The following is a 57,671-nucleotide window of genomic DNA, read 5'->3' on the forward strand; positions in this document are numbered from 1 at the left end:
TTTAAGCGGATTGGAAGAACCTTCTGCCACCTGGAATAAGATATTCACCACTTCTTCCGGTTCGGTGTTATCGAGCCCAATAAATAGTTCGCCATTGTTATCCATTTGGGCAACCAAACTTATTTTGGCTGATGGTAAGGCGTTATCAAACGCAACTTCATAATACCCAAATGGTGCTAAATGCAGAAAACGGTTATTGCTATTTGTATTAACCGCATTAAGAGGAATAACTACGGTTGCTTTGTAATTAATAGAAAAAGCTGATAAATTCAGTTCCGGAGGCGAAGCGATCGGCCCAGTATTAATTTTATACGTTGGTGTTGTATCAGTGGTTTGGCTAATGGTGGTGCTGTTTATTTGCGTTTGGACAGCCGATAAATAGGTGTCTTTTGAATAGTCACTTACACCTATTTGTAAACGAATAAATCCCGTTAAAGTAGTTGATGCAAGTGGTTCATTCTCCGAAAAATCTTTAGCAGAAGGAATGTAATTACTGTTTAAATTAAATGCATCCACACCTGCTGAAGTTCCACTGATAGCTACCCAGTTTCCCTGGTATAAATAACCTATTTGGCTGTTGTAAGGTATCTTTTCTCCAAAAACAAACTGTATTTCTGTTAAGCTTTTCTGGAATATTTCTTTACTGCCAATGTAAAATAAAGCATCCGAGTCAGGAAATTCGCCATAAGGTTTAAATGGCTTTGAAGCATCAACAGACCCCGTATTATTTGAAAGCTGCAAATTCCTTACCCCAACAACATCAACAGCTACCTGTATGGTATTGATTCGGTCTTTGGTTAATAAACGATATGGATAAGAAAATGCTGAAGATTGATTCAGATAGATCTTTAAAATCGGTAAATCCGTTTCTATGCTTTCCTTGTGTATGTTTTCTGTATAAGGGATAATAGGTGGGTCATCCGGACTTAGTGTTAATGAAAATGTGAGTTGGTCACCAATACTATTTCCTATTACCTGCAAATCTACCGTATGCCAACCTTTATTACCTGTTAATTCGCCTTTAAAAAATCTCGAATGCGGTAATGAGGATGTATCAGCAAAAGTAGTGGTACCATTGGCAAAGGTTACGGTTATCGTTACTGTTCGTTGTCCTTCGTTTAAGAACAGTAGATTAGACACAATTGCAAAACCTGTAGTAGCCTCTTTTATAGTTTCGGGATTGCCAAAGGTAAACCAGCTTTTATCAACCGAAACCAGCTTGGCTCCCTGACCATCTTCTGAAGCTGAAATTGGCGATGCCACTAGCAACTCTTTTGATTTATTTAGAAATTGAATGGATTGAATTTGTTCTACTACTGCTTTATTAAACACTACATCCTCAACCAACGCATAACTAAGTTCTTTCCCGGTTATGCTGTCTTTTCCGCCCTTAAATAGTGTTCCTTTGGTTAATAAATGTTTAGGAACAGGTTTCTGCAATTCAAGCAATAAATGGGCTTTGTCGGTTTCTGCTTTTTTATTAACCAACTGCAACACTTCTTTATAATAAAAGTCGAGATGTCGTTTGGTATAGTTGTTTAATTCATCTTGTGCTTTTGCAAATAGCTTTACAAAAGCAATGACTAATGCATAATGAGGAGTGTGTGATGGATAATCTTCAAGTGTTTTTTCAAACAGTACTGCGGATTTTTCTGCCAGTGTGGCTATTGCTTTTAGCAAGGATTCGATCTGGGCATTAAAGAAATTATGGTTGATACTATAAACTACCTTATCTTTTACACTTGGTAAGGAAGGAGGCACCGTTAATCCGGTAACCGGAAGTGGAAGCGTCCATTCTGTTCCCAGATCGGTTAATGCAAAACTACTACTTGAGGCTGTGTTAATTGGCGCCGCACTATCGATATCTGTGCCCGTATTTAATAGGCCATCGGTGTTAAAATTGTCATATAATTTTTTGAGATTAACGGCAGGAAGCAATAGTTTAGTTTTTATCAGATTTTCGATTTCCTGCTTAAACTCATAAGATTCGGGCAATAGATGGTATTGCTCGGTAACGATCTTTAACAAGGAAAAAAGAAGGTCGAATACGTATTTAAACTCTTTTTTAACTTCCGCATCTGTTCCGCTAAGCCTGATTTTTTTATATACTAATTTCTTATAATCCGAACATTTTCGGGAATCTAAACGCATTAAAAAGGCCAGGGTAACGCTTATGTCCATTTTCATGAATGGTTCCCAATCTCCAGCTAAACTATTTGTAGTGTTATAGTAATTTAAATAGGTGGAGTAACGTCGCAGAAAAAGCAAGATATCTGCTGCTTGTCTTTCATCTGCTTTGGCAAATGAGGTAGACAAGGCGGATAACACCCTGGTTAGGACACTGGTTCCCTCTCTCTGCAATGGATTTTTCTCGTTACATGCCATAATGTACAGCTTACTAACTTATTTCCTGATCTCTGTTCCTTCTGTTTTATAATACGGATAAACAAAATTGAACCTCGAATTAGTCGACCTGACGGTATATTCCACTGTTATCAATATCTTTCCCTGCAATTCTTCAGAATCGTCCAGGTCTATCTTATTTACATCTATTCTTGGTTCATAATATAAAATTGCAGTGGCTATCAGGTCTTTGATGTAGGTTTTAAAGGTAGTGGTAAGTGGTTCGAACACCAGCTCGTCGAGGTTGCAACCATAGGTTGGTTGCATAACCCGCTCTCCTTGCCTGGTAGCCAATAAAATACCAAGACTACTGTTAATGTCTTCTACATCACTGATCATCACTACTGCAGAAGTTATATCATCAAACTGCGGTGGAAATCCCCACCCTGTTCCCAGAAATGATCTTTTTGCATCCATTTCTTATCCCCCTATTATAACTGTCGGGCATCCAATTACAATTGTTCCTCCGTGTGCAGTTGTATCTCCCATCCTTGCTGCCGGCTTCCCTCCGATAAATACAGAGGATGAACCTTTTACAATTAAATCAGGCGGGCCTGTACACACACACATGTCTCCAACCGTTGCGGCAGGCAACCCTCCAATAAGCACTGTAGGCACTCCAGCAGGGAGTATAGGCCCGCCAACATGGGGTACCACTCCGGTAACCATCGGACAAACATGCATATCAGATACTCTTGCTGCCAGTGACATGATTTATTGTTTTTGTTCTATAATTCATTTCTCCCTCCGTCGGCTGAAGTCAGACGGCAATGAAGCTCTTGTTGAATCATCTATTATAATTATCCATTCCGTAGGCTGAAGCCAGACGGCAATGAAGCTCTTGCTTAATCTCCTATTTTAATCTAATGCTTAGTTGATCTTCACCACTCCGCCTTTTATTTCTGTTGCTCCTCCTCCTGAAATTTTCACAGATGCACTCCCCTGCGCTTCCAGACTTGTATCTGATTTTATGGAGATTTTCTTTGCCTCGAGTGAAAGTGATGTGCCTGCCTTTATTTTTATTTCTTTTGATGCTTCTATGGTAATTCCGGAACTCCCCATTACTATTTTGTTGCCGTTTCCATCTTTAAGGGTAATTGTTCCGCTATCATCATTCATTTCAAAAGACCTGCTTCCCGGTGTTTGTATGATTACGCTTTTTTTATCATCGTCAAACAGAAGCTTAATTTCAGAACGTGATACATAGCCTTTTTCATTATTATTCTTCTTAGGCTCTAAAGGTGATGATTTAGCACTACTATGTAGCATTCCGAGTATTACAGGGTTTGAAGGATCGTCGTTGATAAATCCTACAATTACTTCATCATCAATCTCGGGCCTGAAGAATGTTCCCCTTTTGTTTCCTGCGTCTAATGTTGCAACACGAGCGTGCAATCCTTCTGCCTTATCATCAACTACAGGTAGCTTAACTTGCACTCTGTATTCTCCATCACTATCTTCAATGTTCGTTACTATACCAATTTGCAACCCTTGAACCGTTGATGGCTGACCAGTTGTGGATGCGGAATGTTGTGGGTTTGTTTGTTCTGAAAAGAACTGTTCATTCCATCCAAGTGTCGCTTCTGTTATCCAGCACCCATCGGTATATTCTTGTTGTACAGCTGAAACAAAGTGAAACCCCTCAAAGGCATTTCCAACTCCGCTTAATTCGATAAAATCTCCAGGCAAAACGGTTATATCCGTTCTTGCGATGTACTTCACTTTGCCTTTAATACCCGACAAGTCTTGCTTTATTTTTTTTGTCTTGGCTAACACCGTTTGCTCTTCTTCCGTAAAAAAGGCCGCAGAACGCATTTCAAAACCTTTGGAAACATTTTTACTTTGATCCTCTTTCTCCTCTACAATCTTTTCATCGTTTCCCGAAACTCTTACTTTTTGTTCCTTAAAATCCCAGCACAAGGTTTTCACCTCATCACTTCGGATTCGAGAATCTTTATCAGCACTAAACTCAAGTATGTTTTTACCATGAATGAGTTTTAGCATTTCTCCTGATTCATTCGTTGGCGGATTTTGTATTGCTAATTGTTTTATCTTAACTCCAGCACTGGAGATGACACATATCATACCCGCCACATCAATTCTTCCAATCATAAAATCCCAGTCCGAGATGTTGGATTGGACCAGTTGTTCATGTTTGAGGTCGATGGAAGCAACCTTTTCGGTTGATATATTATTTTTATTCAGCAGTTCTTCAGCTATTTCAGAAGCGGTTATTTTCTTTTTAAAATGAGCGTTGCTTTTGTTTACGGTCATTTTTATGGTTTCGTCCTTGCACTCGATGGTTAGTTCACAGCAATTATTATTTATCTTGTGTGTATTGGTAACAATGATTCCGGTGAAGAGAAATTTATCATCATCCGATTGTCCGTTTCTAAAATATCCCAGCTCAATTTCAATTTTCTTTCCGGGTACAAATTGTCCGGTTGAGCTAATCGAAAAATCCTGTTTGCTGGCTTCACCATCGATAACAACAAGATTAGCTGTAGGTATTTTATTGATTTCCTGAAGAATGGTTAAAGAGGTAACATGGTACTGACGGGATATTTCTTCTCCATCTACCTTAATCAACAAGGTTACCACATCCATCTTGTCTTCTACCAAAACTGTATTATCGGTTGATGCCATTGTATTAAAATAAATTCTAAAATGATTAAACCGTGCAAAAACACGATTCGGTAAATTATCTTCTTCAGTCACCTTCAGTGGGGCTCACTTTTTTTCTCCAGCAAAAAAAAGTAAGCAAAAAATGCCGTCGCTGCGTATAGTTCTCCCGCAGTTTCTACTAGTACTTTCGTACGAACTGCCGAACTATACAAGGCGAGTTTTGCACTTTTGATAATTATTGCATTTTATTTTTTTAACATAAATCGAATCATTGTATTAATCTATTCTGGGAAATAATACCCGTTCACCAGGTTTTATCTTTCTAAAACTGTCCAGCCTGTTAAAAGCTGCCACATCTGTATAATAATCCTGATTATTGTAAATGTTATGTGTCATGAGTGAAAGTCTGTCGCTAGCGGTTATTATGCGTTCATGGGTAATATCCGGACTTTGCGAGTTTTCTTTGGCGACTCTAAGCTCTTCGGTTACCGTTCCTTTGAATGTGCATTTGGCAATGGCTCGTAGAGGTGTTCCGTCCGGTTTAAAAAGTTTGAATTCAATATCCAATGCAATAAGCACTCCTTTGAAAAGAAGCGTTCCCCAAATGATTTTCAAATAATTTGGCCTGTGTTTCTCTCCATTATACTCAAAGATCTTTTTCTTAAAATCATCCAATTGTTCTGCAACTGTTAAGGATGAGACCGATGAGTTTTCAGTAGCTGCATCTTTGAATGCTCCGGTTCTATCAAACAAGAAATCAAAATTGAAATCTTGTGGCGGCATTTTGTTGAACTTCAACGCCACTCCGGATGTTCCCGGAGCTTGTGTATCGCAAAATTCAATCTTGTATTTATACGTATAGGTTTCTGGGTTAATTAACGCATAGAACTTCCCTCCTACAGGTTCGTTTAGGTCCGGATCCTTATAGGCCTGGATGTATAGTTTCTCTATTTTTCCAAACTCGAGAGCCATTATCGTTCACTTTTTTGACGAAGAATGCGAAGTACTTTATCAGTTACTTCTTTTGTAATTTCTTTTTTCAGTTTGTTTATATCTTCCTGCTTAAAGCTTGCACCTGAATTGGTTTCTTTATCCCGATTGGTGATGATGGCTTTTATGTGCAGTTCTTTGATTTCAATGGGCATAGTTTTAATTGATTTAGTTGGCTTCTCTTCTTCCTTTATTTAAAGTCATTTAAGAAATTACACCGTCTAAGATTTGCTTTATTTCCATTTACTTAATTTCTCTTCATTTCTTTTGCTTGCCCAAAAGAAACGAAGCAAAGAAAAAGGCACAAAATCCTAATGCTTTCCCCCACATAACCTTGCGCATGGCCGGCCGGATTTTGATTCCCTCCGCTCTTTCTCTTATATCATTAGTATATCATTCAAACACTGATAATATTGAAATACTGATAGCTCAATGTTATTGATTCGACTACTATTGAATTTTCCTGGGCATTGAATCCTGATACAGACCATTTCTTGGGAATTGCGTTTACTATATACCAGCTTTGGAGTGGAACGTGTTGCTCATTAAGCAATGAAACTGTTAGGTTTACAGGTTCAAAAACAAAGTTTTCCAATGCATTTCTGCACCACAACAGAATTCCTGATCCAATGAACATTCCTCTTTTCAGTGTTATATCGGCATACCTTGTCCTTTTGGGGGCTTGCCAGGTAAACCTGTTCTGCCCTCCTTCAGCAAATGATTCCATTTCTATTTCGGCATCTAATCCGCTTACTTCCTGGAAACGGGAATCATTTGGCGATTCTGGAAAAAGTTGGAATATCACCAAAAAATGAAATCCTACCGGTGGATACTCAATCATTAAGCTTCATTTTGAATGGTTAATCCTTCATGCGCCAATTCAATTGTCTCAATTGCAACTTCATTGCCATCTGCTTTCAGATCAGTTGATTGCACTTTCACAGGCCAGGCGTTTTTAATTTTCCAAACTACAACAGGCTCATGGTTTTCATTTAACAAGGAAATAATCACATTTCTGCGTTCAATTGTGTTCAATGCAACCGTGTTCCACCAGGTGTAATAATCATTATCACCTTGAAAAGTGCCACGCTTCATCGTGATATTGGAGAATTTTTGCATGCCGGGCATTTTTATTTTATGATATTCCGGACTAGCGCCGTCTCTATATTCAATTACTTCGGTAGAAACTTCAAGACCTGTTACTTCGGTGAAACCAATTTTTGCGCCGCCCCACTCAACCTGGAAATGAAATTTCGGAATTGGGTATTGTGCCATATCAGTTTTATTTAGTGTGAATAATAGTTGTGACGAATTTTATTTATTCTCAACTTTCTTGTAGTTTATGCATAAAGCGAAGAATGATAAATTCTGCAGGCCGTACCGCTGCCATACCGATCTCTACAATCAGTTTTCCATCAAGAATGTCTTGTGCAGTCATTGTTTGTCCGAGTCCGCATTTGACGAAAAAAGCATGTTCCGGTTTAGCACCTGCCAGTGCCCCCTGACGCCACAGCAGCGTAAGGTAATTTTCAATCATGGCCCTAACTTTCGTCCATGTATTGGCATCATTAGGCTCAAAAACAAACTGTGCTGTAGCCTTTTTGGCAGATTCTTCTACCATAATGAAAAAACGACGAACCGGAATAAACCGCCATTCACTGCTGTTGCCATCAAGTGTTCTGGCCCCCCACACTACAATCCCTTTTCCGTTAAATGGCCTGATCGCATTTACTGATTTACCGGTCCCCGGATCAATGTTCATCGAAGCTTGTTCATCGTCCGTAACAAAATCCATCACATCCAATACAGACACCAACGGCACATTTGCCGGAGCCTTCCATACGCCTCTGTTGGCATCTGTTCCTGCAATCACTCCTGCTATTGCCGGCGTTGGCGGCAGCACAGGATTCAGGGTTCTTTTTATAGCGTCTCTGGCAGCATAGTAGGCAATGCTTTCATTCGGAAGTAAAGCGTTTAAAAATGTGTTGGTAGCCGGACCACCATTTTTCACCAACTTCACTTTTACCTGATTTTCCAGGTATTGGTATTCATAGTTGGTTTTAAGATTCGGATAGTAAGCCGCAGCATAATTAAGGTCCTTATTTAGCCCTACTGTAGTTCTGAAATTATTGATATTGGTAGTTGTATCTACAGCTGTATTGTCAACCACATCTACCAATGTAAACCTGTCTTGCAATTTTGCACACTGATTAACAGCTTTTTGCATCAGCGCATAAAAAGTTGCTGGCGTAGCAATAGCCTGTCCTTCAGGAATTACAAACAAAGTTGGCTCATCATATGCTTCCAACGCCTTGATCCCATTGTCAAGATCTGTATCTGAAATTCCTACCGTTGAAGACGGTTTTACAGAAACGATGTAACACGGACCACCCCCATTATCGAAATACAGGCGAAGTGCATAATACATATTATGCGCATTGGGAGCTGCTGCCAATTTTGCAACGGCAGTAACAGAAACTGAAGGGGTGGTGGTGAGTGTAACATCCACCGTAATATTCTTTTCATTTTCGGCTTTCCCAAAGCGCTGCTCATATTCTTTCAGGTTGAAAATCTTAACAGGAACAATTCCTACTAAGGGAATTCCTTGTTCGTCAACCGCTTTCTCTGTATAGCCAATAAAGGCAGGTATTGCAGTGGAAACCTGCGCAATCGAAGGCGGTAAAACAGAAATCTCATTTATATATACACCAGGTGTTGCAATAGCAGACTCGTTCATGGTATAAAATTTTGATTGTTAAACAATTATTTTCAAATTCTACTTTTAAATCGTATGGTAAATACTGGTGCCGGATTAAACAGTTTATCACCGGTATCTAAAACCTTGTAACTATTATTTATTACTCCCGTCCTTTGAATATCAATTGCTGCAAAACAATTAACATCAAGTAGTATGGCAGCACTATCTTTCAGATCGGCATTGCTGGCAACTTGTTCTACTCCCGGAAGTTTCTTCCAGAATGCAGTATCGGATAATGCAATGCTTTGACTGGCCAATACAGTTTTTATGGGACTGAATAAATTGCTTCCGCTTTTTACTAAAGTGCCTATGGAATAATCTTTTGCGGCAGAATGATTCTCTACAGGAGTTGTAAGCAAGGTGAAACCACCACTTATATTGTTAACCTGGTTAGAAAAGCGATAAGCTTCTTTACTTCCGGTTGCTACCACGTAGGTTTTAGCCAAAAAATCACTACTACTGTACAGTAGAAATCGGATTTTCATATCTGCGGGCATCGTAATAAGTGGTATTTTAGGTTCTTCTGTCGGCGGATTAAAAAATGCGGTTTCCACAAAACAAGTCAAGGTATTTTGACTAAATTGATAGCTGATCCTGTTGTTCAAAAACAACTCTGTTGTAGCTGCGTCAGCTGCAATATTGATATGCTGATCGATAAAACTCTTTTGAGGTGTTTCATAAGCAGGATGAGCGAACTTAATCACGAATAATTCGCGGTAAATGATCTTTACCGTTTCGCCCACCCTTTGTATAGTAAACACCGTCATAATTCAGTTTTAAAAATTTAAAATGATCTCTTTAACAGGCGGTCCTTCCATATCGGTAATGCTATCAATGGTTACCATGCGAACCCGGTACATTACAGATGGATAATATTTACCTCCCAATACCGACCATATTTCATGCAATTGTTGAAGGTTCAATGTCACCATTTCCAGTATCAGTTTTTCAATATTGGGATGTAATGCAGGGGTATTGGAATGATCGAACACAAATTTCTTCTGGAAAAATTCAATCACATGCTGAAGGTTTTGCAATGACATTCCATACGCTGAAGTTGGTTTTACAGAAGTAAACAGTAAGGTAAAGTATAAGTGAATGGCAGGATTCTTTTTCAGTATTGTGTTATCTTTTTTAACGTAATAATCAAGTTCACGGGAAATCCTGTTTTCTTCAATATTTATTAAGGAGATGATGATGTCTGAATTTGCACCGTTAGACAGGTCATTTACGATCTCGGTGATATTACCCAGATCAACTGTAACGGGAAACGAACTCAACTCATTACTTAATTCTTGTTGAATAATATTGACAGCTGGAAAAATCATGAGAGCATATTAAAGCTGTAAACAATACTTTGATTTTTGAACCAGGTTATCCCCGTAAAAAGGCAGAACACCACCTACAATGTAAGTCTGATGGAATTATGCAGATGCAATTTCCCGGTTATCTGTTTTTCCACAGGAAAGTTGTAATACTTTCCGGCAAATAGTTGAAAGTAGAAATAATCTAAATTTATGATTATTAGGTAAATAGAAAAAATATTTAATTAAATATAGATAAATTCCAACATAAATCAAATGGTTAAATTAGAAGAACCTGATTGTGGGGTTAAATTTAATTTCTGTCGTTATGAAAAAGCTACTCCTCCTCACCTTTTCTGCTTTCATCTTAAACATTGCTATTGCCCAACCAAAACTTAAAACCAGGAACATCATACTAATAACTCTTGATGGCTTCCGTTGGCAGGAATTATTTAAGGGTGCAGATTCAACATTGATCAACGATAAAGATTATACTACCAATTTTGGCAGAGTAAGCGAGCAATTCTGGGCCGAAACCCCACAAGAACGCCGACAAAAGTTAATGCCTTTTGTTTGGCAAACGATTGCCCGTAATGGTCAGCTGTATGGAAATCGCGACTTGAATAATAAAGTGGATATGACTAACCCGCATTGGGTATCTTACCCTGGCTATAGTGAAATACTCTGCGGTTATGTAGATACGCTTATCAGGGGTAATAAAAAAAGGAACAATCCGAATATAACGCTCCTTGAATTCTTAAATAACCGCCACGAGTTTAATGGTAAAATAGCCGTTTTCGGTTCATGGGATGTTTTTCCTTACATTATCAATCAGGAACGATCTAAAATTCCGGTCAATGCAGGATATGCTAAGGTTGAAGGAGACCATTTGAGCACATCCACTAAATTACTAAACACCATGCAAAAACAGGTTCCAACGGTATTTGGAGGTGCACGTTTAGATGTATTTACCCATTACCAGGCAAAGGAATATTTAATTAAACACCATCCAAGAGTGTTATTTATTGGATATGGCGAACCTGATGAATGGGCTCATCAGGGAAATTATGAATATTATCTACAGTCGGTTAACAATATCGATCAATTTATAAGTGATATCTGGAATTATGTCCAGAGCAACACATTTTATAAAGACAAAACAACCTTAATTATCACGACAGATCATGGCCGTGGTGAGGCCCAAAAAGGCAAATGGAAAAGTCACGGAATCAATATAATTGGAGCGGGTGAAGTTTGGTTGGCAGTAATTGGCCCCGATGCAAAACCATTGGGTGAGGTAAAATCAGAGGGCCAGTTATACTCCACACAAATTGCTCAAACAATAAGCAAGTTACTGGGGATTAACTATATGAATACCAGGTCGGTTGGAAAGGCTATTGATTCTGTAATTGAGTGAGGGATTAAATTGTCAAAAAGCATAACTCCTGAAAAAAATTAGCAACAAAAAATGGGGACGAAATACGCCCCCATTATGGTAAAGTCTAATTATGCTATATTAATCAAAGAAGCGAGCAAAAAATCCTTTTTTGTCTCCACTTTTATCACTTTCTGTGATGATGCCTTTGATGTAAGCGTTGTAATCTTTTCCTTTTTCTTCTAAAAAGCCATTAAAGTATTTTTCGCTGGCTGCTACACCACCTACTTTCTCAATCTGAATTAACTTTTCATAAAGCGGTTCTATTAAATCAGTTATTACTGGTTGTGGAACGGCTCTTCTTTTTCCATAATAATTAACGATATCACCCCCAGCCAGTTTAACCTCAAAATCTGTGATCACCCAATAATAACGGCCATTTTTGGCGAGGTTTTTTATAATAGCATGCATATTTCTGCCAGCTTTCAAATTATCCCAAAGAATTTTAAAAATTACTTTAGGCATATCCGGATGGCGGACAATATTTTGAGGTTGGCCCATTAACTCGTGCTCTTCGTAGCCCGACACCTCAATAAATGCATCGTTTGCATACTCAATCACACCTCTGGGATCGGTTTTGCTCATAATTGTCTTGGATTTATCCCATGCAACTTCTTTGTTAACTGGTATCGGCTTTATCATAAAAATTATTTTTAATAACTGCTACTTACTTTTTTTACAAATTTAGCAAAAGTTGTAACATCTAAATTCTGTCACAAGGATAATACACCAAATAAGTAGTTATACTGAGTAAAAAAAACAATATTTTATTAGTAAAAACAGTTGAATTTCGACGTCTTTTTAAGAATAAAATGTATTTATGCACTTGATTCCTATGAATTCAAATACCCTAATAGCATAATTACCAATAACTTAGCTATTTACAACTTAAACTTCATCATCTTTTAACAATTATTTCACAATGGCCAAAAAGATTTGGGCTATAAAATGAAATTATTTGAGAATATCTTTGGGAATAATCCAGATATGACATTCGTCATGTTTTAGAACAGATACTTTTAGAAACTTCGCGTCCTTTTTAAAAATAACCAACTATGAATCCTGACGCTTCACTCTTTCCGAATTATTGTTTTGACTTTTGGCAAAACAGTAAATCTTTCAAATTGAAAATTTCGCTCGTAATAAATCATGCAGGATGATGATTAAATAAAAAATCAACTTTTTTATTTAAATAAATCAAATCGGCATTCCTATCACCCATAATCCTTTGGGCCAAGCAATTACCCTGTAAAAATCGTTTACAGGTTTTTCAAAAATCTCATTAAAGTTTAAGTATGATAAAATATGTGATCAAACGAAATGGTGAATACCAGCCATTTGAAGATTTTAAAGTAAGAGATGCTATTTCAAAGGCCTTTCAAAGTTTGAACTCCGTTACAGATCCGGATATCTGTGAGTTAGCGTTGGCTACTTTAGAATCCAAAAGCGTTTGTGCAATTGAAGAAATTCAAGATTGCATCGAAAAGGCGCTATTTGATAAGGGATATTTTGAGGTCATGAAGTCGTTCATGGTTTATCGTCATACACGAAAATTACAACGAGAACATATCAATGGATTTAATGAGGATACTACGTATGTAAATAGCACACAAACTGTAGAAGAATACATTGCTCAAACCGACTGGCGCATTAATGCAAACGCCAATACTTCTTATTCTAACGCCGGACTCGTAAATAATACGGCCGGAAAGATAATTGCCAATTATTGGTTGGATAAAATCTATTCAAAGGAAGAGGGCTATTCTCATCGTAACGGCGATATCCATATTCATGATTTGGACTGCCTTACAGGTTACTGTGCCGGATGGAGTCTTCGGGTTTTGCTTGATGAAGGTTTTAATGGTGTTCGTACAAGAGTGGAAAGCCGGCCTCCCTCTCATTTTAGGGAAGCGTTGGGACAAATGGCCAACTTTTTAGGCATTCTTCAAAGTGAATGGGCTGGCGCTCAGGCTTTCAGTTCTTTTGATACTTATCTGGCTCCTTATGTCTTTAAAGACCAGCTTTCTTATGCTGATGTATTAAAGGCGATACGAAGTTTTATTTATAATCTTAACGTTCCGGCTCGCTGGGGACAATCACCTTTTACCAATATTACGTTGGATTGGATTGCTCCGCAGGATTTAAAAGATCAGATTCCGACCAAAAATAATCATCACTTGTTTGCTGTTCTGAATAATGAAGACCTTCTTCGTAAAGCCAATGAAAGAGGTGTTGCAAGTCTAACAGATATGACATACGGTCATTTTCAACCGGAAATGAATCTTATCAATAAGGCCTATTATACCGTCATGACCGAAGGAGATGCTAACGGACAGCCCTTTACTTTTCCGATTCCAACCGTGAACATTACCGAAGATTTCGATTGGGAAGGAGAAAATGTGGACTTACTATTTGAAAATACAGCTAAAATAGGTTCTTCTTACTTTCAGAACTTCGTTGGCAGTCAATACATTACTGATGCTGATGGAAAAAGGGTTGAAAATCCGGATGCTTACAAACCTAATGCTGTCCGCAGTATGTGTTGTCGCTTACAACTCGATTTAAGAGAGTTATTAAAACGCGGAAACGGGCTGTTTGGCAGTGCTGAAATGACCGGCAGTATTGGTGTCGTAACGATAAATATGGCACGTTTAGGATATCTCTATCAAGGAAATATAGCAAAGTTATATCATCGATTGGATGAACTCCTAATCATTGCCAAAAACACCTTGGAGAAAAAAAGAGCGTTTATACAAGAACTGTTTGAACGTGGTTTATTTCCTTATACCAAAAGATACCTGCGCGACTTCAGAAATCATTTTTCGACCATCGGGGTTAATGGCATGAATGAGATGATGCTGAATTTTACCCAACATAAGGATGACCTTACCTCTACTACCGGAATTCAGTTTGTTTCAGAAATACTGGATCATATTCGTCTTCGTATGAAAGAGTTTCAGGAAGAAACCGGTAACCTTTATAACCTGGAGGCTACACCGGCTGAAGGCACCACGTATCGCTTTGCCAAAGAAGACAAAAAACGCTTTCCGGATATTATTCAGGCCGGTCAGGAAGAAAACATCTATTACACCAATAGTTCTCAGATACCGGTAGATTATACTGAAGATCCATTTGAGGCTTTATATTTACAGGATTCGCTGCAATGTAAATATACAGGTGGAACAGTTCTTCACTTGTACATGAGCGAAAAAATCAGCACACCTCAGGCATGTAAAAACTTCGTAAAAAAAGTACTTACTAACTTTAAATTACCTTACATTACGGTAACTCCGGTATTCAGTATATGTCCGGTTCATGGATACCTGAACGGAGAGCATGAATACTGCCCAAAATGCGATAATCTGTTATTGACTGAACATAATCTTAATTCAACTGCAAATGAAGACTACACCACAGGAGTTTCTTAACCAACACTTGGATAAAAGAACTAAATGCCTTGTCTACACAAGAGTGATGGGCTATCACAGGCCGGTAGAAAGTTTTAACATAGGAAAAAAAGGTGAGCACCAGCAACGAACACACTTTAACGAAATTAAAACCTCAAGGGCCGATTTATAGCATCACCCCTTTCACCTTATTAGACTACCCGGATAAAACAGCCTGTATTCTATGGTTTGCAGGCTGTAATATGCGGTGTTTATATTGTTATAACCCTGATGTTGTTTTAAACAAAGGTTCTTTGAGTTTTGAGCATGTTTATCGATTTCTTGATTCCAGGAAAGGGCTATTAGATGGCGTGGTACTTAGTGGAGGTGAATGTACCATGCATAAGCATATTATCCCTTTTATTGAAAAGATTAAAGCAATGGGATTTACAGTAAAAATTGATACCAACGGATCAAGACCTATGATCTTACATCAATTGATTAACGACGAACTTATTGATTATGTAGCACTGGATTTTAAAGCCTTGCCCGATCGGTTTCAATATATTACCCAATCAAACCTCTTTTCAAAATTTGAGCAAACACTTTCTTTATTATTGACATCAACAATTAAGTTTGAAGTAAGAACGACTGTACATGCTGATTTGATTACTACAACGGATCTAATCCGTATGGTATCTTATCTGCAAACAAGAGGTTATAAAGGAAATTATTACATCCAGTACTTTGTAAATAATGTTAAAACACTCTCCGATTTGAGGTTTTCACCTAAAGAATTAAAACGCGAACTTCTTTCAACTTCGCAAATCAACCTTATTTTTAGGGAATAGATTCTTCTCATAAACGTATAAAGTATTAAAATGAAAAAAAGCTGGTTAATCATCGCTCTCAGTAATTTTTTTATTGCTGCGATGATGGGCTTCATGCTCCGCTTATCGTTTGTAACCCCTATAGATCTCAATTATGTTTTCTTAACACATGGACATTCTCATACAGCCATGTTAGGATGGGTTTACTTAATGCTTTACCTCTTAATCATACAAAATTTCTTGTCGACCGAAAAACGAGAGCAGCCAATCTATTCGCGTTTATTTTGGATAACACAAATTTCTGTTGTGGGGATGATGATCAGTTTTCCTCTTCAGGGATATGCTTTATTTTCAATCATTTTCTCTACACTCCATATTTTCTGCAGTTACTTCTTCTGTTATAAAATATGGAAGGAACATCAAACCCACTCCTATTATGATGGAATATTGCTAAAAGCAGCATTGATATTCATGCTTGTTTCCACATTGGGCATTTGGTGCTTAGGCCTTGCTGGAGCCACAGGCACAAAAAACACCGCTTTGTATCAATCGGCAATACAGTTCTTCTTGCACTTTCAGTTTAACGGATGGTTTCTTTTTGCTGTGATAGCATTGTTTATCAATCAGTTTCATGAATTTACTTTAGGCATCGATCAGCGTAAATTCAACTATTTTATAACCTTACTAATTCTCGCAACTGTTTTAACCTTAGGCTTACCATTAAATTGGTATTATCCTCATCCACTACTTTATTGGTTGAATACGATTGGTGTTCTATTACAACTAATTACCTTAATCATAGCAGGTTGGCATATAAAAAAGCGCTCTTTACTCCATATCAGGCAGCTACCAACTGTAGCTAAATGGTTATTGGTTTTGGGATCATTTTCTCTAACATTGAAAATTGTCATGCAATGCCTAACTATCTGGCCTGAAATGGCAGCCGCCTCCCACCACATCAGAAATTTTACCATCGGTTTCATTCACCTGATTATGTTGGGTGTTATCAATAGTTGCTTGTTTCTTTTTATGTATAAAACTCCTTATCTGAATTTTTTAAAAAGCAAAGCAGACATTTCGGGCATTGTCATTTTTATTACCGGTTTTATACTAACAGAATTATTGCTTTTTTTACAAGGAATGCTCTACTTTTTAGGAAATGGAATGATTCCTAATTATCATCTAATCCTTCTTGTTGCTTCTCTATTATTACCGTTGGGCCTACTGTTTATTATCGTAGGGAATGTTCAGACTAAAAAAATAAAAATATGACCTTACATCATCTTCTCTTAATTCTTCATCTTTTAGCTGCTTCTATCTGGGTTGGAGGACATCTTATCTTGAGTATCCGTTTTTTACCAAGAGCGTTAAAACAAAATGACCCTGATATTATCTCCAACTTCGAAAAACAATATGAACCTATTGGAATGCCCGCCTTATTGCTATTAATTGTTACAGGAATATGGATGGCCTACGATTTTGGTCTTAAGGTAAACCATTGGTTTTCCTTTTTAAGCGGAATTGGAATGGTGATTTCGATAAAATTGATTTTACTGCTACTTACCTTTGCATTCGCAATTCATGCCAGATTCTTTGTTATTCCTAAATTAAGCAAGCATAATCTTAAGGAAATGGCCGTTCATATTGTAGCGGTAACAGTTATTGGAGTGGCAATGCTTATTTTAGGATCTACGATAAGATATGGAGGGATTCATTAACATTATGGCATTCTCAGCATCCAAATAAAGCTTAACAATAAAAGAGGAAGCAAAGACCAACATCACCAGAGGCCTTTGCTTCCTCTTTTGTCATCATCAAATTTTAATAAAAGGATTTCTGTGTAGCAACAAAGCCTGTCGGCCTGATGACAGTTACAATACCTTTTCCGTCAAACGAATCATCCACCTCCAAATAGATTTGCTGGCCGGGTTTTATTTCAGGAATTTCGTAAGATTTGGCTGATTGGTAATTATCAGTTTTATCGCTTAAGTACAATTTATATCCTTTCACTGTGTGCTGTGGTAAACCAACACTACCGATAATCAAAATTGACAACTTACCTTTTTCCCATTGATAAACTTGTTGCACTTCAACCGGAGAAGAAAGTTCTCTCAACGTTTTCATTGAAGGTTTAGGTTTACCGTACATGTCGTAAATGCCGTGAACACGTCTCCTGAATTTGTTATTTTCAGTCGTACCAGGATAATGGGTACGGTAATCAGTCAGGTCGAAATAGATGGCTCCTTCTACATATGGTTTGCTTTCGTAAACTGCCATATGATACACTAAGTCTTCTAATCTACGTTCGTCATCACCTTTAAAATTAGGACCACATAAGCCAAACTCTGAAATAAAGAATGGTTTATCAGGATATGACATATGAACGCTGTCGAGATAGTTATGAACCTTACCAGTCGGAATATTCCACCAGCTTCCTCCGTATTCGTTCATCATCACATAATCGCCTAAACTACCGGCGTCTGGAGTAAACTTGGGATCATTGATAAACCCTTGCGTTAAGGTATTACTAACATAACTTACTTTACGTGAAGGATCTAATGATCGTGCTTTAGCCACTAATCCTTCAATCATGGCTTTCATTTGTGAATTTCTGCCGTTCAACTCATTTCCAACTCCCCAAGCGAAAATGGAAGGATGGTTAAAGTGATTACTGATCATTTGCTCCAATTGCTGATGTGCAATGGTTTTAATCGTATCATTTGATGGTGTTTCAGCTCCCCATAAAGGTACTTCTTCCTGTAAAATAATCCCGTTACGATCACAGAAGTCATAAAAGGCATCGTCTTGTTGAAAATGGACACGGCTAAAAATGCAGTTTACCTCTTTCATCAACTTGCCATGCCTTATGATTTCTTCTTTGGTTTCTGCAAAACCAAAATCAGGATTTGAACCGGCTGTCCACTCCACCCCCATCAACTTGATCCGCTCGCCATTCAGAAACGTTTGTCCACTTACAAACTTTATTTCCCTAAAACCCACATTCGTACTGATATGATCTACTACCTTACTACCATTTAGTACACGAACATCAATGCGGTATAAGTTCGGAAAATCAAAATGCCAGGGATTTACTTTTGGTAATTCATATTCAAGTAAGGCTTCTGAGTTTTGCCAGGCAGGTTTAGTAACTGTTTTCAAGACCACCTGCTTTGTTGGTTGATTTTCTTCGGTAACGGTAACCGACAGTTTAATATTTTTATTCGTATTTGCACCAAAACCAAGTTTCAGGCTCAGTTTTCCGGTATTATTTGATGTGTTTAAAACAGGTACAGCGTGAATGTAATTAACAGATGGTTGATCGCTCACAATAAAGGCCACAGTACGAATTAAACCGCCATCATTGGGCCAGTCGAAAGAATTGGCATAAGGCACTCTATTCTTACCGTAATCATTATTGCAGGCAACAGTAATAACGTTTTCCTTCCCGTAGGTTAGCTTATTAGTTAAGTTAACCCCAAACTTATTGAAGCCATCACCAATATGTTCAGCCACTTTCTGACCATTAACATAGATGTAAGCGGTGTGATTGATCGCCCCAAACTCCAACACAACATTTTTGGTTTTCCAGTTTGCCGGAATGCTTACACTTTTCCGATACCATCCCCAACCATAATGATTCTGATTCTCCTCCTCTATATTCCAGGTGTGTGGAAGCTTAACGATCCGAGCAACAGGTAAGCTGTTTTGATACCAATTGGCTGCCAGTCCCACGTTCTGTTTATCGACCGTAAATTGCCAATCGGTGTTTAATGCAATGGTGTCTCGCTGGGCAAATGCCGGAATACTGAACAGTAAAGCAAGTGCAGCAATGTAGAATTTTGTCATACGTTTTATTGATGAATTATAGATTAGTATTTAATGAGGCAGTATTTTTTCATGCTTTGTTCTTTTTTTGAGATACCATCAGACCTGCTAAAACCAGCAAAATACCAACGATTGTATAAGTGGTAATGCTATCATGCATAATGATGGTAGCAATAGCAAAACCAAACACAGGGCATAAAAAGAGCCAAAAACCGGCTTTAACCGCATTTTTCTTCAATAACCACAGCCATAACTGCACAGCGGCTACAGAAACAGGAACCGCCAGCCAAATTATCGCTCCCCAAAATCGAATATCAGAGTGATTCATGCTGCTGTTGTATTGATATAGGGCCATTGGAAGTAATAATGCTCCTCCGATAAGCGTCTGCCAACCATTAATTGTAAACAGGTGTAGCCCATTCCAATCTCTTGAGGAGAAATAAATTGCACCCACCGAATAAGAGACCATACTAAACAATAGCAATAAAAGTCCATCAATACTCACTTTTGCCGAATTAAACATTGGCCATGCTGCACAAATAACACCAGCCGAACAGATTAATATGGAAAGAATAATATTGATCGTAAGTTTCTTTTTCAAAAAAAAGATGGATAGAAAGCTGATAAAAACAGGATTGGTGGCTACTGCTAAGGCTCCGATTCCGGCTGTTACCCGTTGCATGGCAATTACATAACAGCCTAGATACACTGTAATGTTAAGACTACCATATACTAATAAGTACCGCCATTCTCTCCCTTCGGGCAATCTGTTTCCCTGAAACAAGTGTGTTAGCAACAGCATAATCAACGCTGCTACCCCAAAACGCACCACCGCAATCGTGAGCGGCTGAGCTGATTCAAGTCCAATTTTTGTTGCGGTAGAGGCTGAAGCCCATAAAAATGCAAAACCCAAACCAGCAGCTATCCAACCAAATTTATTCTGAGACTGTTCCAAATTGTTGTTTCGTTTTATGAGCTGCAATTTTACTAATTGCTAAGCCTATTTTAAAATGACAGGAGAAAAAATATTCTTCGGTAAACACGAAAAAATTCGTTTCGTACAAAGGTTTGGTGGATATACTTGAGAATGGATCACCTGAATTACTCAGAAATGCAATGAGGAATCACCTCGAAAATCACTTTGACCGACTCATTGATTAAAGTTTTATAAGATAGCTAGTTATAATTTAAAGCTTTTGGACCCACCGAAAAAGTTGGTGGGACAAAAAGAGAAAACTTCGGAGAAGTCTAATCTTAATAGAAATAAACAGATTTGAAAAGTTAGCTCCGGATGGGGTGAAACTAAAGAGAATTAGTTTCGCGGGCTTATGTATTAAGCTGATGTACCTATATGGTTATTCTCCTCTGGAGATTTAAATAATTTAAGAGTTAAATTTTGAGAATATAACTCAATCCCCCAACTTTTCCGGTTGATCCTGATGTGTCCCTTTAACGAAAAAAAGCAGCCTTTTGGGCTGCTTTCGTACTTTAGGGTGGAATATGGTACATATTTCGAACCGCTTTATCCAAGATTTGAAGGGTTTGGCTGATTTATCAAAAAAATTAGAGGACGCAAACTATGCGATTATGTAAGCTTCCCTGAACTTAGGCCAATTTAAAAGTAGAATTCTCTCCGCAGCGCAGCGAGGGGTTATCCGAAAAGGAATTAACTTTGAATTGGCAAATATGAAAAAGAGCAAATTTACAGAAACCCAGATTGTAAAAGCAATCAAAGAACATGAGAATGGACGAAGTGCACTTGAGATCTGTCGAGAACTCGGCATTAGTAATCCAACCTTTTACCAGTGGAAGCAACGTTACGGCGGGCTTGAAGTTCGCGAATTAAGCAAGCTGAAAGAACTGGAAGACGAGAACAGCCGTCTCAAACGCATGTTTGCAGAACTAAGTCTGACCCATGAAGCATTGAAAGACGCCATTGCAAAAAAGCTTTAACGCCTGATCAAAAGAAAATAGTAATCGAACACATGATTGCTGCGCATGGCATCAGTGGGCGTCAGGCGTGTAAAACCATGCGTTTCCCCCGTACAACGTTTCAGTACAAACCCAAACCCAAGGACGATGAGGAAGTGATAAATCAATTAGAACAACTGGTGGAAAAACATGCCGCTATTGGTTTTTGGCAGAGCTATAAACGCATCAGACGCAAAGGGTTCAAGTGGAATCATAAACGAGTGTACAGGGTTTACACCCAATTGAGATTAAATATTCGCAGACGGGCAAAGAAACGATTGCCTGCAAGAGCAAAGCAGACCTTGTTTCAGCCTGAGACAATCAATCAGGTATGGTCGGTGGACTTTATGAGCGACAGTTTGTGGGATGTCGCAAGTTCCGATTGCTAAACATCATTGATGATTACAATCGGCAGGTATTGGCCATTGAAACCGATACTTCGCTTCCTTCCGCCAGATTAATCAGGGTATTGGATCAATTAAAGGAAACCCGGGGACTGCCGCAGATGATTCGTATGGACAATGGCCCTGAGTTCATCTCTCAGAAACTGGATGATTGGAGTAAAGAGCATAAAGTGACCTTGGTATTCATTCAACTAGGAAAACCTACGCAATGATTCGCTCAGTCTGAACATTGAATGCGCTTAGTGAGGTCGGAAACAGTTTTCGCGAAGTACTGAACCATATACAGGCCCCACCGTTTTCCATTAATGCGGACAGCAGTCCCCCGATAAAGCCATTACTTGTCGCTGAATGCTCAGGAAACTCAGCTATAAACTCATGGATGGCCTTTCTGGGAAACACTCCGTTCGGGAATGCAGATTCGATCCGACCCAGCCCAATCGCATTAGTCATACCGGCCTGCGGTGGCTTAAACCCCTTGTCAAAAACCCATCCTGCGGCCAGGTATTATCAAATCTTTCGGCAAGAAAAAGAAAATCAAACAAAATGAAGTGAACAGAAAAGCGGGATCAATTTATTTTAGAAATAAAAATTGATCCCGCTTGAAAACATTATATTATATAAATATGAGTCAAGTAAACGTTAACTCAAAAAGACCATTACTTCGGTCTTTTAAACAGACGCATAGCTTCAAGCTGGTTAGAACCTGGTGTAACAAAGTAGGTCCGTACCAGTCCCTTTTGGTCACCTTTTGGAAAATATAGACTGTTTTCGTAAACCTGACTCATCCATTCATTGTCTTGAAATGCCCAACTATCGGTTGTACCTGTTTTGGTAAAATGAAGGGTGTAGTTTTTCCCAGCCTCTTTAAATCCATTTTCGAGAATATAATCCACGTAAGTCCAAGTAGAAGGCTTTACGCTTTTAGCTATATACACCATCTGGCCTGATTCGTTTTTCAGGTATATGTCCAATGCATCACTGCTTTGCGGATAGTGTATATAGAAGCCCAGCTTGTTTGTTGAAGGATCTGCAACAGGCGAGTTTATTGTTAACGGTTGCTGGTTGATCAATACTAGCGGAAAAAACAATTCCAAATCTTCACCTCCCAGGCTAAGATGTTGCTGAAAAACTGCCTTCCCTGAGGTTATGTCCTTAATTTTTAACAAAGCCTGCAAACTGTTGGAAGGATACTTATATACTTTACCAAAACTCACAGGCTTGTTAGGTTGGATTCTGAAATTACGATAAACTACCGTATCCACCGAAACCTCCAGTTCAGTATCACCCACATTATAACCCCAAACTTCTATGCTTACAGCCTTTATGAGCTCCTCTTCTTTATTGCAGGCCATAAACATGGAAGAGGAAAGGACCATCACTACCAGTAATCTTATAGTTGATATTATCTGTTTCATTTTTTTATAGTTCTAATCGGGTAAAAAATCTCATGATATTTCCGTTAGGATACTCCGAGATTATATAAAGTTTGGAAGATGCTGTAGATGCCGCAGGTTTTGGTGCGGTAGATGAAAGTTCATTCCAGGTATAGGCGGTTCCATCCACATAAGGAATATTGGTACCAGCCTTGTATATCCTTACCTGGAATGAGACCGAGGTCATTACTCCGTTGTACTCCTGTCGGGCCGTAGAAAACGTAGAAATTCTTGCAGATTCGCTGAACTCATAAGGCTTCACGTTCTTTAACCGGGTGATCTCTTCAAATACCTTGGGTGTCGAAAAATATTTACCGATCACAAAATCTACCGGCTGGCTATAACCTGTAATATCGGGCACGAACATATAGGTCAGGCTGATTTTTTCATCTTGCACAGCAGGCTTCTCCGGCATATCGCTTATCCTGCCATCCATGTACAGGAAATTTAAAGTCACAGGTCCGTCTTCTTTCTTCAATTCCTTTTCAAAAACTAATTTTCCGGTACTTTTTTCACTGATATTCAGTTTCACCGCCTTATGATCGCTCCGTAAGGTATACGATTCGCTTTGTTCAAATGATGCATGGCTACTGATCATCCGAGGTGAGCTAAAGGTATCCAGCTGCACCTTAAGCTCTTCATTAGTTGCATTATATCCTTTGATGATAATTGGCAATATCTGATCTTTGTAGAGGAAATTATCCTTGTCTTTATTGCAGGCTGCCAGTAAAAATGCCATTATGCTCAGCAAAAACAAGCTTATTTTAGTTGCTTTCATTTCGTCGAAGTTATTTTTTGTTAAAAGCTATATGATAGTGCAAGACTAAACGAAGTTCCAGCCTTACGGATAAAGGTATCCGTATCACCTATTCGTCTATTAAGATTTCCCGTCATAGGTTCATAGTAACCTTCCTCATATTTATCAGAAAAACCATATTTCCATTCATATACATCCGACCATTCGTTCATATTCATAATATCTGCACCCGGTTTTGTTTTATAGGTATTCTGTCCATTGATAAAAAAGCGGTATGGACTGTTGAGCAGGTTACTTATATTCAATTTCACCTGCAATTTTTTATCTTTCAGGAACTTGTAGCTTAATTGGGCATCTAATTGATCGCGAGGGCGTTCAATCTCTGAATACTGGGGCTGCATAGCCACCGTAAAGGTTTTGTATCCGGAGTGGTTGTAGGCAATATTGGCTCCCAACCGATCTCCATCATACTGGAGACCGACATTGTACAGCACTGGTACCTGTCCATATAAGGGGCGTTTTTCTTTCAGGTAGGTTTTCTTACGATAAGCATAAGATACTCCGTCATTGTCCTCCCCTGCTCCCATCGTTTCGTAGCGAAATGCGCTGGCCTGCACTTCGGAGTGCTGCAAGGTAAGGTTACTACTCAGGTAAAGATTTTTCAGGGGTTTCCACCCCGGGTAGATAAAGTCCAGTTTTTTGCGAATATCCAGCTCCCAGCCCTTCACATCGGCATAGTCAGAGTTGGCCGTAAGCAGATCAACTGCTCCACTGGTATTGGTCACATCCAGGTACATTTCTACCGGGTTCCTGAAGTGCTTCTTAAAATACCCTGCTGAGATTACTTCTCCTGGTGAAGGATACCATTCCATCCGCAAATCGTAATGGGTGATCAATGTAGAAACTACACCGGTATTGCGCTGTATACGGCCGTACAGGTAGTTGAAGCGGGCAAAACTGGAATTTTCTATCAACGCGGGACGGATAGCCGATTTGGCGTAGGAAGCCCTGATATTGAAGTTTTCCAGCGGTGTGATGGTCAGGTTGGCAGAAGGCAGGTATTGCCACTGCTTATCTTCAGCGCCTGCATCGAGGCTTTGGTGCACCAGGTTACCGGTTTCAGGATCAACATAGCGCTTCTTATCCAGGTTGTTCATATCTGTCAATGCAGCCAGATCTGCCGCTGCATCTTTTATTTTCTCATATTTATAATATTCACCTCTGATGCCCCACACCAAACGAAGCCAGTGGGTAAAACGGTTATCCATCATTATATACCAGGCTTGGTTATTGTTCCTTCCCGTGTAGTTGTTACTATTAACCGCTGCCGGGAAGTAATAGACATCATGCAATGGATCAGCAAAGTCAAGATTCCAGTTCTGTATGGGCACATATTTGACATTATAGTTAGCCAGATTTGCTACTCCGATGGGAAGTACATTCCAGGAGTAATCTCCCTTTTTCGCCATGTACTGATAACCTGCCTTCACTACCTGGTTCATTTTCCGGATATTGAATTTGTAACTCAGGGCAGCATCGCCTATCCAATTGATTTCCTGGTATTCATATTTGGAACGGTTTACCGTACCTACACCCGGATTGGTGGTACCTCCAGGCACATAGTTGTATACGGTCCCATTAATGGTTTCGATCGGATCCATCTCGGCATCCACGGCATCCAGCTCCTGATTGGTCACCTTATTACGGGCTACGCTCCAGTCAAACTTAAAATAGCCAAAGTTATGCTCACCATTTATCCTGTTCTGCAACAGGTCTATATACTTGGGCCTGTCATACTCCTTTATGACAGGATTTTCCTCAAAACCCTCATCTTCACCCCAGCCGGAAATACGGAAAAACTGGTTCGCAAATACCCTGGAATAAAAATTACGGAAGGTGATATGATGGTTCTTGCTATTCCAGCCTGCATTCAACAATGCACCCCAGCTGGTGGTGAAGTTGTATTGACTGGCCTTGGATTCATTGATTTCTTCACCCGTTTCCGGGCTATACAAATTACTGCCAATCATATTGAAGGAACCGCGCTCAAAATGAAGAATATCGTCTATGGCCTGCTCGTTGCGATAACTTAACGAACCCACAAATCCGAAGCGGCTGGTTTTTAAGTTATAGTTACGTCCAAGGCTGAACTGGTAGTTTTGTCCGGGAGCAGTTGTATACATACGACTTCCCAATCTTTCCAGGCCGCCTATTCTTTTGTTCTGCGCGGAGATCATCTCTGGTGTAATTTTTTCAACACCCTCAGGTGGGCTGGTATTGTATGGATCGGTAGGTCTATAGTTCTGATTCGTAAATGAAAACAGATCTTTGGGAAAATGGGCTCTATTGCCATCATCAAACCCCAGGTAATCATTACTTCCACGAGCATAGCCCAGAAAATCTTTTCCGGTACTACCGTTGATGTACTTGCTACCCAAACTGAAGGTGGTAAAGTTGTTGTCAGGAATGGCCATCGTATTGATCTGCACCATTCCTCCACCAAAGCCAAAACCCATATCCGGAGTTGCAGTTTTGGACACCACTACATTATCTACCAGATTGCTGGGAATAATATCAAATTCAAAGTCACGTACTTGTACGTCGGTACTGGGAAGAGCGGCGCCATCCATCATGGCCATGTTGTAACGTTCTGCAATACCCCTTACCACTACACGTCGGTTATCAGTGGTGCTTACACCCGAAATACGTTTCAATGTTTCTCCAATATTTTTATCAGGCAATGCGGCAATCTGCTCACTGCTGATGCCATTAGAAATACCTGCTTTATTTTTCTGACGGGTATACAAGGCATTAGTACTTTCAGTCTTATAGCTGGCAGTTACCACTACCTGGTCCAATTGACTGACGACAGCATTCAGCACGACATTGAGTGTTGTCAATGCACCAGCTTTGACAACTACATCAGTTATACGCTTGCTCTTAAACGAGACATAACTAACCTCGATGGTATAGGTTCCCGGTAGAACATTGAAACTGTAACTTCCATCTGTACTGCTTTGCAGAACTTGTCCCGTCTGCACTATTTTGACATTTGCCCCAATTAAAGGTTCGCCTTTATCGTCCATTACCTTGCCTGAGATCCGTCCGGATTGTTGTCTTACGATACCGGTGACTTCAGTGACTTGTGACTTCGCAGTGCTATTGACTTCCGCTTCAGTGATAACCACAACCTTATTGTCAATAGTGTAGCTATAGGGTTTACCGGCAAAACAGGCATTGAGTACCTGCTCCACGGTTGCATTCTTCACCTCTATACTGGCTGGTTTGGCATGATTGAAAAGGTCCGTATCGTAGAAGAAGTCGTATTGACTCTGCTTCCTTATTTCTTCCAGCACTGTATGGATGCTGGCATTCTGCTTACTCATCGTAATACGCTGTGCGTAACTGTTAGCATGTACCTGCACAAACAGACAGGTCAATAATAACATGGTGAACTTCATAACACGCATGCATTGATAAAAATTCATATTTTTGTTAATGTTAATGAGTTGATGATATTGTTGTCGCAATGTTTTCGATAAGCTTTAACGATCCAGTCAAGGGTGTTCCCGCACCTTTGGCTCTTTTATTTTGTGCTTATCGCGTATAAAGTGTATTATTCGGTCACTACAAACCTCCTTTCATTTAGTGTTACCTTTGCTTTTTTTGTTGATTGTATCATTTTAATAATGGATGAAATGGGCTGCGAGCGAGATACCATTCCGTTGAAACGTAATTGACCTATATGAGCAGGACATTCTACATCTACATCATACCAACGAGATACCTGCCGTAGAACGTTCTCCAATGTTTCGCCACGAAAAATAAAATCGCCGTTGACCCATGCTAATTGCTGTTGGATATCAGCCTCTCGGACTTCTAAAGTTCCTGTCAAAACAGCTTGTTGCCCGGGCTTCAACAATACAGATTGTCCTGAGTTGCATCGCACATTAACACTCCCTTCCACCAAGGTTGTCCGAACTGTGTTTTCATCGCCATAAGCATTGACATTAAAATGTGTCCCCAAAACCTGTATCTCTTGTTTATCGGTCTCCACAAAAAAGGGAATGTTGCCTTTTCCCTCAGGTCGCACCAGTTTTTTGATTTCAAAATAAACTTCACCGGTCATCCTTACTCGGCGTTCATTCCCGGTAAAATGCACAGGATAACTAAGGGATGAAGCGGCATTCAACATAGCCTTTGATCCGTCGGGTAGGGTAACCTGAAATTTTCCTCCCTTGGGTGTGGCAATAGTGTTCATTGCTGTAGACTCTGCTTCCTGCGGCCCTACAAAGTAGCGCACATTCCCGTTTCCGTCCTTTTCGATACGTACTCCTCCCTGCGTGGCGACAATCCCGTTTTGGGCATCAGTCAGCGATTTGACCGTGCCATCGGCCAAGGTCAATAATGCTTTATCACTACCTGGAAGAATATCCTGCTGTTGGGCCAAATGATTGTTCGTGTCTGCATTATAGGTCCATAACCAATATGCTCCTGCAAACAGTGTACATCCGACCAACCAAATTGCTGCAATTCGGCGGATAATGCTAGTATTATTGTAGAACCGCTGCTGACCGCTTATCCTATCATCTATCCGCTGTTTGATAACTCTACCACGCTCACCATCAGATACTGATATCATTCCATCTTCCGCAGCTGCCATTTCTTCTTCGAAAAGCTCCTTGTAAGCCTGTTTCAGCATTGCCTGCTCTTCGGAAGTGAGATTTTTTCCATTAGCTTGCTTTTGCAGTAATTTTCTAAGTGTATCCATTTGTCGTTCCCTGTATGTACCCTACCCTTATTAGCGGTTTTAATTACTTCCTACATATATATAATCCCAAAAAGAGGAACACCCCTTGGTCTGAATGATATTTTTTTCGAGTAAATACTATATCCTATTGATTACCAATAAAATAATTAACCACATTTTTTTCAGGAACATCCCAATACAGAAATACAGGTATTGTTCGATAAGAACAGTTGAATTGCTATGAAAAGCAATTTTACAATGAAGACAAATTTGAGACCTATAGGAAAAAGAGTACCAATGGTATGATTGTACTTCTTAGGTTATTGCGAAGTTTTTTGAGGGCCAGGGTAACGTGGCCTTCAACGGTTTTGGGTGATATTCCGAGCTTTTGGGCTATGTTTTTCACAGACAGCTCTTCGTACCTACTCATGGTAAATACTTTTCGAGACTGTTCCGGTAAGTCAGCCACACATTGGTCGATCTGCAATTGAAGTTGCCGCACGTGAAGCCTCTGGTCGGCCTCTTCGGCCAACGGTTCCCCAAAGGAGATAACCTCAATATTGTCTTTCGACTGGATCTGTTTAAGGCTTTTGAGTACTAACCGGTAAGAGGTGGTGCATAGCCAACCCTTAATATTTGTAGGAACAATCCTATCCCTGTTTTCCCAGAAACGGATGAAGGTTTCCTGAACAACATCCTCACTAGCCTGCTCGTCTTTGAGTATACGGTATGCTGTACGATATAGTGGCCTCCAATACTTAGTATAAATTTCGTCAAAACCGGCAAGATTTCCCTTTTGAAGTTCTCCTAACAATATTGAATCGGTTGATTCCGTCATACCAAAGTATACCACTGTAAAATTTACCCAAAATTACAGGCAGGATATTATTGACTGAAAAACAACAGGTTAAATTATTGTTAATAAATTAGCAAAATTACATATTAATAAAGGATAGAAAGATAGCAGTACCTCTTCCACGCAAAATTGAAGATGTGGCATCGCCCTTCATTTACCAAATCGTGTTTGTTATTTTTATCAAACATGTTAAATACAAGGCATTGATTTAACATAAATATAATATTGAATTCATGTTTAGCTAATGTACTTTAGAAAAAAATATAAACTATATGAATAATTCTAAATCAATTATTAAAGCAACTAGAGCTAACATCGAACAAAGTTTGATTGCAGACCTTACGGAAATAACAAATAAAATAGGATCAGGATCAAAAAAACTGGAGAAAGAGATTAAAAAAGGATCAAAAAAGCTTGCAAAAAAACTCACAAAAGAACTTAAAGTTGAAAATTCAACAGAAAAAGTGCAAGAAACAAAACCTGCTACGAAGAAACCCACAGTTACAAAACCTAAAGTAACGGTAGAAAAACCGGAGAAAACATCCAAAAAACCAAAGTCGTAATTTATCTAAATTTATAGCTCTTCTACATTAATTAGATAATCATTTTTTGGGTGGCACATACAGCAAATGCTACTCACCTGGAGGATATTTTAAATCTATTTTCAATCATCAAGCCTCCTTCAGTTTTTACTTCAACTGTAAAAATGTCTACTTTTTAATTCCCTCATAAATAGTTAACAATCAGTTTATCTGTCGCTGGTATTTTTATAGAAACATCAAACCATAGAACGGATATGCCATTTAATAAAGAAAAACTCTTTGAGAAAATCTTTGATCAGACTCATGGTAAAATTTACAATTTTGTTCTTCATCTAACCAACGACTCATTCAGGGCTGAAGAGATTACGCAGAATTGCTTTATTAAATTATGGTTAAACATGGATCAGCTTGATCATACCAAAGACCCCTTCCCCCTGCTTTTTGTATATGCCAAAAATCTTTTCTTTGATGAAGTAAGAAAGATGAAAAACGAGTACCAACTCTTATCCGAAATCAAAAGTAAAGGTGAAGCAGTAACCAACTCAACTGAAGAAAAATTCAGGTTAAACGAATTAAACTCACTTATTAACAATGCAGTAGAAAAGCTACCTGAAAAAAGGAAAGTAATTTACAAGTTGAGTCGTGAAGAGGGGCTTAACCATAATGAAATTGCTGATAAGATAGGGATATCACCCAATACAGTAAAAAATCAAATTACAGATGCCCTAAAATTTATTAAAGATGAACTTTCATCTACCTACTAAATCTACCTTAATGACTATTTTTAATCAAACTCTTCATTCACTTAAACTTATACTCACTCTTACACTTGTAATTGCCACATCCTGCAAAAAAGAAGAAATACAGGAGCCTGATTATTCAGGCCCGGTTACTTCTCAGGAGATCAACAAATGGGTAATGGATAGTTTAAGAATCTATTATTTATGGAATAATCAGCTACCTATAAAACCTAACCTTCAACAAGAGCCCTTACCCTTTTTTAAATCTGTAAAATATACCGACGACCGCTTTTCAGCCTTAATTAAACCATCTGATCAATCGACATTTAATAACACCATTAAGTCATTATTTGGATTTGAATTTTCAGTTATCACATCAGAAAACAATGCAACTTTAGGATTAATAAAGCTTGTAGTACCTAACTCAAATACTCACCGACAGGGATTAAAAAGAGGAATGCTATTTAATAAGATTAACGGACAGCAACTTACAGCCACAAACTTTTCTGTGTTAATCAGTTCATTACAAATGAACAGAGCAGGCAGTATTACTACCGTAAAAGGAGAAATTGGAAATTTTACGGAAGATAAAGTTATCCAGCTTTCTCCATCGATATTTGCAGAATATCCTATTTACAAAAACACTGTTTACACTTATAACGGCAGGAAAGCCGGTTATTTATTTTTCAATAATTTCTCTACTAACTACAACCCATTATTGCTTTCTGTTTTCCAAGAGTTTAAATCCCAGAATATTAATGAACTTATTCTCGATTTAAGATACAATGCAGGTGGTGAAGTGGCTTCGTCAGCTGTATTGTGTGGGTTGATTTCGGCTAACTTAAAAGCCAGTTCGCCATTTATTAAATACTCCGGAAATAGTTATGCGGGACAATTTAGTGAGACATTGGCGGAAACTTTAACAACTGCTCAAACAAATAAGCTTACCTTCAGTCAAATTCAACCAAATCAGTTAGCATTAAACAGGGTTTACATAATTGCCACAAAAAACACGGCTTCTGCTGCCGAGGTGGTAATAAATAACCTCAGACCGTATGTAAGTGTAATTCATATAGGTGAAAACACATTTGGGAAGGACGAAGGATCTTTCAGTATTCAGGATCAGCGACCGTCTAAAAGAATTGACTGGGTGCTGTATCCTATTGTTTATAAAATTTCAAATGCAAATAACACTGGCAATTATTCATTTGGCTTGATAGCCGATGAAAAGATGGATGAGCATTTAGCAATACCTTTAAAAGAAATAGGTGATCCTGAGGAACCACTGTTAAACAGAGCTTTACAATTATCTCTTAATAAGCCTGTAACCCTATCTGTTTCAAGCAAAAAGAAAGATAATTATCAAGATTTGTATAATACAGCATTGCAGAGCGCTCAAAACAGTATACTTCTGGTAAAGTAAGGCTTTACTAGTCAGCAGAAAGTATTGATAAGTATCCGATGAATTGTTAATGCATTTTTCAGCATAAAAAACTGAACTTTCCTAAAAATCCGACAGCCAAATCTTATCATAAGAATACAATTGAAGCGCCATAAAAAACGCCTCCGGATTCCGGAGGCGTTGATACCTGTAGTTAATCAAATAAGTTTGATTAATTATTTATCTATTGACAGTAAACAGTATTTTGTGGGTTACAGTTAGCCCAGTTTGCCAACCAATTTGTTCCTGCAGCAAATGCACCTCTATAAGTAGTAGAAGTAAAGAATGCATTGGTTAAGTCACCCGTAAATGAGGCTCCGCTTAATGCAGGTGAACCAATACTTGGACGGAAATCTGCACATCCGCTTGTTGAATAGAACGGAGAAACTAATTTAATTGAAGTGTTAGGGTTAGCACCAGTGTACAAGGTATTGCTATAGCTATCAGCTCCGGTTGTTGGAATAGTACAAACTGGAGCTCCGCCGGTAGTTGCAATTGCTTTTACAAAACCATGCACTAAATTGTGGTGGAAGTTACCTGCACAGTATTTATCGATAACATTTTGGCTATCAAAGTATGCACCGTCATTTAAACCGAAGATAACTGAGTTGGCCATAATCAGGTTTGAATTTCTTCTCCAGTGGTTACCTCTACCAAATTTACCATCGTTCAATGGACCTGGACCTAAGGTTGTAGCACTTGCCTCTGTTTGCGTTTGAACACCAACTAACGTAAAGTTTGATAATACTGGTTTAGTTTGAGGGGTGTTAGTAGATCCGGTTGCATCGTTATCGCACTCAATCATGTTTGATGCACTTGCATCAGCAGCATTAGGATTACGAACCGCTACAGCAAACTGAATTTTACCTGAATAACCGAAGTCAAAATCAAAGTCATCATCACGAGCAGACACTGATACAAGGTGTTTTGCATTTACAGTACCACCGAAAAACTCGAATGAATCATCAAATGAGTTAGTAACTTGTACAAAATCAATAGTAGTACCACTTCCAACAGATCCAAATGTTAAGCCGTTAATCTCATTGTTAGGAGATAAAACGTAACCTGCATACTCAATGCGTACATATTTTAATGTTCCTGAGTTATCAGCAGCATCTGTACCTCCATATTTGTTATCAAATGGAGCGATTGGATCCAATCCCTCAATACCTTGGTTAGTGCTCTGGTTATTTGGAGCTTTACCCAAAATAATGATACCACCAAAATCACCTGCAAGGCGTGAACCGGTAGCTTTTTTAGAAGTAAATACAATTGGAGCAGTATCAGTACCTTGAGCATCGATTTTTGAACCACGGGTAACAACCAATGTTCCTGGTTTTACAGGGTTAGCACTTGATGCATCTAACAAAGTATCACCTTGGATGACAGCTCCCGGAGCGATCTTAATGGTTGCGTTGTTAACCACTGATACAATACCTTTTAAGGTATATTTTTTAGTGTTTGATAAATAAAGGTTTGAAGTAATTTGACCTTTAATTACCGAGTCGGCACAAGACGGTAAAGTACCAGCGCCTACATTGCGACCAAGAAACTGCCCACTTGCAGGATTTTGTTCGTCTTTTTTACATGCACTTGCAATCACGGTTGCAAGAATTGCAAGAGTTAATAAATGTTTTTTCATGTGAGTGATTAATATAAATGACTAAATACAGGTTCTGCGTATTCAATTGGTTATTTATCAATGTAGATATTATCGATATTAACAGGCATTGAAGGGTCGGCACTTGGATAGATATACATATTATACACCCAGTTTTCTAGTGGAGAGAGCCCTCCCAAATAAGCACCGAAAAGTCCCAGATCAAGGATTACATCAGCTAACATTTCTCCTGTTTGAGCATCTTCCACTTTCACTAATGTCCAATAAAGGTTACTATCCAATTTCTCGATTAGGAAATAGTCCGAAAATTGAGTTCTACCCACATTCTTAATTTCTGCAAAAGGTGTTGGAGATAACTCAAATGTGTTGATATCGAGTTTATAGAAATAAAGGTTTAGTTTTCCTGTACCTTGTTTCAAGGTATTTATTACTCTTATTTTGTAATGACCCGCATCCGGTTTAGGCTCAACAGCGTTTTTGTCAGCCAAAAAGAATTGCAAAGCTCCCCCATCGTAAACAAATTTATAAGCATAATTTTCCCCGGCAGCAAAGTTCATCAAGGTGTCTACTACTTTTTCACCTGTTTCCTTTTGGAGTACTAAATGTTTCTTATTACCACTTTCGGTGATTTTCAGGACAGGATTTTCAGTTAATGCCCCGATTTTTTCGTTGTCAATGAAAATATCTAAAGCAGGAGCTCCCGCAATTGGATTAACGATACTGATATTGGAATAATTCTTCCCTTCAATTGGTTCACCCTTCTCACAAGCCTGAACAACTAGTAAACCAGTTAATGCGCCTAATGCATAAACCATTCTTGATATTTTATTCATGATGATAATTTTTAATTGATAGATTAATTCCAGGTTTAGAAATTGCAGGAAAAGCTGATTGAATATGTTCTGCCGATATTGGCTTCAAATATTTTCATATCGGTATCCTTATTATACTTAAATAGCTTTCTATCCTTGAAGCCCTCATTTTGTATTTGAGCAAACTCTTTGGGTGTAAAGTTATTTTGGTAGATGATGGTGTTATTGTTTAGCAAATTGGCAATATTGAATCTTAATTCAGCTTTTTGCTTAAGTAGTTTAGTACTTAACTGCAAATCCACATTACCAGGAGTATATTGAAATTGAGTGCTTGCAGGATTGTTAGAAACCATATAAACTTTATTGCTCACATAGTTGTAAGATGCTGTTACCCCAACATATTTGCTGTCAAAGTATAAACCGGCATTTACAAGGTAATCAGACTGTCCTGCACTTGGTCGTTGTACCTTATCAGCATCCACATAATTTATGGAAGCGGTTTTTTGAGTATTATCCAGTTCGAACTTTAACTCTTGCTGTTGAACTTCACTTTTTAGTAATTGTGTATAATTACCGTAAATGGTAATATTCTTCAATTTACTCCATACGAAATCCAATGATTTACGTGCTTCAATCTCTAAACCAATATTTTTTGCATACTTATTATTTATCAGAGACGATGAGGTTCCGCCGTTTTGAAGTTCCATAGGATTCTTCATATGCTTATAAAACAAACTTGCAGAAATAATCTGACCGGCAGCTGGATACCATTCTGCTCTAAGATCGTAATGATTGATTTTGGTCGATTTTACAAAGCTTCCTGACAGCAAATTATCATATTCATAATCATAGATACTAAAGTAAGCCAGCTCCCTCATATCTGGACGAATGATACTTTGAGCATAACTTGCCCTGATATTTGTTTTAGTTGTTAGCTTATAAGTAAGGTTAACAGAAGGCATGAAATTCCAGTTTTTCTCCTGCACCGCAATCTGACTAAGGTCATAACCTGGGAAATTTTCCTGCACTTTTAAAATGTAATTGTTGCGCTTACTAACATCCACATATTCCGCCCTGGCTCCCCAAACCAAACGCCATTTCTGACCCAATTGCTGATCGGCCATTGCATAAAGCGCATGAAGCGTCATCCCTCCTTTAAAAGCATCATTATAAATGCCTGAAATAACTAAACCTTCTCCCGGGTTCCATTCTCCGGTAGTGTAATCAAACATTTCACTTAATGGAGCATAAGCTCTCCACCCTATCGATGTTCCTGTCTTCACACTGAATGAACGGTCCTTATACCAGCCGTTATACCCCATCTTTAGCGTGGTTCGGTTTATTGGATAACTATAGGCTAAATCCCAGTTAAAAGAATTTTCTTTTACGGATTGCCAAATACGATCACGTTGAGAAGTATTGGAGTAATTGTAAATAGAGCTATCTGTTGCAGATGTCTTTAAAATATCGCCTCTTAAGAAATGGCTATCCGGACTTTCTTTATTAAGATTTATGTAACCCAAATTAAGCATGAGTTTATCGCCATTTTTACTAATGGCAAATTCATTTTTTAGAACCGATTGCCACAAAACGGCTTGCTCGGTAACATCCTGCATATTGTAAACTGATTTACCCGCTTCTTGTCCAACGCGCTCATAAAAGGAATTATTAAGCTGACGAGTATAGAAATTCTGAAAACTGATTTTATACGTTGGGCTGTTAAATCCAAGTCCCAATAAACCACCCATCGAAGTATTAAATAAATAGCGCTGGCCATTGGTTCCCTGGTCAAAACCACCACGAGTCGAATAAACCTGCTGCGTATTCTGGTTGTTCCTATAATTTAAGGAAGCGGTAATTCCGAAAACCTCGTTTGACTTTTTTGATGGAAACAATCGTCCCAATGAGAATTGATAATTCTGAGTTGGTTTGCCTTGATAGCCATACACTTGCCAATTATTGCTAAAAAGTTTTGAAGATTGTAAAACCTGCTCTTTAGCTTCAGGAGTAGCCTGAGTTGGGAATTGTTCGGTTACTCCATTGTAGATATATGCATTTTGAGGGAAATTACGATCCGTATTATAGGTTGCCCAATACATGTTATTTCCACGTTGAAGCCCTCTGCTTTCCTTTCCGGTGGTTTGATCGTTTATACTGGTTCCAATTGTAAAAGAAGTAAAATTAGAAACAGGTAAATCCCTGGTATTCACTAAAACAGCTCCTCCACCAAACTCCCCCGGCATATCCGGTGTAAATGTTTTAGCAACTACAACATTATCAACCAAATTGGTTGGAATAATATCGAAAGTGAAGCTCTTTCTGCTGATCTCAGTACTTGGCATTACGACTCCATTTAAAGTAGCCGATGTATAACGCTCGCTTAATCCTCTTACCACCACATACTTATTATCAACAGTACTTACTCCACTAATTCTTTTAAGCGTTTCACCTATATTTTTATCAGGAGTTCTTTTGATTTGTTCAGCTGATATACCATCCGTAACAATAGCATTGTTCTTTTGAATGGCATATAAACCATTTGCTGATTCTCTTTGAAAAGTTGAAGTAACTACTACTTGGCCTAGTTCCTTCACAGAAGGCAGCAATTCAACATTCAGGGTAGTAGTTTCACCTGAGTTGATTTTTATCTCACTAATTCTTTTTGTTTGAAAGGAAATAAAACTATAGGATATGGTATAAACACCCGGATCAAGTGATAAAGAGTAATTACCATCAATATTGGTTTGAACAGCTATGGTAGTTCCTTCAACTTGGATTGTTGCACCTGCCAAAGGTTCATTTAAATCATCAATTACCTGTCCTATAAGTCTACCTTTTTTAACTTCCTTAAGTGAAGTAATTTTGGTCTTGCTCACACTAATATTCGAGCCATCTGCAACAAAAATTAGTCCCATGGTTTTATTGAGGTGAGTAAATACTTCATTAAGACCCATATTGAGATAATAAGCATGTTTTACTTTCATCTCCCGCAGTTGAACCGGATCAAAATAGAAGCTTAAACTACTTTGACGATCTATCTCTCTTATTACATTTTCAGCAGTAGTATTTTTTAAATTAATATTGATTTTTTCATTAGGCACAGCCTGAGCATTAACGTAAGTATAAGTTAACAGCCCTATTACCAGCAATGTAGAAACGAAGATTTGTAATGACGGTTTGAAAAAATTACTTTTTTTTAACTGTAAGTAAATAAGATTCATAACTTTGTTTTAGTGATTAATATCAATTGACTACAGTTTATTATTGCAAGTAATAAACTGATGTAAGGGTATCTTAGCGGTACCCTTTATTATTTTTTGTTCTTTAGAATTTCATATCCATTAGGTGTGGTTTTATAAGTTAGGCCATAGATCGAAAGAACCGTTTTTAAAACCCTTTCCTTTTCCTCAGTAGACTCAAATGTTCCGTCGAAGTATAGGTGTGATAATTCTTCTTCATTAAACCGAATATTAACATGATAATGTCTTGCTAATTTTCGCAATGCATCAGGTAGCAGTTCATTAACAAATACGAGTTTGTTATTTCTCCATAAGGTAACTGAGTTTGTATTAATCATAGAAGATGTCCATTTTGCATTTTTATTCTCAAACTCGATCATTTTTCCTGGAGTAAGAATTACCCTTTTTTCATTATTAAATGATTTTTTTAAATCAACAGCAACTTTTCCTGTTACAAGTACAACCCTCACAATCTGATCTTTTTCATAAGCACTAATATTAAATGAAGTACCCAAGGCGGTAGTACTAATGTTTCCCGAATGAACGATGAATGGCTTTTGGTGATTTTTTGTAACTTGGAAAAAGGCTTCGCCCGACAGCTTAAGCTCTCTTTTTGTAGTATTATATAAATTGGAATAACTAATTGAAGAGTTAGCGTTTAACCAGATTATCGAATTATCCGGCATACTTACAGACTTGATCTTTGATCCCTGGTTATCAATTCGAACCCACTGTTCATTTACTTGGTTTCTATAGTTGTATACATAGAAAAGACCTGCTCCAAAAGCTATTAAAAGCGCAATGGCGGCGGCAATCTTTAAAAAAGAGAAATGATTAATGGCTTTCTGTTGAATCACCTCTGATTCTTGCGCTATTGATCGGTAGAGGTTATTTTTTAGTTTGGTTGATACTTCAGTTGAAATTTCTTCCGTCGATCGTCCCCACCCTGCTTCTAAAAACTGATCCACTATAGAAGGATGTGACGAAATGTATTTTTCGACCTCCTTGCATTCCTCTTCATTACATTTCCCGGAAAAGTACTTTCTAAACAATTGACTATCCATGAATAAATAACTTTTGTAAAAATTACACCCATAGTACGTTTAGAAAACAGATCACGACTACCCGTTTTTCCAGTTTTGTAAAATTTAATACTTACCAAATAATTGATTAACAATTAATTAATATGAACTATCTGCTTTTAATTCGTTTACATTAAAAATGTAGCTGAGTAAATAGAAATCCTATCACCTATAAATTACATGAATTTAATTCAACACCATATGGCCTTTTAAACAAAGTAAAATAGGCCTTTTAAACAAAACCCGCGATAACAACCTGTTTTACTTTTGTATAGACAAAACGAAATTAAAAATGAAACAAAGCAACTATCAGGGTGCACTTCAACACCCGCTCGGCTCAGGCTTCAACGCCAAATCAACAACTACAGAAGTTATCAAAGGCATTGATCTTACTGGTAAGATTGCTATCGTAACAGGCGGCAACACAGGTATTGGTTTAGAAACTACAAAGACACTGGCTGCCGCAGGAGCGACAGTAATCGTACCCGCCAGAGATGTAAACAAGGCCCGGAAAAATCTCGAGGGTATTGCTAATGTAGAGATCGATGTCTTGGACATTATGAATCCAGCTTCTATTGATTCCTTTGCAGAAAAATTTCTTGCATCAAGCCGACCACTGCACTTATTGATCAATAACGCAGGTATCATGTGGGTACCATTGCGTAAAGACAGTCGCGGTTTCGAATCACAATTAGCAACCAACTACATCGGCCAGTTTCACTTAACTGCAAAACTATGGCCTGCACTGAAACAAGCCAATGGCGCACGGGTGATCAATGTGTCTTCACTGGGCCACCACATGGCACCGTTTTCTTTCGACGATCCCAATTTTAAGCACCGTGAGTACGAAACATTACAGGCTTATGGCCAATCCAAAACAGCCAGCAATCTATTTGCTTTGGAACTGGATAATCGAGTAAAATCATTCAACGTGCGGGCCTATTCACTACATCCGGGATCAATCGCAGATACAGAATTAGGTAGGGAAGCATCAGTAGATCTCTTAAAGAAAATGGGATTATTAGATAAAAAAGGCAATGTTCATCCAGAAATCTTAGTCTCGTTAAAAACAATTCCCCAAGGCGCTGCAACTACTGTATGGGCTGCAACCAGTTCGATGCTCAACACGATCGGTGGCGTATATTGTGAGGATGGGGATATCGCCGAATTGTTATCAGTGGATTACTCCGATCAAATCAGTGCAAAACTTCACCAAAGCGGCGTAATGCAATATTCATTGGATGAGAACGACGCAAAGCGTCTGTGGGCCCTCACCGAAGAAATGACTGGAATTGTGTTCGATATAAGCTAAGTAAGAAGGTATTAAACTATCATTATCCGGTTAGGTAACATTCACCTACAAATACAATCTCTATGGATACTTTAATATCAAACAACAACAAAATAGTAAGTCAGGGGAATTGTACAAACAACAAAAAAGGCTTGGTGTTCATTCCAGACATTAGTGGCTTCACTGAATTGGTTCGAAGCACCGACTTGATAACCGGACAAATCATTACTCAGGAATTGCTTTCTACTATCATCCGGCATAACCGGCTGGAAATGGAGATTGCAGAAATAGAGGGTGATGCAGTCTTCTTCTTTAAATGGAAAACCATTCCAACAGAAGATGAGCTTTATGAACAATTTGAGAAAATGAAATCGGCATTCGATGAAAAGATCATAAAACTACAAGAGAAGTTTGAACTTAAACTGGACCTTTCTCTCAAAGCTATTGCTCACTGGAGAGATGATGGAATTTTCTATCGAAGGCTTTCGCAAACTGTATGGCGAGAGCGTTATTGAGGCCCATCGGCTGCTTAAAAACAATGTACCAGGACGATCTTACCTTCTTATAACAGATCAATTAATGGGTGCATCAAAGAAAAAAGTAACGAATAGTTTATTAACAACACATCATTCAAACAAACTGTGTGAGATTTATGATGGGATTAGAAATCTATGCTTTACTTACATCCTTTTTGAATGTATGCAACCCAAAGGCTATCATTTCTCATAATCAAAATTTTGGATTTAAAGGCTAAGCAGCGGCCCCTTATAAATAGTAAATTTAACATAGTAAACAAGCTAAATAGTTTATCGATTAAATTTGTTAAGAACTACTTCTGTATAGTTCACCTTATTTTTTCACATATGGAATATCAGGCAAAATACATCACCGAAGACATCAAGCTTTCCTGCTACCAGGACAAATTCTTCAAATCGGACATCATGTTTGAACACCACATGCTTATCTGGTTCATTTCCGGAGAAACTAAAATAGTGCAGGCTGAGGGAACTTATTTATTTCAAAAAGGTGATATATTTTTAATACCGAGAAACCAGCTTGCAACTATAATAAATTATCCTAAAGATGGGTTGCCACATCAAACAGTGGTGATGCACCTGACTACTGAATGGCTGCGGAATTTCTATGACAAGATTACATTCAGACCAATAGTGGCAGGCGAGCAAAAAATTCGCCATTATAATAATCATCCATTATTGCAAAGTTGCCTTTCGTCACTGATACCCTATTTTGATATGAAGGAATTGCCTGCGGATATTGCCAATCTCAAAATTACGGAAGCTGTAAGCATCCTGCGATCCATCGATTCCAGCATCGACAACATACTGACAAATTTCGAGGAACCCGGTAAGATTGACCTGGCAGGTTATATGGAAAAGAACTTTATGTTCAATATGCCTTTGGAAAAATTTGGATATCTTACCGGCAGAAGCCTGACAACATTTAAGAGGGATTTTAAAAGAACTTTTGACACCACTCCTCAGAAATGGTTAACCCAAAAACGTTTGGAACTTGCACATTATCAATTTGTGGAGAAAAGAAAGAAGCCTACAGATGTTTGTTATGAAGTTGGGTTTGAGAATCTTTCACATTTTTCCTTCGCATTTAAAAAGCATTTTGGTTATGCACCGACTGAATTGTTAGCAGCAAAAAGTTAATTGCAGAATAAACATTCCCATAAGTAACAACTGAACATAAAAATGGGCCAGCAGAAATGCTCACCCATTTATATTCTTAAGCTTAATACACTTAAACTTTATTTGTTATTTGACGCATTATGGGCGGCCTCCTCAATTACTTTAGCAACTGCTTCGGGTTGCGACATAAAGATCACATGACTGCCTTTTACTTCAGTAACCTTGGTGTTTGAGCGTTTGTACATATTATGTTGAATCTCCGGAGCAATACTCTTATCTTCAGTTGCAACAAGTCCATAGGTTGGTTTATCATTCCATGCTGCTTTAGTTATTGGAGTAACGAAACCTTTGGCGTAAAAGGCACCTTGTGAAGCGTACATGAAATCAGCCTCTTCTTTACTGATATCGGCACAAAAACCTGCATGGTATTTAGCCTTATCATAATAAACTATTCCTTTATCATTTGGAGGTAATACTCCATTTTCCGGAGCAGGAGGAGCTGTTTGCAACCATTGTAACGCCGATTCTCCTTTATCAGGTTGGAATGCTGCAACATAAACTAAACCTACCACCTTTGGATGATTGCCCGCTTCCGTTATCACTGCACCACCCCATGAATGGCCTACAAGAATAGTTGGCCCGTCCTGATTGTCTAATACAACATTTGTTGCGGCAACATCATCTTCTAATGAGGTTAGTGGGTTTTGTACAACTGTGACATGATAGCCTTTCTTGGTAAGTACATTATAAAGTGCTTTCCATCCTGAACCGTCGGCGAATGCACCATGTACTAAAACCACATTTTTTACTTCTTTTGTTGTTTGGGCGTTAGTTTCCATAGTTAAACTTACAATTGATGATAAAACAATTACGGTAGATAATATACCACTTTTTGATTGGTTAATTAAGTTTGAAGTTTTCATTTTGTATCGGTTGATTTTTTATGCCTGATCAACAATACAAAGATGCAGCAGTAATTGTGGCTGGAGAATGAGGATATTTCCCGAAGGTTTGTAATTATTTCCCGAGGGAAACATTTTCCCTATTATTTCTAAACTCAAGGGGGGATAAAGAGGTGTGTCGTTTGAAGAAATTACAGAAGAAGCTGCATCATCAAACCCTAATTCGTGGGTAATTTCTTTAGCTGATTTATTAGTATAGGATAAAAGTCTTTTAGCCTCTATGATTATTCGATCTTGAATAACCTGTATTGGAGTTTTCTGATTGTATAAAGCAAAAAGATTGGATAACGTTTTAGGCGATTTGTTTAATAATTGAGCATAGTAATTTACTGAATGTTCGGTACGAAAATTAGCCTCGACCAATAAATTAAACTTGCGGAATACATCTAATCGCTCGTCATTAAGTTTCGGATCGGGTATGTATTTAGATTTCGCCAACCGTGTGATAAATATAATGAGACGTTTCAAGAGTACTACCAGCATTTCATTTTGAATGTTATCCTGAGTATTAATCTCCTCTATAAAGATATTTAATAACAACCGAAGCCTATTTTGAGCAGCGTCATCAAGATTGATAAAAAGCACCTCTCCCATGCCAAATAAAAATCCTACGCAACTTACCTCTGCGTCATGATCAATGATGCAATAAAACTCACGATTAAACTGCCACGCTACAACATCAGAAGCTCTCTCAAAGTAAAAGGATTGATTGAACATGAGCGGCAGAACAGTGTTGGGCATAAAATCATGTTCCACATTATCTATTGTGACTGTTTGCTTTTCACCGCGATTCCAAACAATGGTGAAGTATTTCTTTTCTTGATCACGGCCATAGTAAAAGCGACCGAAATTTTCTTCTCCATTTATAAGTAAAAGATCGCCACCAGCTTTCTGATCTGTAACTAGAAATTTCATAGAGAAAATTAAGTCAAAAAATTAACAACTTATAGTTTTATAAAATCTCTTCCAATTAATTTAACGAGTTAACTATATCGGATACAAACTATGTATGTTGATATGCCATCCTTGCCATCGTCATATTGTTTGAAATTCATGTCTCTTTGTGTGTAAAATTATTGTTCTGTTGTTTTATAGCTGATTTTTTGATTAGGGGCAAATTATCCAGATGAGGCATTGCCCCGTTGGACGATTGGAGTAAAGAGAACAGAGTAACCCTGGTGTTCATCCAACCAGGCAAACCGACCCAGAACGCTTTGTCGAACGTTGCAATGGCAGCATTCGAAGGGAGCTATTAAACACCTATGTTTTTAAAACCTTAGGCCAAGCGAGAACTAAAGCTGCAGAATGGATGGAGGATTACAATTACAACCGTCCACACAGTGCCTTGAACGGTATGTAGCCGGATGAAATGTTATTAAAATCAACAGGCGTTTGCCTCCCTGAGCATGTTATTCAGGTAGAATGTGAAACTTGAAAACTCTACTTCTAAAAGGTCCTAAATTTGGGAGGGGATCAAGGTTGGCGCACAAAGCGGCTATTTAACTAGTTCATTGGGGCTAGAACAGATAGATCCATCCGAATACATTTCTGAAGAAAAGGAAAAAATATTAAGTAAAAATACTTACGAAGTTTTAAGAATACAGCTCCAACCTTTTTAATAATTACCATCTTGAATTAATTATCATTTGTTCTTGATTACATTTCAAAATTATCTCAAGTATATTCAAATTTCTTTCTAGAATTAATCAATTTCCCATCAGGACTATGGATATTTCAATCTAAAAGTATTTGACTGCTCCTGTATGAATCTAATCAACTTAAGAAAGTTAACAAAGAGTCAACTCCATTCCCATCAACTCACAGATTAATAAAAAAATCCTTGCAAATCAACCATTTACAAGGATTTTTTTTATTTTACAGACAACTCTAAATTTGATTAAAAAACAATTCAATAAAGTCTTTACACCAATCTACTACATTCCAATCATTATTTTTCCAAAGATTAAATTCTAAAAGCAGAAGCCATTAATTCCTGCTCACTTCTTGGTATACTAATGCCTGCTGCAATTTTTATCCAATCAACTATAGCTGTTTTTACCTCATCATTTATTTATTCATTTCCTTCTCACTAAGTCTGAAATAATCTCCAACACTGTTTTTCAATGAAGATATTTAACATTACTTATATCAAATCAATCTATTTGATATATACATTTATCATCCAAAAGAAATGTATAACTGAAAATGAAAACATCTACAAGTAGGGACATCGCTCTTTTCTCCTTCTCAAACATCCGCTTTTTCATTTTAATCAGACTTAGCTTAAACTTGATTCCAACCACTTATTAACATACTGTTGAGGTATCCTTTCCTGCTCTAATCTTATATTGCCAGTTCTCAATTCCACATATAATTGTTTTTCTTCTTTAGACAAATGATTAAGGTTGCTTACATTTGATTTGCTTCCTGAAACTTGATAAATGCTAAACTCTCGGAGGGTTGTTTCATCCATCATAACAGATATTACATGACTGTAATATCCGCGCAATTGGGATAATATCTCAAACCCATGAATATCTAAATCCCCCCAATAAAAAATTTGTTTATCATATAGCCATTTGATGTTTTTTAAATTCGTTACAGCATAACCACCACCCCATATCGCAATAGTATCATTTAGATCCGGGAGAGTAAGAAAATTCATTATATTTTCAGTGATTAAAATCTTCTTACACGTTAAATTTGATTTTACAAAATCGCTTAGGGGTAGACTTATGTCAGTAAACCTGCCTTCAATAGCTAATAATTTGTCTAAAAACCTTAATCGGATACGAGGCTCCTGGTACTTTAATCCAAATCGTTTATGAAAGAAACTTTCCTCCATTTTAGTTAAATGAGGAACAAGTTCATCTAAAAGCGTCCGTAAAATGCTTATATGAGATTCTACAAACTTAGTGTCAATGGCAATAGGAAGTTCTCTGATATAATATTTCTCAGTTTCATGAAAACTCATAAACCATAAACAAACTTTAATCAAATCATCCCATTTTAGAGAGTTATTGATTACTAAAAGAGGATTACTGATACACCAATCTTTTAATTCAGGAATAAGAGATAAAATCTTTTTGATATCAGAATTAAAAGCTTCAAACTCCTTTTGCTTGCCAACATACTTAAGAAAATCTATTTGACTTTCAAATATTATAGCTTTTGGTATATCTTGAACACCATGCAGTCTATTCTTGGTTCTTTCTGCAACAACAGTATAACCGAACCCTTTTCTATCCTTTGAATCATCCATTATATGGGCAATCTCCCGACTCATTGAAACAAAATCTTTTGAAAGTGATTTATCAGCTCTAATGTGAAATGGGAAAACATTCTCTTCCGTTAAAACAGAGCGGAGTACTTGGGGGTAGATTCTATCTGCTTTTTTCTTTATCTCAGTTGTTGTGATCATGATAATTCAGACTGTAAATAATCTTCCCGATGCTCTACTAACTGTTTTATTGGCATATCATAAACAACGGAATGACGATTATCCTTACGTTGTACGAAATGGACCCGTGCAATATATGGCTCAACGATTGCGACCTCTTCAGCCTTCGCCGGTGACACTACCATAACCTGCAAATGAAGCTGTTTACATAACTCCATTAAAAACCTTGCCTTTTCATCATCCTGTTTACTGAATGCTTCATCTACGCAAATAAAACGGAAAGAATTAGTATTTAAGCCTTCCTGATGAATACCGAATTGGTAAGCAATTGCTGAACCCAAGATGGTGTAAGTAAGTTGAGCTCCTTCACCGCCAGAAAGCTTTGCCGTTCCAGTATAGCTCCGAAATATTTTTGTTTTATCTTCCTTATGATGTTCAACAGCTTTAAATTTAAGCCAATTTCTAACGTCCAGCACTTCTTTTCTTGCGGTTTCATCCGAGGTGAGATAGTCCAATAAGCCTTTAATTTTATTAAAACTTTGTTCTAGGATATTATCATCTTTCGTTCTTTCGAATTCAATAAGATTAGGCTTCCAATCATTTAATCTGATCTTGAAATCCTTTACCCGTGGGGCATAATCCTTCTCGATATGCAGTTTAATAAATGTTGGGGGATTACTCTTAAAATCAATTTTTTCAAGAGATTTATTCAGGGTTTCAATGTTATCCTCAATATCCTCTTCCTGCCTTTCTAACCATGTCTGAAAATCAGACATCTTCGTAATCATCTCTTCATTAAGGTATTTCTTAAACTGTTGTTTATACCCTGCGAGTTCCTGTTTTTCTAGTTTATCTAACAATGCGATGTATTCATCTATAAACTCAGCCCGCTCTCTTAAACGATGGGTTTCCGAACTCCAATCTTCAAATTGATCCGTAATATTTCGTGGTGGATTGATAAAGGCTCTCATCAAAGTCTCAACAGCACTTTCCTGAGATCTTATTTTGTCCTTATAGGTCTCAATACTTTCGTAGATTATGCTTTGTATCCTCTTCCTAAAATTGTCAATAGAATCTAATTTTAAATCAATATCAGTGATGAAGGTGTTTTCAAAACACAGGATATCTGTCTGGTCTGGAAGAATAATATACCTGTTAATAATTTCAATCGTCTCTCGTAGTTTCTGCTGCTGCTGCTTTATTTCTGCACCGATAATAGTTATAGTATTTTTTAGCCCATCTAACTTTGACTTCAATACTTGCAAATTGGCCACTAATCCATCTCGCTGATCTTTAAGTGTTTTAACTCGGTCATTGCTCTTTTGAAGTGCTTCTATTCTTATTTTATTTTCCTGAATTTTCGACGAAAGACTCCACCAATCTATCTTTTTGAAATCATCATGTTCAATGAAACGAGTTAAATTGTCTCCTATGTTTTTTTGTCTATCCTGTTGATTTTTGATATACTCTATTTTTTTTACGGACTCGGATACCGCAAGATTTAACTCCGCTGCTTTTCCCTTCAAAACAGATAACTTTTCCTTATTGTCCCAACCAAGAACATATAGTTGCTGGTTTTTAACTTCAGGCCTGTCGTCCTTTTCATGACGGGTGGAATTCTTGAATAAGCCTTTGCTGGTAAGAGCCTTTTCTAATAATTGGAACGATTCCAAATCATCTGTACAAATAAAATTGAACTTTTTGTTAATTTCAGATTGAACCCATTCGGTGTACTCAGTTTTTTTGAACTCAAGCTTATAAATCAATTCACCTTCATCCACTTGTTGGAACAATCTTGGGGATACGTCTCTTTTATTGAATCTTTGATAAATCATGCGACCTCTTAAATCGTAATTATTTATATATTCATTTACTTGCTGATAATATTTATCAGGTACGATTAAACGAAGTGCAAAATTATGCAGAACCTTTTCAATAGCTGGCTCCCAATATTTTTCATCTCCTTTTATTTTAATTAACTCAGCTACAAAGGGGATTTCTAATTCTGAGGCACCCGTATAGTCTAATAATTCTTTTCTAATTCTTGCAGTAGAGCCAGTGATATTATTTTTTTGAGACTGAAGGATGCTTAGCTCATTGGATATATTATCAAATTGCTCATTCAACTTTTCCTTAAGTCTTTTTGCCTGATACTGATCTTCTTCCAATTTTTCCAGCTCAATGCTCACTTTAGATTTACTATCTTTTGCAGTATTTCTTTGTTCCTCAAATAAGCTTGCCGATTCTGGGTTTAATTGGAAGTCTAATTCTTCGGCTAAACGATTATACTGTTTTAATACTTTTTCTTTATCCTCCTTTTCCCGAATTAGTCTTTTGATTTCTTTTTCAATATCACCAACCTGCCTTCCGACCTCATCGGATTCGATTTGAACTGATACTTTTACGATTTTATCCTCTACATCTCCAATCTCCTGCTGTAATAGACTTATTTCTGTTTCTCCTTTCTCTTTTATTTTGCTCTCTGAAGAAAGAAATGATTCAATTAATGATTGGCTTTTCCTAGCAAACCATAGTGGCAAGATTTCCTGGTGCTTTTCTTGTAGCACTAAATCAACCTTATCAGCGGTAAGAGTTACCCCAACATCACGAATTGGAGAAAGGAGTTCAATCTGCTTGTTTGTCTTCTCGATTGCTCTGTGGGCATCATTTAATGTTTTGAAGTAGGATTTAATCTTCTGAAATTCGATTTCTGAATCCCTCTCTTCTAACATCTGAAAGCGAACAAATTCATCCAGATTCCCTAATACCTTAAGACCAATGGTTTGACTAAAGAGCGTATGTGACTTCTCTGAACGCATACCTAATACCTTCCTCATCATCCTCCCATATTCGCCAGGGCTATCCATAAACATCAATAATTCTTTACTCCCTTGTTTAGGGTATTTTTGCTTTAATCTCTTCTTCCAGTCCCCATTGCTATCAAAAGGCATCAGATCCCTGCTTATTGATAATTCTTTATAAGCGATAATAAATGTTCTCTTTAATTCGCCACCGGCAAACCAGCGTGCCTGGATTAGGGTAACAAATTGGGATTCATTCTGAAATACAGCTAATAAAATGGATTGGGCCTTAGTCTTTTCGGCCCTTAACCTCTTAATCTCTCTAGCGTTTGTAATTTCATTTTCTGTTTCTCCATATTCTCCCATTACGTAACTATCTTCCGTACGCTCACCTTTAGAGCCTGCAGTCTGATTATAAAACCGCATCCTTTTTTCTGGTACTAGCAAGGTTAACAAACCATCTACTAACGTTGTCTTACCTGATGCGTTTGCACCAGTTAACAGGGATGTCTCGCCTCGGGGCTGGAGCGTCCATATCTTATCATCAAAAGTTCCCCAATTCCAGATCTCATAAGCATGTAACCTAAAGCCAGATTCATTGGGTTTGGTACTAAACAGACTTAAGCTCATCTTCTAATAATTGTTTAAATCGAGTTAGTTCATCATTTGTTATGCGAGCCTTTATGATACGTTTCACTTCATACAGGTCGTCATCGGAATTGGACGATTGCTTATTTACAATTTTAAGAAAACCCATTTTCTCACAAGCGTCTAAATGTTTATTAAGCTCTTTGATAAACTTAAGCTCATTTGTTTTTTCTTTGAAGAACATTTCAAGTCGATCCCTAAATTGTTTAACTGTGATATATAGATTGGTAGTTTCAACATCATTGGATTCAAACTCAAGCAGCCATTCTCTCAGTAATACACAAACTAAGGTCAAGTCATAACTAAGCGGTATCCGCCGAATAAGCCCTATAGTTAATCCCGAGTCATCTAACTCTATTTGTTTAAGATATGCATACCCATCGCGGTTATCTATTATTACATTGACCGCTATTTTCTCAAAATACCGGGTCAGCTCTACATGGTATTTGTTAATCTCTTCCCATAATTCTTTTTGATCCTCAAATACAGGCCCTTGTAATAATTTAACTGCTGCCTTTGCATAAACTGCTATGTTAGGATTTATAAACTCCATAATTAGTTTGAAAATATAATTTGAGGTAGTTCGAGGTATTTGTTAAGGTAATCGTCAAAGCAGATTGTCTCTTTAACTGTATCATTTATGAAAAATTTACTAGAGGTATTAACCAATGTAATATATGCCAAGAGTTCTGATAATCCTTTTGTTATTCCCTTTATTTCAACAATCTCTTTCAATGAGATCTGACTTCTGTCCAAAAGCAGTTCGTAAATATTATCAAGCAATAATTTCTTCTCTATTAGATCGGCATTGAAGAGTTTTGATAAATCCCCTATATCTTCTATAGCTAGGGATGCGCTTTCAGCATTCATAGTGAATATGTTAACTTCAGGTTTTTCACCTAGTTTTCTTTCCAAAGGAAGATAAACATCTGCGTCTCCATCCAATTCCATGCAGACGTCTCGTTCGAATGGTTTGTTGATACGTTTTATAGCCATCGTACGAATAGCTGACATTAACTCTCTTGTTTTACGAGATTCCAGCTGATCTTTTGCCACAATTTCCCGACTAAGCTTATCTGCTAATATCCCATTCTTATCAAGTACTCTTCTGGCAGCTATATGAAGCAAATTTTTTAGCTTGCGAAGAGAACGAGACGAAACTTCGATTCCCCGATCTTCCAGGACCTGATAAACTTCTTTAGTCAATTTCTGAAAATCTGCCTGGCTCACATCGTCGAGCATAAATTGCCAAAATGCATAAAAGCTTTTGCCTTGGTCAGTTGCCCGCAGTTCATATAATGCATCAAACGTCTCAGCAAGTAATTTACCCTTAGAAAGATTCGTATTTTGTTGACGTTCGTAAATTCTTCTTGTTATATCTTTAAAATTATCCTCTACTTCTTTAAAATCACCAATTAATTCATTTGCCAACCGGTTTATATCTTCATACCTTGATTTAACTTGATAGTCCTCATAAGTTGTTACAAATCCATCGATTTTTATTTTTCTAATTTCTTCCTCAATTGTTTGTTTTCTCTTTTCAAGTTCATCAAGACGTTTCACTTTATCAGGATTAGCATTTTCAACTATATCCCTTAGTTTATGAAAAATATCTTTAAACTTAGATTCTGTGCCAACGAACTCCCTCTCTTTCAATAGATCAAAAAACTGAAAGGCTTTTTCAGTATGCTTTGAAAGCAACACAAAAAGTACTTTGCTGCTATCATCCATTATATTGCGCAGATAGTTCAAATCTATCCAACGATCAATATACAACTTTGCCTTTTCATCGAAATCAAGGATGAGTTTAACTGATTTAAATTCATCATCATCATCATCTCCATATTCAATCTCCTCTAAAAAATCTCCCAACTTTTGCACAAGGCTCTGATATGGGATCATCATTTGTTCGTTCTCCTTAAACTCCCGATTCAAGAAAGTAATAATCAACGGAAGATTCCGAGCCCGAAGTAATTTTAGGGTAATAGCAGAATCAATATGGATTCTTACTTTTAATATAGAATGAAAAGATTCCAGCATCACAGTTAATTAGAGTGTAATTTCATAGTAACTAACCAAGATATCTTTTTTATTTAAATTCAGACTTTCTAGCGAGTATTTTCTTCAAAATCCGAAATATAAGTTTACCGTCATTGCAACGATCAGAAGACAATCCCATGCTGATGCCTAATTGGATACCTCCGGTTTTAACAGGAGGATTAACCCAATATGTCTTGTTGCCAGTTATTGAGATAATTTAACCGGATAACCGATTGAGATGAGGGCCTCAAGATAAGCCCCGACTATGCCCTAGTACATACCTCATAATCCTTCTATTAGTCTTTCTGCCTCCTCCTGTAGATTAACTGGTAGGCCATGTAAAATTTCTTCTGACTTGTCATCCTTGACTCCTTATCTTTTACTCACAAACAATAGTGTTACTTTTAGATTACTCCCACCACTTATTTTTAACAGTGGAAAATCCATTATTTAGAAAACGTTCCGCATTATCAATAGCGATTTGGTTAACAGTTCGGGACCAAGATAAGAACGTATATTAATAGCAAACTCTCTTTCACAAATAGATTTGCTTACCATTTGAAAATCGGTACCAAATAGTACTCGCTCTCTTACTCTCGTATCAGCTTCCAGAATCATTTTCAGTAAAGGTAACAAGGAAGTATCATTTAAGGTGTAGCTAATATCTGCATACACATTCGGATACATTCGCATTAAATCACAAATAATGGTAAACCAACTGAAATTATTTTCTCTATCACTATCAATATGCCCATTTACTAACTCAGGTGAAGGAAATTCAGATTTTACTTTGCGATACTTGGTCTCAATCCAAGGACTATTTAAGTAGTTATGCCATTCTTCTTCTGTACCTCAGTGACCAATACAACCTTATAAATTCAATGACTTGAGTCGTTCTTTATTGACCCAATAATCAATAAAACTCCTTTCAAGTGTTCAAACAATTTTTCATCAGGGCTACAACAGAAAAAAGGCTTTTAGAGAAATCTAAGAGCCTTTTTTGGTTTTATACCCTATTAAACACTTCTGCTTTTTTATTGTCTTTTTTCTTGTGCGCCAACAGATGCGCCAAATGTTTATAATAAACAACATCATTGCATTATGGACAATTTTAACAAGGTCTGACATCATAATGAACTTTGATTCGGTAAACATTTGACCACTTGGAGATTCAAATAGAATAGTTATTTTAGAATACTTAAACCTCTAAACAATATCAACTATGAAGTCAACCAAGAATTCAGCTATAGTGGTATAAACGCAACTATTTATAATCAACACAACACGAGTAGCATTTAGGACTCTTTAGGGGCCAGCTTAAAAGACGTACAACACTAAAGACACTAACTAGCATGAAAATATTTGCAGAAACCGAACGACTAGTTTTAAGAGAATTAGCATACACAGACGAAAATGACTTATTCGAAATGGACTCTGACCCAGACGTTCATTTGTTTTTAGAAAACAATCCTGTAAAGTCAATTGACGAAATAACAAAAGTGATTGAAATGCTTAAAAAGCAGTACAAGGAAAATGGAATTGCACGTTGGGCTGTAGTTGACAAGGTAACAAATGAATGTGTTGGTTGGTCGGGACTAAAGTATTTCAATCAGTTACTAAATAATCACCACAATTTTTACGAACTCGGTTATCGGTTTAAGAAAAAGCATTGGGGAAAAGGTTTTGCTACAGAATCTTCAATCGCAATAGTAGACTACGGATTTAATAATTTGAATGTAGATTCAATATTTGCAATTACCGACCCCAAAAATGTAAACTCTAAAAAAGTATTGACTAAGTTAGGTTTTGACTTTCAAGAAACGTTTGACTATGAAGGTGACCCGACAGATTGGTTTGAATTAAAAAAAATGAATTGGGGAAATAAAAAGTCTAACCGCTAACAGGCGTTTGAACCCAGAGGTCACGGGTTCTACTCCCGTCTCCGCTACCACAGATAACAGATAAACCTTTAGTGATAAACTAAGGGCTTTGTTATTTTGTATTACCTCTGATTAGGTTTACTATAAGGTACACTTCTTTGGTACATATAGGTATACTTCTTCACCTCTATACACCTCTGTTTAATAGATAATTATATCAATGCTTGCATAAATAATCCAACATTAATAATGTAAGTATGATAAACAATTTAAACATCCTGTATTTCTTATACAGATCAAAAACAAAAACAGACGGAACCATTCCTATCTGTTGCAGAATAACAGTAAATGGAGTAAGGAAACAATTCTCAACTTCTCATTCTGTGAGGGAAAAAGTATGGAATAATAAAAACACAAAGAGTTAAAGGAGCATCAACAGAGGCCATACTTATCAATGACAATCTTTCTAAGATCGAGAATGACATTTAAAAAATCATAACAGTTCTATCCGTTGAAAACAAACCTATTATAATCGATGAAGTTTACAATAAGCTTATCGGTGTAAATGAAGAGAAGAAAACTTTAATGCAGGTCTTTGAACATCATAATTACAAGATGAGAAACCTTATCAATAAAGAATACTCTCCAAAGACTCATCAAAAGTTCGTTGCCATCCAGAATAACATTCAAGAATTTTTAAAGTATCATTTCAAAAAATCAGACATTGCTTTAACAGATTTAAAACTCAGCTTTTTAGACGACCTAGATTACTATTTTAAAACAGTAAAAAATCACAATCAAAACACAATTAATAAAACTATTGAGAGGGTTAAAAAAGTTATCAAAGTTGCCAAGGTAATGGTTGGATTCAGATTGACCCATTTCTTTTGTATAAGAAAAAGAAATATCTAAAGGAGGTTGTTTTTCTCGAAAAAAAAGAATTAAAACTATTAGAAGATCATAACTTTTCACAGAAGAGATTAGAACAAATAAAGGATTGTTTTATATTTTCTTGCTATACAGGGTTAGCTTACAATGAAGCCAGTGTATTGACCAAAGAGCACCTTATTGAAAGAGAAGATGGTTTCTTATGGATAGAAATGATCAGACAAAAAACAAACCGTCCTCTCATTATACCTCTATTACCTAGCACTTGAAATACTTTATAAATACGGATTCCCAGAAAAAGAACGACAATTGTTACCTCCAATTTCAAACCAAAAATTCAATAGTTACTTAAAAGAAATTGCTGAAATAATAGGATTAAATAAACATCTCACTCACCACATTGCAAGAAAAACTTTTACTTCGACAGTGCTAATGGATAATGACATTCCTATTGAAATTGTATCCTACTTACTGGGTCATAGCAAAACAAGTACAACTGAAGTGTATTACGGCAAAATAGTGAGAAATAAAGTAGCTGAGCACATGAGAAATCTGCAATCCAAACTAGGCAAAATAAGTAGCTCTAAAGACATTGATGAATTATAATAAGCATTAGGGGACATCAAACTGAACAACAAATACATACTTATTTAGATGAATTTGAGAAAGGAGTAATTATACAAGCAAGCGGAAACCAGGATTTTCAATTTTAAAAAAACTAATCTTCTACTTACAATTTAGTTTCTTTATGTTCTTTTGAAAATTCTATTGCTGAATATATTCTGATTAATTATTAGTAAAAAGCATTTTAACTCTTTAAAATGAAGCTTTGTATATTTATGTTCGCAAAAAATAAAAACAGGAATGACAAAATTTAATTATGATAACGAAGCAAATAAATTAGCGCAAGCTATAGATATTGCAATTCAAACTTTTAAAATGTATCCAGCTAAATGATTTGATGAAAAACAATTAAACCATGTTATCAATGTTTATGAAAAATTTAAAACAGAGGTATTGTCTCCTGAGAAAAGATTTAGAAATAAATCAGGTTTAAACCAATCAACAAATGACGTGTTTACCTACTTCCAAGAAGGTCATGTCCAATATTTCCTTATGAATTGCAGCCCATCAAATTTAACTTTATCGATATAGGAATTTATATCAATTGCTTGTTGAGAACTACCTTTAACATAACCTGCCTTCTGATCCCATTTCGATATTTCAATCTCTCTTTTTAGCGAAAATTCCTTTCTTACACTTCCTACTGAGATACGGCAATAAATCAATCCTTTTTATTGACACTATTAACAGAAGAACGGATCAAAAATTTTAAAGAATAGTTTCTCATCACAAATCACATTAAAATGAAACAATTCGCTTTAAAAGGCGATTTAACTCACTGATTTTCAAACAGAATGAACAAATGGATACAAATTAAATTATTTAAAGAACTGATTAACAACCACTTAATTAAATCACTTAATCAATTTATTAAACATAAATCAACTCACCAATAGCTCACCAGAAATTTGATTTGTTTTGATTTTAGATGATAGGAGAAAAAGAAAAAACCCTCTAAATCATATAATTTAGAGGGTTTTGACTTTGCTTGTTAAGCTTGTGGTCGGGGTAGCAGGATGACCTCACAAAACCACAACTATATATATATATCAAACACTTACAGTAAGTTAAAATAATTCAACTCACTAATAACTCGTAAAATCAAAGCTTAAGCATCTTATTATTGTCTCTGGATAATCTATCATTCATAAAAGATATCATGGAGTTATTTTAGGAACATCAACAGATCTAAAGTCATATAAGAAATAACCTATAAAGATTTTCGTTTTTCTAATAAACTTCCCTCATCATTCTCAATATCAATGAGTTTATAATTCCCAACTTTTAAAGAAAGTTCATATCAGAACATTTCAAAACATATATTGTATCCATGGCTATACCAGATAATTGATAAAGTAGTGATTGCTTGTAAAGATCCGTATTTAATTTCTTCATTTCTTAAACCAATAGTAGTAATGGCGCATTGAAGTCTCTGACCATCAACAACAAAGTCTATACCCTATCATATGTATCCAAGAAAAAAATAAAAATGCCAAGAATTACATGCATTAAAAGTATAGGCAAATTAAAAGCAATCGCAGAAACAAATGGAGCCATTAGTAAATACTTATTAGTAAAATGCAAGGTAAAAATATAGACTACCAGCCTCAAGACTCTTGGAAACCTAAGCTTAACATCAATACCATTTACTTGATGATATACATAGACCTGTACGATTGAAAGTAATGCAAGGAGGAAGCAAAGCCAGGATAAAAATACCATCAAATTAAAACTTTCATATCCTACAGTCCTTAAATAACAGAGAATAATAAAAACCGTTATTAGAGCTATAACCGGAATAGCGATCCATCTAAATTTTGTCATTTTAGTTGAAAAATCTTATCAACAATTAGAAAATTGACCTGCTTACATACTATACTCCTCAAAAAACGTTCGAACTCACCCTTAGCGGCTCCTTAAAGTAACCTATTAAGAATGGATAGCTTGTCTCTTAGTCTTTCTCTTAACACATTCTCATTAATATTAAATTTATCATTGAGGTCAAACAATTCTTCTGGATTATATTCATCAATATCAAGGAAAATCGAGTCCATTATAAAGTTGACATCATAACAAGCCCGGCTATGCCGGGCTGTACTATCGCTTTATCTTTAAGAGGAAAGAAAATCAACTATTAATCACTTCCTCATCCAAACGACCTGCAATTACTGCCTTTTCAAGATGTTTCATTATTAAATCTTTTTGCTTTGCTTTTTGCCTACCTGTAAATAGCCTTATTATAGCTGGAAAAATTCTATCTCCTTCAGGTTCAAAATAC

The 57,671-nt window shown here is 37.2% G+C and carries 51 protein-coding genes and 2 pseudogenes (2 of these 53 cut by a window edge); 20 read left to right on the top strand and 33 right to left on the bottom strand.

The annotated features are described in order from the left end of the window. The 11 genes from SOLCA_RS10520 to SOLCA_RS10565 form a co-directional block, all read right to left on the bottom strand. Positions 1-2,385, bottom strand: the 5' portion of a protein-coding gene (locus tag SOLCA_RS10520) for a baseplate J/gp47 family protein (RefSeq protein ID WP_014680430.1). The gene continues 1,110 nt to the left of window position 1, outside the view; only the first 2,385 of its 3,495 coding nucleotides appear in the window; the start codon lies at positions 2,383-2,385; its stop codon lies beyond the left edge, outside the window. Positions 2,386-2,403: 18 nt separating this feature from the next. Next, on the bottom strand, positions 2,404-2,820 hold the full coding sequence (locus tag SOLCA_RS10525; RefSeq protein WP_014680431.1) for a GPW/gp25 family protein: 417 nt from the start codon (positions 2,818-2,820) through the stop codon (positions 2,404-2,406). Between the two features lie 3 nt (positions 2,821-2,823). Beyond that, positions 2,824-3,114 carry a PAAR domain-containing protein gene (locus SOLCA_RS10530; RefSeq protein WP_014680432.1) on the bottom strand — a complete coding sequence of 97 codons (291 nt, stop codon included), beginning with the start codon at positions 3,112-3,114 and terminating at the stop codon, positions 2,824-2,826. 159 nt (positions 3,115-3,273) lie between these two features. Beyond that, the gene (gene vgrG, locus SOLCA_RS10535; RefSeq protein WP_014680433.1) at positions 3,274-5,049 is read right to left on the bottom strand and encodes a type VI secretion system tip protein VgrG; all 1,776 of its coding nucleotides are present in this window, start codon (positions 5,047-5,049) and stop codon (positions 3,274-3,276) included. Positions 5,050-5,304: 255 nt separating this feature from the next. Continuing rightward, a complete protein-coding gene (locus tag SOLCA_RS10540; protein ID WP_014680434.1) occupies positions 5,305-6,000 on the bottom strand; it encodes a CIS tube protein in 696 nt (231 codons plus the stop codon). After that, complete coding sequence (locus SOLCA_RS23140) at positions 6,000-6,173, bottom strand: DUF5908 family protein (protein WP_014680435.1); 174 nt, start codon at positions 6,171-6,173, stop codon at positions 6,000-6,002. The genes SOLCA_RS10540 and SOLCA_RS23140 overlap by 1 nt, the downstream gene beginning before the upstream one ends. 242 nt (positions 6,174-6,415) lie before the next feature. Further along, a complete protein-coding gene (locus SOLCA_RS10545) occupies positions 6,416-6,859 on the bottom strand; it encodes a phage tail protein (RefSeq protein ID WP_014680436.1) in 444 nt (147 codons plus the stop codon). Continuing rightward, positions 6,859-7,293: a phage tail protein gene (locus tag SOLCA_RS10550; protein ID WP_014680437.1), complete on the bottom strand. Its 435-nt coding sequence runs from the start codon at positions 7,291-7,293 to the stop codon at positions 6,859-6,861. Before SOLCA_RS10550 ends, SOLCA_RS10545 begins: the two co-directional genes overlap by 1 nt. Positions 7,294-7,342: 49 nt before the next feature. After that, positions 7,343-8,755 (bottom strand): phage tail sheath family protein, encoded by a 1,413-nt coding sequence (locus SOLCA_RS10555; RefSeq protein ID WP_014680438.1) that lies wholly within the window; start codon positions 8,753-8,755, stop codon positions 7,343-7,345. Positions 8,756-8,787: 32 nt separating this feature from the next. Further along, positions 8,788-9,543 carry a hypothetical protein gene (locus SOLCA_RS10560; RefSeq protein WP_014680439.1) on the bottom strand — a complete coding sequence of 252 codons (756 nt, stop codon included), beginning with the start codon at positions 9,541-9,543 and terminating at the stop codon, positions 8,788-8,790. Between the two features lie 9 nt (positions 9,544-9,552). Further along, positions 9,553-10,104, bottom strand: coding sequence for a DUF4255 domain-containing protein (locus SOLCA_RS10565; RefSeq protein ID WP_014680440.1), 552 nt, complete (start codon positions 10,102-10,104; stop codon positions 9,553-9,555). A 304-nt stretch (positions 10,105-10,408) separates the two neighbouring features. Between SOLCA_RS10565 and SOLCA_RS10570 the strand changes: the two genes are divergently transcribed. Beyond that, on the top strand, positions 10,409-11,497 hold the full coding sequence (locus tag SOLCA_RS10570; RefSeq protein ID WP_014680441.1) for an alkaline phosphatase family protein: 1,089 nt from the start codon (positions 10,409-10,411) through the stop codon (positions 11,495-11,497). Between the two features lie 99 nt (positions 11,498-11,596). On the opposite strand, the gene SOLCA_RS10575 is transcribed toward SOLCA_RS10570, so the two are convergent. Next, positions 11,597-12,157: a PAS domain-containing protein gene (locus tag SOLCA_RS10575; RefSeq protein ID WP_014680442.1), complete on the bottom strand. Its 561-nt coding sequence runs from the start codon at positions 12,155-12,157 to the stop codon at positions 11,597-11,599. Positions 12,158-12,810: 653 nt separating this feature from the next. Between SOLCA_RS10575 and SOLCA_RS10580 the strand changes: the two genes are divergently transcribed. The 5 genes from SOLCA_RS10580 to SOLCA_RS10595 are packed head-to-tail and all read left to right on the top strand — an operon-like array spanning position 12,811 to position 17,449. Further along, complete coding sequence (locus tag SOLCA_RS10580) at positions 12,811-14,943, top strand: ribonucleoside triphosphate reductase (RefSeq protein ID WP_014680443.1); 2,133 nt, start codon at positions 12,811-12,813, stop codon at positions 14,941-14,943. Then, positions 14,915-15,094: an anaerobic ribonucleoside-triphosphate reductase gene (gene nrdD / locus SOLCA_RS23825; RefSeq protein ID WP_014680444.1), complete on the top strand. Its 180-nt coding sequence runs from the start codon at positions 14,915-14,917 to the stop codon at positions 15,092-15,094. The genes SOLCA_RS10580 and nrdD overlap by 29 nt, the downstream gene beginning before the upstream one ends. Next, a complete protein-coding gene (locus tag SOLCA_RS10585) occupies positions 15,036-15,752 on the top strand; it encodes an anaerobic ribonucleoside-triphosphate reductase activating protein (protein WP_014680445.1) in 717 nt (238 codons plus the stop codon). Before nrdD ends, SOLCA_RS10585 begins: the two co-directional genes overlap by 59 nt. A gap of 30 nt (positions 15,753-15,782) precedes the next feature. After that, the gene (locus SOLCA_RS10590; protein ID WP_014680446.1) at positions 15,783-17,003 is read left to right on the top strand and encodes a hypothetical protein; all 1,221 of its coding nucleotides are present in this window, start codon (positions 15,783-15,785) and stop codon (positions 17,001-17,003) included. Continuing rightward, positions 17,000-17,449 carry a CopD family protein gene (locus SOLCA_RS10595; protein ID WP_014680447.1) on the top strand — a complete coding sequence of 150 codons (450 nt, stop codon included), beginning with the start codon at positions 17,000-17,002 and terminating at the stop codon, positions 17,447-17,449. Before SOLCA_RS10590 ends, SOLCA_RS10595 begins: the two co-directional genes overlap by 4 nt. A gap of 103 nt (positions 17,450-17,552) precedes the next feature. On the opposite strand, the gene SOLCA_RS10600 is transcribed toward SOLCA_RS10595, so the two are convergent. Both SOLCA_RS10600 and SOLCA_RS10605 read right to left on the bottom strand, forming a co-directional pair. Continuing rightward, complete coding sequence (locus SOLCA_RS10600) at positions 17,553-19,577, bottom strand: glycoside hydrolase family 2 protein (protein WP_014680448.1); 2,025 nt, start codon at positions 19,575-19,577, stop codon at positions 17,553-17,555. Positions 19,578-19,626: 49 nt separating this feature from the next. Further along, positions 19,627-20,511 carry a DMT family transporter gene (locus SOLCA_RS10605; protein WP_014680449.1) on the bottom strand — a complete coding sequence of 295 codons (885 nt, stop codon included), beginning with the start codon at positions 20,509-20,511 and terminating at the stop codon, positions 19,627-19,629. A gap of 731 nt (positions 20,512-21,242) precedes the next feature. On the opposite strand from SOLCA_RS10605, the gene SOLCA_RS10610 reads away from it, so the two are divergent. Genes SOLCA_RS10610 through SOLCA_RS22355 form a run of 3 tightly spaced genes read left to right on the top strand, consistent with a single transcriptional unit; the run spans position 21,243 to position 22,143 of the window. Further along, positions 21,243-21,509 carry a transposase gene (locus tag SOLCA_RS10610; RefSeq protein ID WP_014680450.1) on the top strand — a complete coding sequence of 89 codons (267 nt, stop codon included), beginning with the start codon at positions 21,243-21,245 and terminating at the stop codon, positions 21,507-21,509. Between the two features lie 32 nt (positions 21,510-21,541). Next, positions 21,542-21,916, top strand: coding sequence for an IS3 family transposase (locus tag SOLCA_RS23145; RefSeq protein WP_052308574.1), 375 nt, complete (start codon positions 21,542-21,544; stop codon positions 21,914-21,916). Then, positions 21,910-22,143 carry an IS3 family transposase gene (locus tag SOLCA_RS22355; RefSeq protein WP_052308575.1) on the top strand — a complete coding sequence of 78 codons (234 nt, stop codon included), beginning with the start codon at positions 21,910-21,912 and terminating at the stop codon, positions 22,141-22,143. The genes SOLCA_RS23145 and SOLCA_RS22355 overlap by 7 nt, the downstream gene beginning before the upstream one ends. A 444-nt stretch (positions 22,144-22,587) precedes the next feature. Here SOLCA_RS22355 and SOLCA_RS10625 read toward each other — a convergent pair whose 3' ends face one another. The 5 genes from SOLCA_RS10625 to SOLCA_RS10645 form a co-directional block, all read right to left on the bottom strand. Beyond that, the gene (locus tag SOLCA_RS10625; RefSeq protein ID WP_014680451.1) at positions 22,588-23,346 is read right to left on the bottom strand and encodes a hypothetical protein; all 759 of its coding nucleotides are present in this window, start codon (positions 23,344-23,346) and stop codon (positions 22,588-22,590) included. A 4-nt stretch (positions 23,347-23,350) separates the two neighbouring features. Beyond that, complete coding sequence (locus SOLCA_RS10630; RefSeq protein ID WP_014680452.1) at positions 23,351-24,142, bottom strand: hypothetical protein; 792 nt, start codon at positions 24,140-24,142, stop codon at positions 23,351-23,353. 20 nt (positions 24,143-24,162) lie between these two features. Continuing rightward, positions 24,163-27,609: a carboxypeptidase regulatory-like domain-containing protein gene (locus SOLCA_RS10635; protein WP_014680453.1), complete on the bottom strand. Its 3,447-nt coding sequence runs from the start codon at positions 27,607-27,609 to the stop codon at positions 24,163-24,165. Between the two features lie 128 nt (positions 27,610-27,737). After that, positions 27,738-28,892: a FecR family protein gene (locus SOLCA_RS10640; RefSeq protein ID WP_014680454.1), complete on the bottom strand. Its 1,155-nt coding sequence runs from the start codon at positions 28,890-28,892 to the stop codon at positions 27,738-27,740. A gap of 256 nt (positions 28,893-29,148) precedes the next feature. Continuing rightward, positions 29,149-29,709, bottom strand: coding sequence for an RNA polymerase sigma factor (locus tag SOLCA_RS10645; RefSeq protein WP_014680455.1), 561 nt, complete (start codon positions 29,707-29,709; stop codon positions 29,149-29,151). A gap of 290 nt (positions 29,710-29,999) precedes the next feature. Between SOLCA_RS10645 and SOLCA_RS10650 the strand changes: the two genes are divergently transcribed. From SOLCA_RS10650 to SOLCA_RS10660, 3 genes are all read left to right on the top strand, one after another. Further along, positions 30,000-30,290 (top strand): hypothetical protein, encoded by a 291-nt coding sequence (locus SOLCA_RS10650; protein ID WP_014680456.1) that lies wholly within the window; start codon positions 30,000-30,002, stop codon positions 30,288-30,290. Between the two features lie 233 nt (positions 30,291-30,523). After that, positions 30,524-31,033: an RNA polymerase sigma-70 factor gene (locus tag SOLCA_RS10655; protein ID WP_014680457.1), complete on the top strand. Its 510-nt coding sequence runs from the start codon at positions 30,524-30,526 to the stop codon at positions 31,031-31,033. Beyond that, entirely contained in the window at positions 31,011-32,432 is a 1,422-nt protein-coding gene (locus tag SOLCA_RS10660; RefSeq protein ID WP_014680458.1) for a S41 family peptidase, read from the top strand. The genes SOLCA_RS10655 and SOLCA_RS10660 overlap by 23 nt, the downstream gene beginning before the upstream one ends. A 202-nt stretch (positions 32,433-32,634) precedes the next feature. Here the strand turns inward: SOLCA_RS10660 and SOLCA_RS10665 are convergent, their stop codons facing one another. The 4 genes from SOLCA_RS10665 to SOLCA_RS10680 all read right to left on the bottom strand — a co-directional run bounded on the left by SOLCA_RS10665 (position 32,635) and on the right by SOLCA_RS10680 (position 39,186). Then, positions 32,635-34,092 (bottom strand): hypothetical protein, encoded by a 1,458-nt coding sequence (locus SOLCA_RS10665; protein ID WP_014680459.1) that lies wholly within the window; start codon positions 34,090-34,092, stop codon positions 32,635-32,637. 50 nt (positions 34,093-34,142) lie between these two features. Then, a complete protein-coding gene (locus SOLCA_RS10670; RefSeq protein WP_014680460.1) occupies positions 34,143-34,904 on the bottom strand; it encodes a DUF4397 domain-containing protein in 762 nt (253 codons plus the stop codon). Between the two features lie 35 nt (positions 34,905-34,939). Further along, positions 34,940-38,104 (bottom strand): TonB-dependent receptor domain-containing protein, encoded by a 3,165-nt coding sequence (locus tag SOLCA_RS10675; RefSeq protein ID WP_014680461.1) that lies wholly within the window; start codon positions 38,102-38,104, stop codon positions 34,940-34,942. Between the two features lie 89 nt (positions 38,105-38,193). Next, entirely contained in the window at positions 38,194-39,186 is a 993-nt protein-coding gene (locus SOLCA_RS10680; protein WP_014680462.1) for a FecR family protein, read from the bottom strand. A 310-nt stretch (positions 39,187-39,496) separates the two neighbouring features. Between SOLCA_RS10680 and SOLCA_RS10685 the strand changes: the two genes are divergently transcribed. The 3 genes and pseudogenes from SOLCA_RS10685 (at position 39,497) to SOLCA_RS10695 (ending at position 42,171) form a co-directional block, all read left to right on the top strand. After that, entirely contained in the window at positions 39,497-40,516 is a 1,020-nt protein-coding gene (locus tag SOLCA_RS10685) for an SDR family NAD(P)-dependent oxidoreductase (RefSeq protein WP_014680463.1), read from the top strand. A gap of 251 nt (positions 40,517-40,767) precedes the next feature. Next, positions 40,768-41,224 (top strand): annotated as a pseudogene (locus SOLCA_RS23960) (DUF2652 domain-containing protein). 134 nt (positions 41,225-41,358) lie between these two features. Beyond that, positions 41,359-42,171 (top strand): helix-turn-helix domain-containing protein, encoded by an 813-nt coding sequence (locus SOLCA_RS10695; protein ID WP_042479655.1) that lies wholly within the window; start codon positions 41,359-41,361, stop codon positions 42,169-42,171. A gap of 98 nt (positions 42,172-42,269) precedes the next feature. Here SOLCA_RS10695 and SOLCA_RS10700 read toward each other — a convergent pair whose 3' ends face one another. Then, positions 42,270-43,073: an alpha/beta hydrolase gene (locus SOLCA_RS10700; protein WP_014680465.1), complete on the bottom strand. Its 804-nt coding sequence runs from the start codon at positions 43,071-43,073 to the stop codon at positions 42,270-42,272. A gap of 18 nt (positions 43,074-43,091) precedes the next feature. Then, positions 43,092-44,027 (bottom strand): helix-turn-helix domain-containing protein, encoded by a 936-nt coding sequence (locus SOLCA_RS10705; RefSeq protein WP_014680466.1) that lies wholly within the window; start codon positions 44,025-44,027, stop codon positions 43,092-43,094. 307 nt (positions 44,028-44,334) lie between these two features. Here SOLCA_RS10705 and SOLCA_RS23965 point away from each other — a divergent pair. Further along, positions 44,335-44,472 (top strand): annotated as a pseudogene (locus tag SOLCA_RS23965) (integrase core domain-containing protein); the annotation flags it as partial. A 918-nt stretch (positions 44,473-45,390) separates the two neighbouring features. On the opposite strand, the gene SOLCA_RS10710 reads toward SOLCA_RS23965, so the two are convergent. The 5 genes from SOLCA_RS10710 to SOLCA_RS10730 form a co-directional block, all read right to left on the bottom strand. Beyond that, entirely contained in the window at positions 45,391-46,533 is a 1,143-nt protein-coding gene (locus SOLCA_RS10710) for a Wadjet anti-phage system protein JetD domain-containing protein (protein WP_014680467.1), read from the bottom strand. Continuing rightward, positions 46,530-49,943 carry an ATP-binding protein gene (locus tag SOLCA_RS10715; protein ID WP_014680468.1) on the bottom strand — a complete coding sequence of 1,138 codons (3,414 nt, stop codon included), beginning with the start codon at positions 49,941-49,943 and terminating at the stop codon, positions 46,530-46,532. Before SOLCA_RS10715 ends, SOLCA_RS10710 begins: the two co-directional genes overlap by 4 nt. After that, on the bottom strand, positions 49,924-50,514 hold the full coding sequence (locus SOLCA_RS10720; protein ID WP_014680469.1) for a DUF4194 domain-containing protein: 591 nt from the start codon (positions 50,512-50,514) through the stop codon (positions 49,924-49,926). The genes SOLCA_RS10715 and SOLCA_RS10720 overlap by 20 nt, the downstream gene beginning before the upstream one ends. A gap of 2 nt (positions 50,515-50,516) precedes the next feature. Continuing rightward, entirely contained in the window at positions 50,517-52,001 is a 1,485-nt protein-coding gene (locus tag SOLCA_RS10725) for a DUF3375 domain-containing protein (RefSeq protein WP_014680470.1), read from the bottom strand. Between the two features lie 450 nt (positions 52,002-52,451). Then, positions 52,452-52,694: a hypothetical protein gene (locus SOLCA_RS10730; RefSeq protein ID WP_157604554.1), complete on the bottom strand. Its 243-nt coding sequence runs from the start codon at positions 52,692-52,694 to the stop codon at positions 52,452-52,454. A 659-nt stretch (positions 52,695-53,353) separates the two neighbouring features. Here SOLCA_RS10730 and SOLCA_RS10735 point away from each other — a divergent pair. The 4 genes from SOLCA_RS10735 (at position 53,354) to SOLCA_RS22370 (ending at position 55,375) form a co-directional block, all read left to right on the top strand. Continuing rightward, a complete protein-coding gene (locus SOLCA_RS10735; protein ID WP_014680471.1) occupies positions 53,354-53,902 on the top strand; it encodes a GNAT family N-acetyltransferase in 549 nt (182 codons plus the stop codon). A 236-nt stretch (positions 53,903-54,138) separates the two neighbouring features. Further along, entirely contained in the window at positions 54,139-54,306 is a 168-nt protein-coding gene (locus SOLCA_RS22805) for an Arm DNA-binding domain-containing protein (RefSeq protein ID WP_081479992.1), read from the top strand. A 160-nt stretch (positions 54,307-54,466) separates the two neighbouring features. After that, positions 54,467-54,793 (top strand): phage integrase SAM-like domain-containing protein, encoded by a 327-nt coding sequence (locus SOLCA_RS22360; RefSeq protein ID WP_281048057.1) that lies wholly within the window; start codon positions 54,467-54,469, stop codon positions 54,791-54,793. Between the two features lie 285 nt (positions 54,794-55,078). Then, complete coding sequence (locus tag SOLCA_RS22370) at positions 55,079-55,375, top strand: tyrosine-type recombinase/integrase (protein WP_052308580.1); 297 nt, start codon at positions 55,079-55,081, stop codon at positions 55,373-55,375. Positions 55,376-55,866: 491 nt separating this feature from the next. Here SOLCA_RS22370 and SOLCA_RS23970 read toward each other — a convergent pair whose 3' ends face one another. From SOLCA_RS23970 to SOLCA_RS10755, 3 genes are all read right to left on the bottom strand, one after another. After that, complete coding sequence (locus SOLCA_RS23970; protein WP_042479661.1) at positions 55,867-56,058, bottom strand: Arm DNA-binding domain-containing protein; 192 nt, start codon at positions 56,056-56,058, stop codon at positions 55,867-55,869. 1,251 nt (positions 56,059-57,309) lie between these two features. After that, positions 57,310-57,447, bottom strand: a complete 138-nt coding sequence (locus tag SOLCA_RS23975) for a colicin immunity domain-containing protein (RefSeq protein ID WP_081479994.1) — start codon at positions 57,445-57,447, stop codon at positions 57,310-57,312. A gap of 73 nt (positions 57,448-57,520) precedes the next feature. Beyond that, positions 57,521-57,671, bottom strand: the final stretch of a protein-coding gene (locus tag SOLCA_RS10755) for a DUF1493 family protein (RefSeq protein WP_014680474.1). It continues 188 nt past the right edge of the window; the window shows 151 of its 339 coding nt (coding positions 189-339); the start codon falls outside the window, past its right edge; the stop codon is at positions 57,521-57,523.

Source organism: Solitalea canadensis DSM 3403 (assembly GCF_000242635.2).
Lineage (GTDB): Bacteria > Bacteroidota > Bacteroidia > Sphingobacteriales > Sphingobacteriaceae > Solitalea > Solitalea canadensis.

What these genes read in the sequence shown, in the direction of transcription:
- SOLCA_RS10525 (WP_014680431.1), bottom strand. Translation starts at nt 2,820, where the DNA reads ATGGATGCAAAAAGATCATTTCTGGGAACAGGGTGGGGATTTCCACCG.
- SOLCA_RS10530 (WP_014680432.1), bottom strand. Translation starts at nt 3,114, where the DNA reads ATGTCACTGGCAGCAAGAGTATCTGATATGCATGTTTGTCCGATGGTT.
- vgrG (WP_014680433.1), bottom strand. Translation starts at nt 5,049, where the DNA reads ATGGCATCAACCGATAATACAGTTTTGGTAGAAGACAAGATGGATGTG.
- SOLCA_RS10540 (WP_014680434.1), bottom strand. Translation starts at nt 6,000, where the DNA reads ATGGCTCTCGAGTTTGGAAAAATAGAGAAACTATACATCCAGGCCTAT.
- SOLCA_RS23140 (WP_014680435.1), bottom strand. Translation starts at nt 6,173, where the DNA reads ATGCCCATTGAAATCAAAGAACTGCACATAAAAGCCATCATCACCAAT.
- SOLCA_RS10545 (WP_014680436.1), bottom strand. Translation starts at nt 6,859, where the DNA reads ATGATTGAGTATCCACCGGTAGGATTTCATTTTTTGGTGATATTCCAA.
- SOLCA_RS10550 (WP_014680437.1), bottom strand. Translation starts at nt 7,293, where the DNA reads ATGGCACAATACCCAATTCCGAAATTTCATTTCCAGGTTGAGTGGGGC.
- SOLCA_RS10555 (WP_014680438.1), bottom strand. Translation starts at nt 8,755, where the DNA reads ATGAACGAGTCTGCTATTGCAACACCTGGTGTATATATAAATGAGATT.
- SOLCA_RS10560 (WP_014680439.1), bottom strand. Translation starts at nt 9,543, where the DNA reads ATGACGGTGTTTACTATACAAAGGGTGGGCGAAACGGTAAAGATCATT.
- SOLCA_RS10565 (WP_014680440.1), bottom strand. Translation starts at nt 10,104, where the DNA reads ATGATTTTTCCAGCTGTCAATATTATTCAACAAGAATTAAGTAATGAG.
- SOLCA_RS10570 (WP_014680441.1), top strand. Translation starts at nt 10,409, where the DNA reads ATGAAAAAGCTACTCCTCCTCACCTTTTCTGCTTTCATCTTAAACATT.
- SOLCA_RS10575 (WP_014680442.1), bottom strand. Translation starts at nt 12,157, where the DNA reads ATGATAAAGCCGATACCAGTTAACAAAGAAGTTGCATGGGATAAATCC.
- SOLCA_RS10580 (WP_014680443.1), top strand. Translation starts at nt 12,811, where the DNA reads ATGATAAAATATGTGATCAAACGAAATGGTGAATACCAGCCATTTGAA.
- nrdD (WP_014680444.1), top strand. Translation starts at nt 14,915, where the DNA reads ATGAAGACTACACCACAGGAGTTTCTTAACCAACACTTGGATAAAAGA.
- SOLCA_RS10590 (WP_014680446.1), top strand. Translation starts at nt 15,783, where the DNA reads ATGAAAAAAAGCTGGTTAATCATCGCTCTCAGTAATTTTTTTATTGCT.
- SOLCA_RS10595 (WP_014680447.1), top strand. Translation starts at nt 17,000, where the DNA reads ATGACCTTACATCATCTTCTCTTAATTCTTCATCTTTTAGCTGCTTCT.
- SOLCA_RS10600 (WP_014680448.1), bottom strand. Translation starts at nt 19,577, where the DNA reads ATGACAAAATTCTACATTGCTGCACTTGCTTTACTGTTCAGTATTCCG.
- SOLCA_RS10610 (WP_014680450.1), top strand. Translation starts at nt 21,243, where the DNA reads ATGAAAAAGAGCAAATTTACAGAAACCCAGATTGTAAAAGCAATCAAA.
- SOLCA_RS23145 (WP_052308574.1), top strand. Translation starts at nt 21,542, where the DNA reads ATGATTGCTGCGCATGGCATCAGTGGGCGTCAGGCGTGTAAAACCATG.
- SOLCA_RS10625 (WP_014680451.1), bottom strand. Translation starts at nt 23,346, where the DNA reads ATGAAACAGATAATATCAACTATAAGATTACTGGTAGTGATGGTCCTT.
- SOLCA_RS10630 (WP_014680452.1), bottom strand. Translation starts at nt 24,142, where the DNA reads ATGAAAGCAACTAAAATAAGCTTGTTTTTGCTGAGCATAATGGCATTT.
- SOLCA_RS10635 (WP_014680453.1), bottom strand. Translation starts at nt 27,609, where the DNA reads ATGAATTTTTATCAATGCATGCGTGTTATGAAGTTCACCATGTTATTA.
- SOLCA_RS10640 (WP_014680454.1), bottom strand. Translation starts at nt 28,892, where the DNA reads ATGGATACACTTAGAAAATTACTGCAAAAGCAAGCTAATGGAAAAAAT.
- SOLCA_RS10645 (WP_014680455.1), bottom strand. Translation starts at nt 29,709, where the DNA reads ATGACGGAATCAACCGATTCAATATTGTTAGGAGAACTTCAAAAGGGA.
- SOLCA_RS10650 (WP_014680456.1), top strand. Translation starts at nt 30,000, where the DNA reads ATGAATAATTCTAAATCAATTATTAAAGCAACTAGAGCTAACATCGAA.
- SOLCA_RS10655 (WP_014680457.1), top strand. Translation starts at nt 30,524, where the DNA reads ATGCCATTTAATAAAGAAAAACTCTTTGAGAAAATCTTTGATCAGACT.
- SOLCA_RS10660 (WP_014680458.1), top strand. Translation starts at nt 31,011, where the DNA reads ATGAACTTTCATCTACCTACTAAATCTACCTTAATGACTATTTTTAAT.
- SOLCA_RS10665 (WP_014680459.1), bottom strand. Translation starts at nt 34,092, where the DNA reads ATGAAAAAACATTTATTAACTCTTGCAATTCTTGCAACCGTGATTGCA.
- SOLCA_RS10670 (WP_014680460.1), bottom strand. Translation starts at nt 34,904, where the DNA reads ATGAATAAAATATCAAGAATGGTTTATGCATTAGGCGCATTAACTGGT.
- SOLCA_RS10675 (WP_014680461.1), bottom strand. Translation starts at nt 38,104, where the DNA reads ATGAATCTTATTTACTTACAGTTAAAAAAAAGTAATTTTTTCAAACCG.
- SOLCA_RS10680 (WP_014680462.1), bottom strand. Translation starts at nt 39,186, where the DNA reads ATGGATAGTCAATTGTTTAGAAAGTACTTTTCCGGGAAATGTAATGAA.
- SOLCA_RS10685 (WP_014680463.1), top strand. Translation starts at nt 39,497, where the DNA reads ATGAAACAAAGCAACTATCAGGGTGCACTTCAACACCCGCTCGGCTCA.
- SOLCA_RS10695 (WP_042479655.1), top strand. Translation starts at nt 41,359, where the DNA reads ATGGAATATCAGGCAAAATACATCACCGAAGACATCAAGCTTTCCTGC.
- SOLCA_RS10700 (WP_014680465.1), bottom strand. Translation starts at nt 43,073, where the DNA reads ATGAAAACTTCAAACTTAATTAACCAATCAAAAAGTGGTATATTATCT.
- SOLCA_RS10705 (WP_014680466.1), bottom strand. Translation starts at nt 44,027, where the DNA reads ATGAAATTTCTAGTTACAGATCAGAAAGCTGGTGGCGATCTTTTACTT.
- SOLCA_RS10710 (WP_014680467.1), bottom strand. Translation starts at nt 46,533, where the DNA reads ATGATCACAACAACTGAGATAAAGAAAAAAGCAGATAGAATCTACCCC.
- SOLCA_RS10715 (WP_014680468.1), bottom strand. Translation starts at nt 49,943, where the DNA reads ATGAGCTTAAGTCTGTTTAGTACCAAACCCAATGAATCTGGCTTTAGG.
- SOLCA_RS10720 (WP_014680469.1), bottom strand. Translation starts at nt 50,514, where the DNA reads ATGGAGTTTATAAATCCTAACATAGCAGTTTATGCAAAGGCAGCAGTT.
- SOLCA_RS10725 (WP_014680470.1), bottom strand. Translation starts at nt 52,001, where the DNA reads ATGCTGGAATCTTTTCATTCTATATTAAAAGTAAGAATCCATATTGAT.
- SOLCA_RS10730 (WP_157604554.1), bottom strand. Translation starts at nt 52,694, where the DNA reads ATGCGAATGTATCCGAATGTGTATGCAGATATTAGCTACACCTTAAAT.
- SOLCA_RS10735 (WP_014680471.1), top strand. Translation starts at nt 53,354, where the DNA reads ATGAAAATATTTGCAGAAACCGAACGACTAGTTTTAAGAGAATTAGCA.
- SOLCA_RS22805 (WP_081479992.1), top strand. Translation starts at nt 54,139, where the DNA reads ATGATAAACAATTTAAACATCCTGTATTTCTTATACAGATCAAAAACA.
- SOLCA_RS22360 (WP_281048057.1), top strand. Translation starts at nt 54,467, where the DNA reads ATGCAGGTCTTTGAACATCATAATTACAAGATGAGAAACCTTATCAAT.
- SOLCA_RS23975 (WP_081479994.1), bottom strand. Translation starts at nt 57,447, where the DNA reads ATGGACTCGATTTTCCTTGATATTGATGAATATAATCCAGAAGAATTG.